This is a genomic window from Alterinioella nitratireducens (genome assembly GCF_013155465.1).
Lineage (GTDB): Bacteria > Pseudomonadota > Alphaproteobacteria > Rhodobacterales > Rhodobacteraceae > Alterinioella > Alterinioella nitratireducens.
The window spans coordinates 1-56190 of the sequence record NZ_JABJVX010000013.1; the positions used below are offsets into that span (position 1 = coordinate 1).

A 56190-nucleotide genomic window follows, 5' to 3' on the forward strand; every position below is an offset into this window, starting at 1 on the left:
CCTCGCTTCGCTATGCGAAGGCTCCGCTCAGCCCGCGCTACCGGCGGGAGTTACACCAACTGTTGGGACACTGCTACAGCGCGGCAGACGATCCCCGATAGCGCGGGAAACCGCCTGGGAAGGCCCGTAGAGCCTCAAGGCTGACCCCGAGCAAGGGAATGACCCGGCGGGCGTTCTGGGTCTTGAGCTGGCGCCCCACGGCCTCTATCGAGATATGCGGCAAATTGGCATCCAACCGGATGCACTCAGGTGTGAGCGCCGCCAACTCCGAGGGTCGCGCGCCAGTGTTCACCATCGCCAGGACAATCGCCCGAGCTTCATCGTTCAACCCGTCCAGCGCGCCGGGTGCAAGCAACCTGTCCCTGATCCAGTCGACCGAGAACGGGGGCCTGACCCGAGCCTCTCCCTTCTTGAAGCTGAGACCTGACACCGGCAGGCTGAGGTTGAGCCGCTTCATGCGGTTCACGGTTTTCAGCACATCGCCAAGATGGATCAGGTCTTTGTTCGCAGCGTTGGTCGATAGCCCGCCCTCGATACGCTCTAGCCACCACTGCCGGAAATCGAGCATATCGTCAGCGGTGATCTGATCTATCGGCTTGTCACCGACGACCTCCACGAAATTCTTGATGGCTTTGATCCGGGGGTTTTTCCAGCGGCGCAACTGGTCCTCAGACTTACCAAGCGTCTTGTCGGCGGCAAGCGTCCAGTAGTGCTCAAGCGCCCTTGTGACCGTGATCCCTGCGCCCTGCGCACCGCCAAGAACAGCCGCCGCGTCGATACGATCAGGCACACCATCGCGGATCGAAACCGCCTCGATCCTCCTCAGCAACTCTTCGCGCGGCAGATCAGCAACCTTCCCGGCATCCAGATATCGGAAGCCTCGAACCGCCGCCAATTCCTTCGCGGCTTCCAACCGCTTATCAGCATCGGCGGTGTCACCGGCTAACCTGGCTTCCCATGCCTCGACCATCTGCGCCCATGCACCGTCAGCCTTTGATCGCGCTATCGACTGTGAATCCGTATGGAGCGATAACCAGACGAACTTGCGCGACTCAATCGGTGCATACCGCCGCGGAACACGCTTGTAGAGCTGATACGACTTGCCGCGTAGTTTGATCATGTCCGGCCCCTGATACTACTGTCCCCTCTGGTATAGCGATCTGTAGAGCGGATTGTATAGCAAGACATGAATCCGGAAGGCATGGACAAGACCGAAATCACCAATAATCCAATGGATTTCAGAGACTTGAGCGAGCTGATGAAAATAGGAAATTGGCGGACCCTAGAGGATTCGAACCTCTGGCCTCTGCCTTCGGAGGGCAGCGCTCTATCCAGCTGAGCTAAGGGTCCATGCAGGCGCGGGTATACAAAGCCCTCTGCCGCCTCGCAATGCCAAAAACACGCATGCACCCGGCCCCAACTTCTTTGTTCTTCAAATATCCAAGTGCCGCAAGATGCCCCGGGGCGGGCGGTGCGCCTTTGATCGCGCCTGCCACCCCCGGGGGCGCCCGCCAGGGCGGCCCGCACGGGTCGGCGCCCGGAGGGCGGCGAAACCGGCGTCAGGCAAAGAGGTCGTGGCAGAGTTCCAGCGCATCGACCAGCGCATCGACCTCGTCGACCGTGTTATACATGCCGAAACTGGCGCGGCAGGTGGCGGTGACGCCGAGGTGGCTCATCAGGGGTTGGGCGCAATGGTGGCCCGCGCGCACCGCGACGCCCTTCTTGTCCAGCACGGTCGAGATGTCATGCGCATGCGCCGCCCCCTCCAGCGTGAAGGAGAAGATCGCGCCCTTGCCCGCCGATTGCCCCTGCACGTTCAGCCAGTTGAGCCCCGCCAGCCGGTCACGCGCATAATCGCGCAAGCCCTGTTCATGCGCGGCGATGTTCTCCATGCCCACGCCCATCATGTAATCGAGCGCCGCGCCAAGCCCGATCTGCTGCACGATGCCGGGGGTTCCGGCCTCGAATTTCATCGGCGGGTCATTGTAGCTGACAGCCTCGCGCGTGACCTCGCGGATCATGTCGCCGCCGCCCAGGAAGGGGCGCATCTCGGCCATGCGCGCGGCCTTGATATGGACCGCACCCGAGGCCGAGGGACCGTAGAGCTTGTGGCCCGTGATGGCATAGAAATCGGCCCCGATGGCATCGACATCGACCGGCATATGCACGGCGGCTTGCGACCCGTCGATCAGCACCGGCACGCCTTTCTCATGCGCGCCCCGCACCACCGATTTCACATCCACCACGGTGCCAAGCACGTTGGACATATGCGTCAGCGCGATGAGCCTGGTCCTGGGCGTAATCGCGGCCAGCACCGCGTCGGGGTCCAGGTCGCCACCCGCATCGGTCTCGACCCAGACCAGCTTGACCCCCTGTCGCTCGCGCAGGAAATGCCAGGGCACGATATTGGCGTGGTGTTCGGCGACGGAGAGGATGATCTCGTCCCCCGCCTCCATCCGGGGCGCGGCCCATCCGTAAGCCACCAGGTTGATGCCCTCGGTGGTGCCGGAGGTGAAGACGATCTCATCCTCATTGGCCACGTTCAGGAAGCGCGCGATGGTGCCGCGCACGGCCTCGTATTTCTCGGTCGCGAGGTTGCTGAGGTAATGCAACCCCCGGTGGACGTTGGAATATTCCTCGGCATATCCGCGCGTCACGGCGTCGATCACGGCCCTTGGTTTCTGCGCCGAGGCGCCATTGTCCAGATAGACCAGCGGCCGCCCGTTCACCTGCCGCGACAGGATCGGGAAATCGGCGCGGATTTTGTCGATGTCATACATGGGGGAAACCTTACCCGACCCGGATGCCCAGGACGCCAAGCAGGATGTTGAAGACGAAGGCCAGCGCCATCAGGCTGAGCGCGATGCCCAGGAAGACGCGGCCGATGGAGGTGAAGCCGTGCAGGGCCTGGATGAACTGCGCCAGCAGCCAGAAGAACAGCGCCAGCGCGAAGAGGGTGATCACATCCGCCGCGGGCGGCACGATCATGAGCACGACAAGCTGGACCAGGCTGACCAGCAGAAGGATGAATTGCAGCCAGACGACCAGCGCCAGCGCGCCCGCGAAATCGCCGGTGCCGCCAAAGCGCTGCCCGACCTGCGTGATCATCACCGTCAGGACGATGCCGATGATCCCCTCGACAATCGTGAAGCTGATCGCGGTGGCGCTGCTCATCGCGGCCTCGGGGTCGGGATAGACCTCGAAGACAATGATCTTGAGGATCGCCGACAGCACCAGTTGCAGCAAGAAGAACTGCCACAGCACCGGCATCGGCAAGCGCAGCCCGAGGATGAAGGCGGCCCCGCCCTTGGGATCGCTGATGGTCTGCCGCGCGAGGCGCAGCAGGACGACAGGGTTGAGCAAACCGTTCATGATGCGGCCCCTTGAGGCGCGGCTTCCGCTTCGATCAGGCAGGCCGACCAGATCACCACGAAGGCCAGCGCGACGGCGGCCTCGACCGCGAAGACGGGTGTGGCGTCATTGGCCAGCGTGACCAGCGCCCGGACGAGGAAGAGCGGCGAGACGGTCAGAACCGTCCAGAAAAGCGCCAGCCGCGCGGCAAAGCCGGTGCCCTGCCCGCCCACCACGCGGGCCAGAATGTGGCTGAGCATCGCCAGACCGTAGAGCAGCAGCGGGGCCACGAAGAGCCAGCCGAAAAACGCGATGCCAAGCCGCGCCTCAAGCGGTGCGTCGCCGACCAGATCGGCCTCGACCGAGATCAGCGTCGGAACATGGCTGATCGCGATGATCAGGCAACCCAGCATGACATAGACCAGCCCCCGCGCCTCGGGCCGGTCATCGCGCAGCGACGACGCCATCAAGCCTCGCATCACGCGACGCGGGTGCCTGTATGTGCGCAGGATCTGGGCGGTGACAGCCACGTCGATTACCCCCGGTGTCGGTCCAGCCAGGCTTGCAGCCGGGTCAGAATATCGGCGCGCAGGCTCTCGTCCTCGATCTCGTCGATGGCCTCGGCCAGGAAGGCCAGCACCAGAAGGTCGGTCGCCTCATCCTCGGGCACCCCGCGCGAGCGCAGGTAGAACAGCGCCTCCTCGTCGATCGCGCCAGTGGTGGAGCCGTGGCTGCATTGCACGTCATCGGCGTAGATCTCCAGTTCCGGCTTGGCCTGGAAGCTGGCATTGTCATCCAGCAGCAGCGCCTGGCTCAGCTGGTAGCCATCGGTGCGCTGCGCGTCCTTCTTGACCAGGATCTTGCCCTGGAACACGCCCTCGGCGCCGTTGCGCACGACCTTCTTGAAGACCTGCCGGCTTTCGCAATCGGTCGCGTCATGGGTGACGAAGACGGTGTCGTCATGATGAAACGGCGCGTCCTTGCCATCGCCAAGCGCGGCGCCCGCGATATGGGCAATGGCCTCGTTGCCGGTAAACTCCACCACCTGTTCGTTGCGCGTCAGCACACCGTTCACCGTCATGGTGAAGCTCTTGTAGCTGGAGCGTGCGCCAAGCCGGGCGAACATATGCGTGGCGGCGCGGCGTTCATGGTCGCGGCCTTGCAGGCGGATATGGTGGAACCGGGCATCATCGGCGACCTCGACCTCCATCACCTTGGAAAAGCGCGCCGCGGCGGGTCCGTTTTCGAGGATCGTGACCTCCGCCCCCGGCTCAACCTTCACCAGATGGTGGAGGATCGCATCGGAAACCTCTGATTTATGGAGATAAGTCAGGTTGATCGGCTTGGAGGGCCTGCCGGTCACGCGGATCACGACACCATCCTGCGCCAGCGCGGTATTGAGCGCGGCATGGGCGCGGGCCACCGGGGTCTGGCCACGGGTTTCCAGCACGCCATAGGCGTCCCTCGCCCAATGGATGTCGCGTGCCTGCGCGTCTGACAGACGTTCGATCTCGACGCCTTCCAGGGCCAGGTCGTCGCTGGCCTCGGCATCGAAAACGCCATCGACAAAGACGATGCGCAGCCGGTCAATCTCCGAGAACGGCGCGCTTTCATCGGTGGCGAAGCATTGCGCGCGCGGCGGCTCGGGCAGGTTCAGCGTGGTGGGATCGGTGAATTTCCAATACTCGTCACGCTTGCCGGGAAGGCCGCCCATGGCGCGCAGCCGCGACAGCGCATCCTCGCGCGCCTCACGCGCCCAAGCCGCACCTTCGGGCATCGCATGGGCCGCCAGCCGCGCCTCGAGCGGGTCTTGTTTCTGGGCCGGATGTGCCATTACGCCACCTCCGCGAGGATATCCGCATAACCGTTTTCCTCGACCTCGAGCGCCAGCTCCGGGCCGCCCGATTTCACGATCCTTCCATCCGACATGATATGCACCACATCAGGTTTGATATGGTTCAGAAGCCGTTGATAATGCGTGATAACCAGGAAGCCCCGGCCCTCGCTGCGCAGCGCGTTCACGCCATCGGCGACCAGCTTCATCGCGTCCACATCGAGGCCGGAATCGGTCTCGTCGAGGATGCACATGGCAGGCTCCAGCATCGCCATCTGCAAGATCTCGTTGCGCTTCTTCTCGCCGCCCGAAAAGCCCACATTCACGGGCCGTTTCAGCATCTCGGCGTCGATCTTCAATTCCTTCGCCTTGGCGCGAATCTCCTTGAGGAAGTCGGTCGCCGACATTTCCTCCTGCCCGCGCGCCTTGCGCTGCGCGTTCACGGCGGTGCGCAGGAAGGTCATGTTGCCGACGCCGGGGATCTCGACCGGGTACTGGAACGCGAGGAAAAGACCCGCCGCGGCGCGCTCCTCGGGCTCCATCTCCAGCAGGTCTTCGCCCTTCAGCGCGACCGAGCCGTCGGTCACGACATAGCCGTCGCGGCCCGACAGGACATAGGACAGCGTCGATTTGCCGGACCCGTTCGGCCCCATGATCGCATGCACCTTGCCGGCCTCGACCGTCAGGTCGACACCCTTCAGAATGGCTTTATCCTCTTCTTCAAGAGAGACGTGCAGGTTCTTGATCTCAAGCATTTTTTCTTTCCTCTTTCGAGCGTGTATTTCCGGGGGCTGCGCGGGATCCCGCGTCAGGCCTCCTCTTTCGATTTCGATCTCTGGTGATGGCGGAAATGCGCGATGTACTCTCCGGGCAGATCCGCCGGGGCCGCGCCGCGCGCGATCAGGTGGTCGATGCAGGAAAGCGCCAGGTCGGGGCTTTCAAAGACACTGTCGGCAGCCAGCGCCAGGAAGATCAATTGATCGTCCGACAGCGCAATGCCCAGGTCGCAATCGCGGATATAGACCGCGTCGCCATCCAGAAGCTGGCTGGTCAGGCGCGAGCGGACCACCGCATCCTCATGCTCATGCGGCATCATCACCGATTTGGTGAACAGGAACTTGTGCAGCTTGAAACCCTGCGCGCGCAGTTCAAGGTCGAGGTCGCCAAAGAGCGGCTCATCGGTATACATGCGATGGAACCGGACCTCGGTGACGACGGCGACCGCCTCGCTCAGCTTGGAGATCCCGCCGCGCAGCACCTCCAGCTCGGCCCCCTGCAGGTCCATCTTCAGAAGGTCCAGCGGCGGCAACTCGGCCAGCGTGTCCAGTGTCACCGGGTTGAGCGGCACCTGGGTGATCTTGTCGTTGATCCAGCCCTCCTTGCCGATGGAGCGCAAGGCGGCGGCATCCAGCGGAAAGAGCGAGGTGAACCCCGGCGCGGGATGGACATGCAGGATGCGCGCGCCCGGCAGGCCGACCGCCTCGCAGAAATAGGTCTCATGGGCCGATTTCGCGGCGTCGAGCTTGGCGAATTGCTCGGGGCTCGGCTCGAACCCGTAGATATGGGCCAAGCCGTCATCGAGAAGCCCCTGATAGGGCGGCTCGGAAAGCGGGCTGGCGCCCACATCGCAAATCGCCATGTCGCGCGAAGGGGCCAGCGCCCCGGTCAGCACCGCGCGGCGTTTGTTGTTGAACTCACCCATTCAGCCTTGCCCCTTGCCCAAATCGTTGCGGCCCGAGGGGTGCGAAAAATCTTCCCTGAAGATTTTTCCACCCCCAAGAGTTTTCACGAAAACCCTTCTACCCGACCGAGCCTTCCAACGAGATTGCCACCAGTTGCTGCGCCTCCATGGCAAATTCCATCGGCAGCGCCTGCAACACCTCCTTGCAGAAGCCGTTGACGACAAGTGCCACCGCCTCCTCCTCGTCCATGCCGCGCTGGCGGCAATAGAACAGCTGGTCATCATCGACCTTGGAAGTCGTGGCCTCATGCTCGACCCGGGCCGAGTTGTTCTTGACCTCGATGTAGGGAACCGTATGCGCGCCGCAGTCGCCGCCAATCAGCAGGCTGTCGCATTGCGTATAGTTGCGCGCATCCTTGGCCTTGGGATGCATCGAGACCAGCCCGCGATAGGTGTTCTGCGCATGACCGGCCGAGATCCCCTTGGAGACAATGCGGGATTTCGTGTTCTTGCCCAGATGCACCATCTTGGTGCCGGTATCGGCCTGCTGGTAGTTGTTGGTGATGGCGATGGAATAGAACTCGCCCTGGCTGCCATCCCCGCGCAGGATGCAGGAGGGGTATTTCCAGGTCAGCGCGCTGCCCGTCTCCACCTGCGTCCACATCACCTTGGAGCGGTCGCCCCGGCAATCGGCGCGCTTGGTGACGAAGTTGTAAATGCCCCCAACGCCGTTCTCATCGCCCGGATACCAGTTCTGCACCGTCGAATACTTGATCTCGGCATCCTCCAGCGCCACCAGCTCGACCACAGCGGCGTGCAGTTGGTTGGTATCGCGCGACGGCGCGGTGCAGCCTTCCAGATAGCTGACATAGGAGCCCTTGTCGGCGATGATCAGCGTGCGCTCGAACTGGCCGGTATTCTCCGCGTTGATGCGGAAATAGGTGCTGAGCTCCATCGGGCAGCGCACGCCGGGCGGCACGTAGACGAAGGAGCCGTCCGAGAACACCGCGCTGTTCAGCGTGGCATAGAAATTGTCGGTGATCGGCACGACCGAGCCGAGGTATTTCTTGACCAGGTCCGGATGATCGCGGATCGCGTCCGAGATCGAGCAGAAGATCACACCGGCCTCGGCCAGCTCCTTCTGGAAGGTGGTGCCAACGCTGACAGAATCGAACACCGCATCGACGGCCACCTTGCGGCCCTCGGCGGGCGCGGCCTCGGCCCCTTCGACACCGGCCAGGATCATCTGCTCCTTCAGCGGAATACCCAGTTTCTCATAGGTCGCCAGCAGCTTCGGGTCGACCTCGTCCAGGCTCTTGGGTTTCACGGCCATGCTCTTGGGCTTGGCGTAATAATACTGGTCCTGGAAATCCACCTTGGGATAATGCAGCATGGACCATTCCGGCTCGTCCATCAGCTTCCAGCGCTTGAACGCCTGCAGGCGCCAGTCGGTCATCCATTCGGGCTCGCCGTTCTTTTCCGAGATCAGGCGCACGATGCCCTCGTTCACGCCCTTGGGCGCGTAATCCATCTCGATCTCGGTTTCCCAGCCGTATTTGTACTTGCCGCCCATCGCCTGGACGGTTTCCACGGTCTCCCGGTCGACGCCTTCGCGCACTTCGGTTTCGGCTATGGCCATGTCTCGGCTCCCTCATGTCGGTCCGGCGGGTGTGCCGGCGTGGGTCTCAGGCGGCACGCGCCCGGTGTTTCTTTCGGGCAGCGGTCCAGGCGTCGGCAAAACGCAAGACCTCTTCCCGTGTCGTCGCGGGGCCGATCGAGATGCGGATGGCGCTGCCCGCCTGCCGCTCATCGAACCCCATCGCGCGCAGGACGGTGCTGGCTTTCACCTTGCCGCTGGAACAGGCCGAGCCCGCCGAAATGGCAAAGCCCGCCAGGTCCATCTGCATCACCTGCGTCTCGCCTTTCCATCCCGGCGTGATCAGGCAGGTGGTGTTGGGCAACCGTCGTGCGTCTTTCCCGACCAAAATAGTCTCTTTTCCGCCGAGGTCCAGAGCCATTTCTAGAATATTTCTAAGTTCGGCAACCTGATCCCAGAGGCCGGCATCCAGATCTTGTGTGGCCGCCTGTGCCGCAGCCCCAAATCCTGCAATCCCGATCAGGTTCTCGGTGCCGGATCGCCGCCCCATCTCCTGGCCGCCACCCTTGATCCGGGCCGCTACATCCAGGCCCCGCTTCAAGACAAGCGCCCCGATTCCCTTCGGTCCGCCGATCTTGTGGGCCGAGATCAGCGCCATCTCGACCCCCGACCAATCGAATGCCACGGGCATTTTGCCGAAGCCTTGCGTCATGTCCGACAGCGCGAGGCCCCCGGGCAGGCCCTGCACGATCCCGGTCTCGGAATTGGCCAGTTGCAGCACCGATCGGGCCGGGTCGCTCACTGCAACCGCGCCATCCCCATCGACCGCCAGATCCTCCGCGACCCAGGCCCGCACGGCGTCATGCTCGACGCTTGATCCCGACAGACCCCGCCCCGCCAGCGCCAGCGCCGCGCCTTCCGTGGCCCCCGAGACGAACACGATATCGCTGGCCTGCGCGCCCATGGCCTCGGCCACCTGCGCCCGCGCCCGCTCGATCAGCGCCTTGGCCGCGCGCCCCTCGGCATGGACCGAGGACGGGTTGCCCACGACATCCATCGCCGCCGCCATGGCCACACGCGCCTCCGCCCGCAAGGGCGCCGTCGCGTTCCAGTCCAGATACACCCGCCCGCCCGTCATTTCCGCCCCAGTTTCATTTTGCCAAAAATACCTCCGCCGGAGGCTCCGACCTCCGCCACGCGCACAGGCGTCGATCCCAAGGGGCTCACCTCTCCACCCGCACCAGAAACGTCTTGCCGCGTCAGCGGCGCCGCTGGATCACGCGCCCTCACTCCTCGTCCACCACCTGCAGGATCGAGGGGACGGCGGGGCATGGCATCAGGTCGTTCTGCACCACATCCGACAGCCGTGCCTGGTGCAGGAAGACATAGACCTGCGCCGACAGCCCCTCCCACAGCCGGTTGGTCATGCTCTGCGCCCGGCTGCCCGACGCCCCGCCCGAGGCCCCTGCCCCGGTATGCAGCGCGCTCACCGTTTCATCCACGGCGGCCAGCACATCCGCCGCGCGGATCTCGGTCGCGGGGCGCGCCAACCTGTAGCCGCCGCCGGGCCCGCGCACGGACTCGACCAGTTCCGCCCGGCGCAGCTTGACGAAAAGCTGCTCCAGGTAGGGCAGCGAAATATCCTGCCGTTTCGAGATGTCCGACAGCGAGGACAGCGCGCCGTCCGGCTGCAGGGCCAAATCGACCAGCGCCACCATCGCGTAGCGGCCCTTGGTGCTCAGTTTCATCGGAAATCTCCCACCCCGTCCCGTCCGGATCGCCCGAAAGATTGACCTTTGCGGACAGGCGGCTTAACTGCGATCAACGCCGGTTGTTTTCGACCGGACAGATATTGGAACCATTCTAGATAGCGCGCCCCGGCCCGTCAATCGGCCCCGGCGCGCCGATCGGATACATGATCAGAGGTTGGATCAAGGATGCCCGAGGTTATCTTCCCAGGACCGGAAGGCCGGCTGGAAGGCCGCTACCACCCGCAAAAAGCCAAGGACGCGCCGATTGCCATCATCCTGCACCCGCATCCGCAGTTTGGCGGGACGATGAACAACCGCGTGGTCTACAACCTGCATTACGCGTTCCACAACATGGGCTTTACCGTTCTGCGCTTCAATTTCCGCGGTGTCGGGCGCAGCCAGGGCGAATATGACCAGGGTATCGGCGAGCTGTCCGATGCGGCCTCCGCGCTGGATTACCTGCAATCGATGAACCAGAACTCCAAGCATTGCTGGGTCGCGGGGTTTTCCTTCGGGGCCTGGATCGGGATGCAGCTTCTGATGCGCCGCCCCGAGATCACCGGCTTCATCTCGGTCAGCCCCCCCGCCAACATGTATGATTTCAGCTTCCTCGCGCCCTGCCCCTCCTCGGGCCTGATCATCAACGGCTCGGCCGACCGGGTCGCCAAACCGCAGGACACGCGCATCCTCGTCGACAAGCTGCACGAACAGAAGGGCATCACCATCACCCATGAGGAGATGGAGGGCGCCGGCCATTTCTTCGAGGATCCGCATATGGATCCGATGATCGGCAGCGTTCAGGATTATGTCCGCCGCCGCCTGACCGAAACCACGCGCTGAGGCCGCAGGAATGGATTTCGTCACCCAACTGGCCGACGAGTTGGCCAAGGACGCGCTGAAGGCCGAACGTGAACTGGACGATGACCGGCTGATCGACCAGCTGTCCAACACGCTGAAAGCCTCCTCGATGACCTTGCAGGAGGCGTTCATGACCTCCGTGCGCATCCGCCGCTCCGAGATCGCGGGCCGCAAATGGCTGGAGGCCCGGATCGCCAAAGCCAAATCCGGTGACTGACCTCGACGCACAGGTCGCGTTCCTCTTGGAGGCCGACCGGCTGAAATCGGTCAATCGCGCCTCCTACATCACTGACCGGTCGCGCCACGAGAACAGCGCCGAACATAGCTGGCATATCGCGCTCTTCGCCATGGTGCTGGAGGGCGAGGCCCCCGAGGGCGTCGATATTTCGCGGGTCATCCGGATGCTGATCCTGCACGATCTGGTCGAGATCGACGCGGGCGATGCGCCCATTCATGGGCGCGTCGATGTCGCGGCGATGACCGCAAGGGAAGAGGCCGCCGCCACCCGCCTCTTCGGGATGCTTCCACCTGCACAAGGCGCGGCGTTCCGCGCGCTCTGGGAGGAGTTCGAGGCCGCCCGGACACCTGACGCCCGCTTCGCCAAGGCGCTGGACCGGTTTCAGCCCCCGGTGCTGAACCTCGCCACGGATGGCGGCAGCTGGCCCGATTTCGACGTAACCGAAGACATGATCACCGCCCGCGTGGCCCCCGCCATCCAGCGCGGCGCGCCCGCCCTTTGGCAGTGGCTGGCCCCCAGGATCCGCGCCTGGTTCAGGTCCTGACCGACGCCCGGTGTCGCGTGCGCCGGGAAGGCGCCCGCGACAGCGTGCCACTTGGTATACAACCGCATACCGTCTAGGCAGGTCGCCCCGGATGCGGTAGAAGGCGCGCAACCCGAATCCCTCCCAACCAGCGAGAGAGACCAGATGGCCCAGTCCAACACCCCCGACATCATCTACACCAAGGTCGACGAAGCGCCCGAGCGCGCCAGCGCCTCGCTTCTGCCGATCATCCAGCGCTTTGCCTCCGCCGCCGATATCTCCATCGGCACCAAGGATATCAGCCTCGCCGGTCGCATCCTCGCCGCCTTCCCGGACAAGCTCGGCGCGGATCAGCGCGTGCCCGACGATCTGGCGGAACTGGGCGAACTGGTCAAAACGCCGGAGGCCAACGTGATCAAGCTGCCCAATATCTCGGCCTCGGTGCCGCAGCTTGTCGCCGCCGTCACCGAGTTGCAGCGCCAGGGCTATGACATCCCCGACTATCCCGACGCGCCTTCGACCGATGCCGAACGCGCCGCACGCGCGGCCTATGACAAGCTCAAGGGCTCGGCGGTGAACCCGGTCCTGCGCGAAGGCAATTCCGATCGCCGCGCCGCCCCCGCCGTCAAGCGCTTTGCCCAGAACAACCCGCACCGGATGGGCGACTGGTCGTCCGACAGCAAGACCCGCGTCGCCTCGATGGACGGCGATGATTTCTTCTCGAACGAGACATCCGCCACGCTGGACAAGGCTGCCACCGCCAGGATCGTGCTGGAAAGCGCGTCTGGTGAGACCGTGCTGCATGAGGGCGTCAGCTATCCCGCCGGCACCGTGGTCGATGCCACCTACATGAGCGCCGACGCGCTGGATGCGTTCCTGAAGGACGAGATCGAGAAGACCAGATCCGACGGCACCCTCTTCTCGCTGCACATGAAGGCCACGATGATGAAGGTCTCGGACCCGATCATCTTCGGCCACGCCGTGCGCGCCTGGCTGGCCCCGGTCTTCGAGGCCCATGGCGCGCGCATGGCGGAGCTTGGCGTAAACCCCAATTCCGGTCTTGGCGACCTCCTCGAGCGGGTCAAGGGCGACGCGGAAATCATGGCGGCCATCGAAGAGGTCCGCGCCGAGCGTCCGCCGATGTTTATGGTCAATTCCGACAAGGGCATCACCAACCTGCATGTGCCCTCGGACGTGATCATCGACGCCTCCATGCCCGCCCTGATCCGCGCCGGCGGCAAGGGATGGGGCCCGGATGGGAACGAGCATGACACCACCTGCGTCATCCCCGACAATTCCTATGCCCCGGTCTATGACGAGGCCATCAATTTCTTCAAGACCAACGGCAAGCTGAACCCGGCCACCGCGGGCACGGTGCAGAACCTCGGGCTGATGGCGCAGAAGGCCGAGGAATACGGCTCGCACCCGACGACCTTCGAGATCCCCGAGGATGGCACCGTCAAGATGGTGCTGGAGGATGGGACCGTGCTGCATTCGCATGACGTCAAGACCGGCGATATCTGGCGCTCTGCCTCGGCCCGCAAGGCACCGATTGAAGACTGGGTGGCGCTGGCCATCGAGCGGCAGAAGGCGACGGGCTATCGGTCGATCTTCTGGCTCGATGACTCCCGCGCCCATGATGCGGAGTTGATCGCCTACGTGAAGCCGATCCTTGAAGCGAAAGGCGTCGCCGACCGCTTCGAGATCATGGCCCCGCGCGAGGCCACCCGCGCGTCGCTGGAGACCATCACCAAGGGCGAGAACACCATCGCCATCACCGGCAACGTGCTGCGCGACTACCTGACCGACCTCTTTCCGATCCTGGAGCTTGCGACCAGTGCCAAGATGCTGTCGATCGTCAAGCTGATGAATGGCGGTGGCTTGTTCGAGACCGGCGCGGGCGGCTCGGCGCCGAAGCATGTGCAGCAACTGGACGAGGAAAACCACCTGCGGTGGGACAGCCTGGGCGAGTTCTGCGCGCTTGGCGAAAGCTTCAAGTTCCTGGCCGATGCGAAGGGCAATGACCGCGCCCGCGTCCTGGGCGAGGCGGTCGAGGAGGCGACGCAGGGCATCCTCGATCATGGCCGGTCCCCCAGCCGCAAGGTGGGCGAGCCCGACAACCGCGACAGCCATTACTGGTTCGCGCGTTACTGGGCCGAGGCGCTGGCCGCGCAAACCGACGACGCGGCCCTGGCCGAGGAGTTCGCCCCGGTGGCCAAGGCACTGGCCGAGAACGAGGCCGCGATCACCGGAGAGCTGGCCGAGGTGCAGGGCAAGCCCGTCGACACCGGCGGCTATTACCACCCCGATGACGACAAACTGACCCGGGTGATGCGCCCGAGCGCGACACTGAATGGCATCATCGGCTGACACGTGCTAGCGCAATGAAAACCGCCCGTCCCCGGATCGGGGCGGGCGAGATCAGGGAGAGCCGGACCATGACCAAGATCAAAGTAGACAACCCCATCGTCGAGATGGATGGCGACGAGATGACCCGCATCATCTGGGCCTTCATCAAGGACAAGCTGATCACGCCCTACCTGGATATCGACCTGCTCTATTACGATCTCGGCATCGAAAGCCGCGACGCGACCGAGGACCAGATCACCATCGACGCCGCCGAAAAGACCAGGGAGGTCGGCTGCGCCGTCAAATGCGCCACGATCACCCCGGATGAGGCGCGGGTCGAGGAGTTCGGCCTCAAGAAGATGTGGCGCAGCCCCAACGGCACCATCCGCAACATCCTGGGCGGCGTCGTCTTCCGCCAACCGATCATCTGCAGGAACGTGCCGCGCCTCGTGCCGGGCTGGACCCGGCCCATTGTCATCGGCCGTCACGCCTTTGGCGATCAGTACAAGGCCACCGACATGAAGTTCCCCGGCCCCGGCAAGCTGACGATGAAATTCACGGGCGAAGACGGCACGGTGGATGAGCGCGAGGTGTTCGACGCGCCCTCGGCAGGCGTGTTCATGGGGATGTACAACCTCGATGACAGCATCCGCAATTTCGCCCGCGCGTCCTTCAATTACGGGCTGAACCTGGGCTGGCCGGTATACCTGTCCACCAAGAACACCATCCTGAAACAATATGATGGCCGGTTCATGGAGATCTTCCAGGAGATCTTCGACGCCGAGTTCAAACCCGCCTTCGACGAAAAGGGCATCGAATACCAACACCGCCTGATCGACGACATGGTCGCCTGCGCGATGAAGTGGAATGGCGGTTTTGTCTGGGCCTGCAAGAATTATGATGGCGATGTGCAGTCGGATACCGTCGCGCAGGGCTTCGGCTCGCTCGGCATGATGGCCAGCCAGTTGATGACCCCCGATGGCAAGATCGTCGAGGCCGAGGCCGCGCATGGCACCGTCACCCGGCACTATCGCCAGCATCAGGCAGGCGAACAGACCTCGACCAACTCCATCGCCTCGATCTACGCCTGGACCGGCGGCCTCAAGCACCGCGCCAAGCTGGATGAGAACAGCGCCCTGATGATCTTCGCCGAGACGCTGGAAAAGGTCGTGGTGGACACGGTCGAATCGGGTTTCATGACCAAGGATCTGGCGCTGCTGGTCGGCCCCGATCAGGGCTGGCTGACCACGATGGGGTTCCTGGAGAAGATCGACGAGAACCTGAACAAGGCGCTTGGGGCCTCGTCATAGGTCGAGCGGGCAAAGCTCCACCCCGCCTGCATCGAACCGCGCCATCATTCCGGGCGGCATTCTAGTGGATGTTCGTTCGATCCCTCCGAACAAGGTTGGTGCTTGGCAACGCCAACCGGCGCGGACTGGATCGAATGGACAACCTGTTGAATGCTCGCGCCTAGCCGCGATTGTGGATGCGCCCATGCAGGCGCGTGATGATCGTGCTTGCGGTCTTTTCGAACAGGAACGGAAACACCGCGTGGACCGCGGCCGCCAGCCCCGCCAGGAGCAACCAGGCGGAAAACCCGCCCGCAAACCGCGCATGTTCCAGATAGGTCTCGTCCACGCTTTCGGGATGGTCGGTGAATAGGCGGGTGATCATCGGGATGTCTCCTTGTCCAGGTCATGCGCGCGGGTGATTTCATGCGCCATGATGCCTTGCGAGGGACGGAAAGACATCTCTGCTTTCCCGAAGTTTCCCCTGTTCCTTGGGATGCTGTTTCGTTTATCTTGGGATCATGGAGACACTGGACACATCAGACCGAAAAATCCTGAACGCGCTGCAACGTGACTGCACGTTGTCGCTGGATCAGCTGGCCGAGCTTGCGGCGCTGTCGCGCAATGCCGTCTGGCGCCGGATCAAGGCGATGGAGGCGCGCGGCATCATCCGCGCCCGCGTCGCCTTGCTCGATCCCGGGACGCTTGGGCTTGGGCTATCCGTCTTCATGCTGATCCGCGCGGGCGCGCACAGCCCGGACTGGAGCGCGCGGTTTTCCAGCGCCACCCGCGCGATGCCCGAGATCCTGGCCGCCTATCGGATGACCGGCGACCTGGATTACCTGATCCACGCCCGTGTCGCGGATGTGGAGGATTACGACCGGCTCTATCAGCGCCTGACCGCGCGGGTCGAACTGGCCGATATCTCCGCCAGTTTCGTGATGGAGGAGATCAAGCTCAGCACCTCGCTACCGCTCTGAGCGGCGCGCCTCAGCCGAGTTCCTCGACCAGAACAAGATCCCGCTCGGACGCGCCGCGCGCATGGCTCAGCGCTTCCTGGTAGATGTCGGACTCGTAGCAGGCATTGGCCGCCTCAAGTGACGGGAACCGTGCCACGACGTTGCGCGGATGGGCGCGGCCTTCCTTCTGGATGGCCTGTCCGCCGCGCGCCAGAAACGTGCCGCCATGCTGCGCGATGGCCTCGGTCGCCAGTGCTGCGTATTTCATGTAGGCGTCCTCATCCGTCACCGTTACATGCGCGATCCAGAGTGCTGTTGCCATGTCTCAAACTCCCTTCAGAATTTCGGCCCCGGCGGATTTCGCGGCCTCGGCGCCGCCAATATCCCTGCCGCCGCCCTGCGCCATGTCGGGGCGTCCGCCACCGCCCTTGCCGCCAAGCTTCTCCACCGCCGCCTTGAGCAGATCGACCGCCGAGACGCGATCCGTCAGGTCGTCGCTGACCCCTGCCGCGACCGCGACCTTGCCGCCGGTATCGGCCATCAGCAGCACGGCGGAGCCCGCGCCCAAGCGCGCCTTATGCTCGTCGATCAGCCCCGGCAGGTCCTTGCCCGTCACGCCCTCCAGCACCTGCGCCAGATAGCTGATTCCGTTGATCTTTTCGGCCTCGGGGGCCACCCCGCCACCACCGGCCATCGCCAGTTGGCGGCGCAGTTGCGCGACCTCGTTCTCCAGCGCCCGACGCTCCTGCATCAGGCCCTGCACACGGGGGCCCAACTCGGCGGGCGGGGTTTTCAGCGCCAGCGCGATCTCGGCCAGGCGATGATCCTGCGCGCTGAGATAGTCGAACGCCGCCGCCCCGGTCAGCGCCTCGATCCGGCGCACACCGGCGCTGGAGGCGGAATCGCCCAATGTCACGAAGACGCCGATATCGCCGGTGCGCGCCACATGCGTGCCGCCGCAAAGCTCCAGCGAATAGGTCCGGCCATCCGTGCCCTTGCCCGAGCCGTCCAGCGCGCACATCGACACCACCCGCACCTCGTCGCCGTATTTTTCGCCAAAGAGCGCCTGCGCGCCCAGGCCGCGGGCCTCGTCGGGCGTCATGATCCGGGTCTCCACGGGGCCGTTTTGCCGGATGAAGGCGTTGACCTCGGCCTCGACCTGCTTCAGCTCCTCCAGGGTCAACGCCTTGGAATGGCTGAAATCGAAGCGCAGCCGGTCGGGCGCGTTCAGCGACCCGCGCTGCGCGACGTGATCGCCAAGCGCGCGGCGCAGCGCCTCGTGCAGCAGGTGCGTCGCGGAATGGTTGGCGCGGATCAGGGTCCGGCGGTCATGATCGACCTCCAGCTGCGCCGCCTGGCCCTTTGCAATCTGCCCTTCCGTCACCTCGGCCTGGTGCAGCACGACGCCTGCCACCTTGCGCGTGTCGGTGACGCGGGCCGCGCCCGTCTCGGTCCGGATCGTGCCGGTATCGCCGACCTGGCCCCCGGCCTCGGCATAGAAGGGCGTCTGGTTGGTCACGATGGCGATACTGTCGCCCTGCCCCGCCTTGTCCTGCGCGTCCCCGTCCCGCACCAGGGCCAGCACCTGGCCTTCTGCGGTTTCTGTGTCATAGCCCAGGAATTCGGTGGCCCCATGCGCCTCCTCAAGGTCGAACCAGATCGCGGCATCCGCCGTTTCGCCCGAGCCGACCCAAGCCGCCCGGGCCTTGGCTTTCTGCTCGGCCATGGCAGCATCGAACCCCTCGGTTTCGACCGCCCGCCCCTGTTCGCGCAGCGCATCCTGCGTCAGGTCCAGCGGAAAGCCATAAGTGTCGTAGAGCTTGAACGCCGCCTGCCCCGGCAGATCCGCGCCCTCTGGCAGCCCGGCCAATTCCTCGTCCAGGAGCTTCAGGCCCCGGTCCAGCGTCTGCCGGAACCGGGTTTCTTCCAGCCGCAGCGTCTCCTCGATCAGTGCCTGCGCGCGGTCAAGTTCGGGATAGGCCTGGCCCATCTGGCTGACGAGGCTCGGAACCAGCCGGTGCATCAGCGGATCGGCGGCGCCCAGAAGATGCGCATGTCGCATCGCGCGGCGCATGATCCGGCGCAGCACGTAGCCGCGCCCCTCATTGGACGGCATCACGCCATCGGCGATCAGGAACGAGGTCGAGCGCAGGTGATCCGCGATCACCCGGTGATGCACGTTCTTCGTGCCGTAAGGATCGACCGAGGTCAGGTTGGCCGACGCCTCGATCAGCGCCTTGAACAGGTCGGTGTCGTAATTGTCATGGGACCCTTGCAACAGCGCGCCGATGCGTTCCAGCCCCATGCCGGTGTCGATCGACTGCATGTCCAGCGCGCGCATCGAGCCGTCCTCGAACTGCTCGTTCTGCATGAAGACGATATTCCAGATCTCGATGAACCGGTCGCCATCCTCGTCCGGGCTGCCCGGGGGGCCGCCGGGAATGTGATCGCCATGGTCATAGAAGATCTCGGTGCAGGGGCCGCAGGGGCCGGTCGGGCCCATCTGCCAGAAATTATCGGAGGTGGCGATGCGGATGATCCGGTCCTCCGGCACGCCGACCTTTCTCCAGATCTCGAACGCCTCGTCATCGGTGTGGTAGACCGTGGTCAGCAAGCGGCTGGCGTCGATGCCGAATTCGCGCGTGATCAGGTTCCAGGCAAAGGGGATCGCCTCTTCCTTGAAGTAATCGCCGAAGCTGAAATTGCCGAGCATCTCGAAGAAAGTATGGTGGCGCGCCGTGTAGCCCACGTTATCGAGGTCATTGTGCTTGCCGCCCGCGCGCACGCATTTCTGGCTGGTGGTGGCGCGCTGGTAATCGCGGTGCTCGACGCCGGTAAAGAGGTTCTTGAACTGGACCATGCCGGAATTGACGAACATCAGCGTCGGGTCGTTGCGCGGCACCAGCGGCGACGAGGGCACGATCTCATGCCCCTGATCGCCAAAGTAATTCAGGAAGGTCGAGCGGATGTCATTCAGGCTGGCCATTGTGGCGGGGCCCCTTTGCTACAGGCGGAATTGCAGGTCGCACCGGGTGTAAACCGCGACCCCCGCGCTGTCCATGGGGCATGCAAAAAGGGCGGCCCGATGCACCGGGACCGCCCTTGCCGTCCTGATCGGTCAGGCCCGCATCAGCCCTCGAACATCTCCGCATCATCCGCGTTCATGTCGAAATCCAGCCCGTGTGCGGCGCGGATCTTGTCCTCGATATCGAGCGCGATCTCGGGGTGATCTTTGAGGTAGGTCTTGGCGTTCTCGCGGCCCTGCCCGATGCGTTCGTCGCCATAGGAGAACCAGCTGCCGGATTTCTCGACGATGCCGGCCTTGACGCCCATGTCGATCAACTCGCCCCGCTTCGAGATGCCCTCGCCATACATGATGTCGAATTCCACCTGCTTGAAGGGCGGCGCGACCTTGTTCTTGACCACCTTGACCTTGGTGGTGTTGCCGACCACCTCGTCGCGATCCTTGACCGATCCGGTACGGCGGATATCCAGCCGCACCGAGGCGTAGAATTTCAGCGCGTTGCCGCCCGTCGTCGTCTCGGGGGAGCCGAACATGACGCCGATCTTCATGCGGATCTGGTTGATGAAGATCACCGTGCAGCCCGACCGGTTGATCGAGCCGGTCAGCTTGCGCATGGCCTTGGACATCAGGCGGGCATGGACCCCGACGGAACTGTCGCCCATATCGCCCTCAAGCTCGGATTTGGGCGTCAGGGCAGCGACCGAATCGACCACCACCATGCTGACCGCGCCCGAGCGCACCAGCGTGTCGATGATCTCAAGCGCCTGTTCGCCGGTATCGGGCTGGCTGATCAGAAGCTCATCCAGATCGACGCCCAGTTTCCTGGCATATTGCGGGTCCAGCGCATGTTCGGCATCGACGAAGGCGCAGACGCCGCCCTTCTTCTGCTCCTCGGCGACGCAATGCAGCGTCAGCGTGGTCTTGCCGGAGCTTTCAGGGCCATAGATCTCGACGATCCGGCCCTTGGGCAGCCCGCCGATACCAAGCGCGATATCGAGGCCGAGCGAGCCGGTCGAGGTCGATTCGATATCGGCGACGGGGTTGTCGCCCCCGAGCTTCATGATCGAGCCCTTGCCGAACTGCCGTTCGATCTGCGCGAGCGCGCTGTCCAGCGCCTTCTGCTTGTCTGCGGATTTGCGGTCGGTCATATCGAGAAGTTTCGCCGTTGCCATGGATCTGATGTCCTTATTCCACACCGCGGGACCCGCGGCAATGATTGCTCATGTTCGCCTCTTGTTCTGCCTCCGTTTTGAGACCAAAAGTAGAACATTTCAAGTAAAATCTTGTGCAACCCAGTTTTTTGCCAGAAGGGTTAAGGAAAAGTTGAAGCGGCGCGAAATAGGGGGAGTTTGACGCATGTTGGTGTTCTGGAAGCAGAAAATCGTGCTGCTGGCGGTGCCCAAGACGGGCACGACCGCGCTGGAACAGGCGCTCCTGCCCCATGCCAGCGCCGCGATCCTCGATCCGCCGGGGCAGAAACACGTCCCCGCGCAACAATATCGCAACCGGCTGTCGAAGTTTTTCGAACAGCGCGGCAAGCGCCCGATGGAGCTGGTCGCGGTGATGCGCGAGCCGGTCGATTGGCTCGGCAGCTGGTATCGCTATCGCGCAAGGCCGCAATTGTCGGGCAAACCCAATTCGACCGAAGGCATCGGTTTCGACGAGTTCGTCGCCGCCTGGCTGGAGCCCAGGCGCCCCGATTTCGCCGAGGTCGGCAGCCAGGCCAATTTCCTGACCGACGACAAGGGCCGCCCGGCGGTCGACCGGATTTTTCGCTATGACCGCATGGCCGATCTGGTGGCCTTCTTCGAGACCCGGCTCGAGACGGCGCTGGATGTGCCGCGCGCCAATGTCTCGCCCAAGGGTCCGGTTGAGTTGAGCGACACGATGCGGGCGCGGCTGGAACGTGAGGCGGCGGCGGAGTTCGACCTCTGGCGCAGTCTCGACTGATCCGCGCTCAGTGCAACTGCCGCTGCACGGTCGAGGTCAGGTCCGACAGCGAGAAGGGTTTGGCCAGGAACACCGAATTGGGCACCTTGCCGCCGGTCTTCTCGAACGCGTCCTCGGCATAGCCCGAGACGAAGACGACCTTGACATCGGGACGGTCCTTCAGCGCCTCGCGCACCCAGGTCGGGCCGTCCATGCCGGGCATGATGACATCGGTGACGAAGACATCGACCGAGAGGGAGGTGTCGGCGAGCTTCTCCAGCGCTTCCTCGGCGCTTTCGGCCTCGACCACCGTGTAGCCCCGCATCCTGAGCGCGCGTGACGCGAAGGCCCGGACCGAGGCTTCATCCTCGACCAGCAGCACGACACCGTCCCCCGGCAGGTGCGGCACGGTTTCGGCGACCGGGTCGGGCGCCTCCTCCTGTGCCACGCGTTCGGGATGGGCGGGCAGGTCATGCACCGGGAAATAGATCACGAAATCCGTGCCCTCGCCGAGCCGGCTGTCGGCGAAGATGAAGCCGCCGCTTTGCTTGACGATCCCGTAAACCATGGAAAGGCCAAGCCCGGTCCCCTCGCCGGTGCGCTTGGTGGTGAAGAAGGGCTCGAAAATGCGGGTCAGCTGTTCTGTCGGGATACCGGTGCCCTCGTCGCGCACCTCGACCGTCACGTATTGGCCCGGCGGCACCGTCGCCTCATCCCGGAAGAGCGGCTCGGCGAGATGCACCACGCGCGTCTCGACATGGATATCGCCCCCCTCGGGCATCGCGTCGCGGGCGTTGACGACCAGATTCATCAAGACCTGCTCCAATTGCCGCCGGTCGGCCCGGATCGGCAGGAGGCCCGGATCATGATCCAGATGCAGCCGGATCCGCTCGCCGACAAGACGGTTCAGCAGATGGGTCAGGTCCGACATCGTGTCGCGCAGGTCGAGGATCTCGGGCTGCATCGTCTGCTTGCGCGAAAAGGCCAGAAGCTGGCCCACGAGGCTGGCCGCGCGGTTGGCGTTCTGGTTGATCTGCACGAGGTCCGCGTAATCCGGCGCGCCCTGGTCGTGGCGCAGGAGCAGCAGGTCGCAATGGCCGGTGATCGCGGTCAGCAGGTTGTTGAAATCATGCGCCACGCCGCCCGCCAGTTCGCCGATGGCCTGCATCTTCTGGCTCTGCACGAATTGTTGTTCCATGGTCTTGAGTTCGGTCGCGTCATGCAGCACGGCCAGCAGCGTCGGATCGCCCTCGCCGGTGATGCGGCCGAGGGTAACCTGCAGGAAACAATCGTCATCGCGCAGGCGGGCGCGGACCATTTCGGGGCGCGCCGGGATGCGTTCCTCCAGCGTGTCGCTGAGCCAGTCGTTGATCGGACGACCGAGCCCCTCGACCGCGCCCGAGAGCGACAGATCGGCGCCGGGATCGAGGTTGAGCAACGTCTGCGCCTGCGGATTGGCCGCCAGAAGCCGTCCGTCGCCCGCGATATGCACAAGCGCCACCGGCAGGGCCTCGAAGGCGCGGGCGGCGACGCTGTCCTCCAGCGGCAGAAGGGTGACCGGCAGGGCATAGATCTCGCGCCGGCCGTCGCCCGCCTGCAACTCGATGGTGACGGCGTCGAAGAACCCGTCAGCCCCTTTCAGCCGCGTCTTCTGTCCGGTCTGCACCGGCAGCGTCTCGAACACATCACCAAGCGCGCGCATCCGCTTGCCGAGCGTGCGGCGCATCGCCTCGTTCATCGACAGGATCGTGTCATTGCGGCTGACCACCATCATCGGCAGGCCGATCCAGTCGGCGCTGCGCCCCGTCGTCTCGACCGTTTCATCGACCCGCCACATGGTACCGGGGCCGACGCGAAACGCGGTCAGGCGCACCGAGCCGCGCTTGGTCACCACGGTTTCGCGGGCCTGTCGATCACGGGCGAGCGCCGCCTCCTGGCGGAAGATGACGGCGGAGGAATTGGCGATGATGCCGGCCAGGGCGCGCGACATGGATTGATCCAGCCGGTCCTTGAACCGATCCTCGGCGGCGCGGTTCTGAAAGATGATCGCGCCCGCCGCATCAGTGCAGAAAACCGGCACGGGATCGTCCGCCGCGACCTTGCCTGCCGTGACCAGGAGCGCGTGATCGCGCGCCCGCGCACGGCGCTTGGACAGAAAAAGGAGCAGCGCTGTCAGCGTGATCGAGGCGGCCGCGACATAGAGCGCGATGCGCCAGATCTCACCCGGTGCCAGGAAGCTGAGCCCGAGGCAGAGCGCGGCCAGAAGGAGAAGGCCCGCAGACGGACCGACCCTGAACCTGAAGGGCTGCTTTCCGGGCAAGACGGCCTGATCCGCCACTCTGTTCCTCCAACGCGATTCGGTGGGGACAATTTCGCAGGCATTTTCTTAATTGCCGATTAAGAACACTGCATTTTCTCCCCTCAAGGCGCAGATTTCAGGGCGGGTCAGCCGGGATGCGTCAGTTCCGCCACAAAGAACCCGTCCGAGGCCTCGGGCGGCGCGAACCGTGCCATCGCCGTCCGGGTCCAGCCCGGATGCCGCGCCAGGAACGCCGCGACCTGGTCCTCGTTTTCCTCGCAGAGCAGCGAACAGGTCATGTAGACCAGTTGCCCGCCCGGACGCAGCAGTACCGCCGCCTCATCCATGATCTGCGCCTGAATCTGGGTCAGATCGTCCAGCCGCTCCGGCGCGAGGTGCCATTTCGCCTCCGGGTCGCGCCGCCAGGTGCCGCTGCCGGAACAGGGAACATCGGTCAGAACGACATCGTATTTCAGCGTGTTATCAAAGGGGTGCAGCGTGACCTTCGCCCTTTCCGCGCGCGGCGCGATGTCCCGCATCCGGGCCGGGTTCACATCATGCACATGGATCGCGGCATCGCTTCGGGCCGCGATGGCCAGCGCCTTGCCGCCACCGCCCGCGCAATAATCCAGGATCCGACCGGATTGCGGCCAGTCGATCATCGCCACGGCCCGTTGCGGCGAGAGGTCCTGCACCTCGACCTGACCGGAGAGATAGGGTTGTGATTGCCTGACCCGGCGCGCGCCTCCGACGACTTTCAACGCGCCTTTCAGAGGCATATATTCTGTTTTTATACCATCATTTGCAAGACGTTCTTGAACCAACACATCATTCCGCGCATTGACCCGCAGGTAGAGGGGCGCGCGGTCCCGCATCGCCACCATCACGGTTTCGGCGCTGTCCCCCAATGCGTCCTTCAACCGCCCCTGCAACCAGTCCGGCACATCCGTCCACGCATCCGGATCCACCTCCGGTACACGCACCTCAACCTCCGTCAACGGATCGGGCGCATAGCCGCCGGTAAAGAGCGCCTGCGGCTCCTGCCCCTGCATCCGGCAAAGCCCGATCATCAACGCCCGAGCGTCACGCCCGCCCCCCAGAGCGGCGCAACTTTCCAGCCGCCGCAGCACGTCATAGACATGATCGCGGATCGCGGCGCGGTCCTTCGATCCGGCATAGCGCGCACCGCGCGCCCAGGTGGTCAGCGCCTTTTCGGCGGGCTCCCCCGCCTGCCAGCGGTCCAGCACCTCGATCGCGGCGGCGATGCGGGCCCCCGGCGTCATGGCCTAGCCCGCCCGGTAATTCGGGCTTTCCCGCGTGATCTGGACGTCATGTACATGGCTCTCCTTCAGGCCCGCACCGGTGATGCGCACGAAGCGGCAGCCGCTCCGCATCTCCTCGACCGTGGCCGAGCCGGTGTAGCCCATCGCGGCGCGCAAGCCGCCGACCAGCTGATGCACCACGGCGCCGGCGGAACCCTTGTAGGCGACCTGCCCCTCGATGCCTTCCGGCACCAGCTTGTCGCTGGCCGCGTCCTTCTGGAAATAGCGGTCGGCCGAGCCGCGTGCCATCGCGCCGAGGCTGCCCATGCCACGGTAGCTCTTGAAGCTACGGCCTTGATAGAGAATGACTTCTCCGGGGCTCTCATCGGTGCCCGCGATCATGCTGCCGACCATGGCGCAGGACGCGCCCGCCGCGATCGCCTTGGCGAAATCGCCCGAATACTTGATGCCGCCATCGGCGATGACCGGCACGTCGCCCGCCGCGCCCGCGCAATCCATGATCGCGGTCAGTTGCGGCACGCCGACGCCCGCGACCATCCGCGTGGTGCAGATCGAGCCCGGCCCGATCCCGACCTTGACGGCATCCGCGCCCGCGTCGATCAGGGCGCGGGTGGCCTCGGCGGTAGCCACGTTCCCGGCCACGACCTGCACCGAGTTCGACAGCGCCTTGACCCGTTCAACGGCGCGCGCCACGCCCTCGGAATGGCCATGCGCGGTGTCGATGACGACAAGATCGCAGCCCGCGTCGATGAGCGCCTCGGAGCGTTCGAACCCCGCATCCCCCACGGTGGTGGCGGCGGCGACGCGCAACCGGCCCAGATCGTCCTTGCAGGCGGTCGGGTTCAGCACGGCCTGTTCGGTATCCTTCAGCGTCAGGAGGCCGGTCAGCCGCCCCCCGGCGTCGGTCACCAGCAGCTTCTCGATCCGGCGCGCACGCATCAGGCTTTTGGCCTCCTCCAGATCGGCGGGCTCGCGCAGCACGGCGAGGTTCTCGGCGGTCATCATGGCATGGACCGGGGTGGCATCCGAACTGGCAAAACGCATGTCGCGGTTGGTGACGATCCCCATCACCCGGCCTTGGTCATCAACCACCGGGAAACCGGTGAAATTGTAGCGTTCGATCAGGGCCTTGGCATCGGCCAGCGTCTGGTCGGGGCGCAGCGTCACAGGGTTGTAGACGATGCCCGATTCAAAGCGCTTGACGCGGCGCACCTCGCGGGCCTGGACCTCGATATCGAGGTTGCGGTGGATCACGCCCATGCCGCCCGCCTGCGCCATCGCGATCGCCATGCGCGATTCCGTCACCGTATCCATGGCGGAACTGAGCAGCGGGATGTTGAGGGCGATGGATTTCGTCACCCTTGTGCGGGTATCGGCCTGGGACGGCAGCACGCTGGACGCGCCGGGAACCAGCAGAACATCATCGAAGGTCAGGGCCTCGCGAATCTCCATGGGGGCCTCCAAGGCAGGGAGTTTCAGTTGGCACGTCGCTATCTCATGGGGCGGGCAAAAGGGAAAGCCCCAAATCTGGTGCCCAATCCGAATTCGCCCGGTTTCACCCCCGAAACCCGGTGGCGACGACGAATTTCTCGGAACTGTCGGACCGGCTGGCCCCCGGTTTCATATAGGCGACCTTGGTGAATTTCTGTTTCAGCACCTTCTGCAGATCGCCCTCGGCCCCGCCCGCCAGCACCTTGGCCACGAAGGTGCCGCCCTCCTCCAGCACGTCGAAGGCAAAATACGCGGCGGCCTCGCACAGCGCCATGATGCGCAGATGATCGGTCTGCTTATGGCCCGAGGAGGCGGCGGCCATGTCGCTCATCACCAAGTCGGCCTTGCCATCGAGCCATCCCTTCACCTTGTCGTCGGCATCGTCCTCGAGAAAGTCGAGCACATGGATCTCGGCCCCCGGCACCGGCTCGACCTCCTGCAGGTCGATACCGATGATGCGGCCCATCCGCTTGCCGGATTTCTCGCCCAATGCGTTGATCCGGGGCACCGCGATCTGCAACCAGCCACCGGGCGCGCAGCCCAGGTCAACCACGCGCGCGCCGGGCACGAGGAAGCGGAACTTGTCGTCGATCTCCTCGATCTTGAAGGCGGCGCGGCCGCGATAGCCCTCGCGCTTGGCGCGCTGCACGTACGGGTCGTTCAACTGCCGCTCCAGCCACAGGGTGGAGCTGAGCTTGCGCCCGCGCGCGGTCTTGACCTTGACCCGAAGCTCGCGCTGTCCGCGCCCGGAAGTGTTCTTGGCCATCGTTTCAGCTTTCTCGTTTGCGACGTTGTCGCGTAATTCAGCCGCGGTTGCAAATGGCAAAGGACCCGCCAAAAGAGCCTCCGGCGGGGATATTTGCGGAACAAAGAAGGGGCGCGGGCCGCGTTAACCTGAATGGTCGGTTGCGTTGGGGCCGGGGCCGGGACGAACGGCTCTTCTTGGCCTCTGCCCCTCGTGTCAGAACGGCCCATCCTCCAGCACCCCGTCCGAGGACATCTGCGCGTAGAGCAGACCCTCGCGCAGGCCACGGTCGGCGACACTCAGCCGGTCGGTGGGCCAGGCCCTGAGCAACGCCTGCAGGATCGCTGCGCCCGACATGATCAGCGCCTGCCGGTCGCGCCCGATACGCGGGTCGCGGCGGCGTCCGGCGGGGCCGAGCGTCAGGTAGTCCTGGATCACCGTGTCGATCTGGTCCGAGGTCATGCGCAATCCGTCGACCTTGTTGCGGTCATAGCGGCGCAGCCCCAGATGCGAGGCCGCGACCGTCGTCACGGTGCCGCTGGTGCCGATGATCTGGAACCCTTCACGGGCCTGGTCGGCGGCGTCATCGTAAGGAGAAAACTGCGCCAGTTGCTCCTCGAAATACCAGCTCATCAACGCAAAGCGCGCGCCATCGTCGGTCACGTCGCGATACTGATCCTTCAGCGTCGCCACCCCGAGCGGGATCGAGATCCAGTCCACCACCTTGGCCTTGGGAAAAACGGTGTCGCTATGGTCGAACCCCTGGTGCAGCCGCATAATCGCGCGCGGGCGTTCGACATGGGGCACGCGGGACAGGTCGATCCAGACCAGTTCGGTGGAGCCGCCGCCGATATCGACCACCAGCAATTGCTCGGTCCGCGCCGAGACCAGCGGCGCGCAGGCCACCACGGCCAGGCGGGCCTCCTCCTCGGGCTCGATGATCTCCAGCGCCAGCCCGGTTTCGCGGTGTACGACGGCGATGAATTCGGCGGCGTTGCTGGCGCGGCGGCAGGCCTCGGTCGCGACCAGCCGCATCCGCTTCACATCGCGGCGCTGCAACTTGCGCTTGCAGATCTTCAGCGCCGAGACCGTGCGCGCCATCGACTGCCGCGACAGCCGCCCCGAGCTTTCCAGCCCCAGGCCAAGCTGCACCGATTTCGAGAAACTGTCGACGACATGCAGGTGGTTGCCCTTGGGCTGCGCGATCAGCATCCGGCAGGAATTGGTGCCGAGGTCCAGCGCGGCATAGAGATCGGCGGGATCGGGCTGCGCCGACAGGGCCGGCGCGAGGGGGCGCGCAGGCGGCACCGCGGCAATCCTGGGGGAATTGCCCGTGCTTGGCGTCTGTGTGCTGGCCCCCTTGGGTTTGCCCCGGGGACGGCGGCGGCGGCCCATGGCCCCTGATCCTTGTTCGCGTGGTTTGACGTCCAGCCTACCGTCTTGGCCGGTGTCGCACAATGGTGCGTGTCGGTGGCCCTCATCATCTTCATGAGAAAATCGGGGGGCTTTTCCCGTGGTCCCGGCCCCCGCCCGCCGCTAAGGTCGCAGCAAGACGCAGGCGTGTCGAAAACGGATCGAACGCGGCCTGCCCCGCCCTCTATGGTCGGGCCAGCAGCACAGGAAAGGACAGCGTCTCATGCCCGCCCTCACCATCGTCTACTGGCGCGACATCCCGGCCCAGGTCATCGTCGGCAAAGGCCGCAGCGGCGCCAAGGCCCCCCTGCCCGAACGGTTCGAACAGGCCATCGACCGCGCCGCCATGAAGGCGGGCGCCAAGGATGATGACGCCTATCTGGCCGGATTTCGCAAGGCGAGCCCCGTCGAGGTCGAAGGCGACGCGCAAGAGGTCGCAAATGCCGAAGCCGCGCGCATCGATGCCGAATACGACGCGGAGAAACTGAAGGCGCTGATCGCGGGTGAAGGATACGCCCAAGCCAACGCCGGATGACCCCGCCGCGCCAGATCTGGGAGACCCTCATGGCCTTGCTCAAATTCCGCTCTGCCCCTGCCGCAGCCCCCTCGGGCAACTCCGAGAACCTGGAGGCGTTCCTGCAAGGCTATTCCATCGAGGTGATGCCGCGCACCGCCGAGAAGGTCGAGGATTTCCGCGCCCTGCTGCCCGAAGGCACCCGCGTCTACATCGCCCATATCGAAGGCACCCCGATCGAGGAGATGGTCGCCACCGCCGCCCGCCTTGCGCGCGACGGCTATGCGGTGATGCCGCATTTCCCGGCGCGTATCATCAAGGACGCGGCGACGCTGGAAAACTGGATCGCCATGTACCAGGGCGAGGCCGGCGTGAAACAGGCGCTGTTGCTGGCGGGCGGTGTGGCGCAGCCGCATGGGGCGTTCCATTCCTCGATGCAGCTGATGGAAACCGGCGCGTTCGACCGCGCGGGATTTGACCGTCTGCATGTCGCGGGCCACCCCGAGGGCAACCGCGACATCGACCCCTCGGGCGGCGACCGGGCCGTGATGGAGGCGCTGCGCTGGAAGCAGGCCTTCGCCGAGCGCACCGATGCCAAGATGGCGCTGGCCACGCAATTCGCCTTCGAGGCGGGGCCGGTCATCGCCTGGGCGGATCGCCTCAAGGCGGAAGGCATCGACCTGCCCATTCATATCGGCATCGCGGGCCCCGCCAAGCTGCAGACCCTGATCAAGTTCGCCATCGCCTGCGGTGTCGGCCCCTCCTTGAAGGTGTTGCAGAAACGCGCCAAGGATGTGACCAAGCTGCTGCTGCCCTTCGAGCCCAACGAGATCCTGAATGCGCTGGCCGACCACAAGGCCGCCCATCCCGATTGTCTGATCGAGAAGGTGCATTTCTTCCCGCTCGGCGGGATCAAGACCAACGCCCAATGGGCCACCCTCAATGGCGGCGCGTCCGGCGTCCCCGCAAACCAGACCTGAAAAGAGAGCCCATGACACGCACCGTCCTCGAATCCAGAACCAAGACCGTCGTGATCGGCTTTGACGAGCCGTTCTGCGTCATCGGCGAGCGCATCAACCCCACCGGTCGCAAGAAACTGGCCGCCGAACTGGAGGCGGGCGATTTTTCGACCGTGGAAAAGGACGCGCTGGAGCAGGTCGCCTGCGGGGCGATGGTGCTCGATGTGAATGCGGGCGTGGTCTACAACTCCAACCCCAACCCGAACGAGACCGAACCGCCCCTGATGACCCGCTGCATCGAGATCGTGCAGGGGCTGGTGGATGTGCCGCTCTGCATCGACAGCTCGGTTCCGGCGGCGCTTGAGGCGGGGCTGGCCGCGGCCAATGGCCGTCCGCTGCTGAATTCCGTGACGGGCGAGGAGGACCGGCTGGACCTGGTGCTGCCGCTGGTCAAGAAATACAACGTGCCGGTGGTGGCGATCTCGAATGACGACACCGGCATCAGCGAAGACCCCGATGTCCGGTTCGCGGTGGCCAGGAAGATCGTCGAGCGTGCCGCCGATTTCGGCATCCCCGCGCATGACATCGTGGTCGATCCGCTGGTCATGCCCGTGGGGGCGATGGCGACGGCGGGCCGCCAGGTCTTCACCCTGGTGCGGCGCCTGCGCGACGAGCTTGGCGTGAACACCACCTGCGGCGCCTCGAATATCAGCTTCGGCCTGCCCAACCGGCACGGCATCAACGCGGCCTTCCTGCCGATGGCGATCGGCGCGGGCATGACCAGCGCCATCATGAACCCGGTCCGCCCCGTCGAGATGGAGGCCATCAACGCGGCCAATTTCCTGATGAACCACGACGCCAATGGCGGCAAGTGGATCAACTTCGCCAAGGTGCTTGAGGCGACCAAGGAAGGCACCCCCTTCACCGAGGCCGCCGCCGCCGCAATGGCCGCCGGTGGCGGTCGTGGCGGGCGCCGGGGCGGGCGTCGCCGGGCCTGATGACCGGCGGTTAACCAATGTCGGGCGAAGGTGGGGTCATGTCCTATCTTCGCCCGGCCGATACGCCCCGCCCGCCCACACGTGACGAACAATGGCTCGCGCAGATTTTTGAAGCGAAATCGGCGCGCACAGGTGGTGTCGTGCGACGAAAAATTTGCGATGTGGAGCGGAAGGTTGGCCGCCACGCGTCGGAGCTGGAAGTTCACCGGCGTGGTTTTCGCCTGGACGAAGCCGGAACGCAGTTCATCATCATCTGCACGCCGGGCGATATCCGGGTGATCTGCTGGAAAAATCTTGCCCAGGATTTTTCGGGCCCGAAGATTTTTCGGACAAAAATCTTCTTCGCCGCGCCGTTTCGCGCTATCCATCGTGATGTCCCACCGGCCCGCCCCCTACGTGACCCCGCCGCCCTGGCGGCGCGCCCTGCCCCGTCTGGCCCTGCGCGTGGCGGTGCTGGCGGCGATTGTCACGCTGGCCCATTTCGGCATCAACGCCGCGCTCGACTGGACACACACCCTGCCCGAGGCAGATCGGGGCGCGGCGGAAATGTGGGTGCTGATCTCGATCTTCGGTCTCTACGCGCTGCTCATCGCCATCCCCTTCGTGCCGGGGATCGAGATCGCCATGGCGCTTTTGATGCTGCGCGGGGCCGAACTGGCATTGCCGATCTACCTTTCGACCGTGGGCGGGCTGATGCTGGCCTATCTGGTCGGACGCCTGGTGCCGCCTGGCGCCCTGCGCCGGATCTTCCTGGACCTGCACCTGACCCGCGCCTGCGCGCTTATCGACGACCTCGCGCCGCTCTCGCCGCCTGACCGGGTGGCGGTCCTGCAAGACAGGCTGCCGCAACGGGTCGCGGCACTTCTCTTGCGTTATCGCTATGTCTGCCTCGCGCTCTTGATCAACCTGCCGGGATCGGGGCTGATCGGGGGCGGCGGCGGCATCTGCATGGTCGCCGGCATGAGCCGCATCTTCAGCCCCCGCTGGACCGCCCTGACCCTGGCCCTGGCGGTCCTGCCGGTGCCATTGGCAACCTGGATGGCGGGGGCGGCGGACCTGCTCTTCTGGCTGCCGGAATAACCCTACTCCATCGCCGGGGTGCGGCGCGGGAAGGCATCGGTGGTAAAGAGGTAATCCTCGCCGCCCGCAGTGACATGGCAGGCGATGCAACCGCCCGAGAGGTCACGCCCCACGGCCCCCGCCAGCGCCATGCCGGCCGGGTTGGTATCCATCGCGCCATCGGGCAGATACTTGGCGTAGAACCAGTCGTCATGCTCCGGGTCATAGCCCTCCTCGCGCTGGAACATCACCGTGACCGATCCCAGATGCCCCGACGGATCGGCCAGAACCTCATCCTCGGTCACCTCCTCGGGGCCGTAATTGCGCTTGATGACCAGAAGGCCGCTCTCGCCCATGATCTCGGTCTCGACATAGAAGGTTTCCAGCATTTCGCCATGCGGCGGCACACCGCGATAGGGCAGCCCCATCAGCGCGCCCTCTCCGGCCAGGTTCATCGCGACCATTTCCTCCCAGATCGCCTGCGCGAAGGCGACATCCTCGTCGGTGCCAGCCGTCTGCGCGATGACCGCGCCGGTGGCGAGCGTGCCCGCCAGTGCCAGTCCTGTAATCAGTTTGCGCATGTCTCCTACCCTCCTGTTGGTTGCTGCACCCGGGGGGTCGGGACTGGCCCGATCCGGGCTGCGATTGGACTACTCTAGCACGGACGCACCCCCGCGAAGCCCCATGCTCACGCAGGGGTGACATCGCGCGAGCGGGCTTGATGCCGCTGCCAGACAAATAGTGACGTTTCGCACCTGTTCCCCGCCGCCGCCCACGTTACAAGGGGGCAAACAGCGAAGGTGGCCGCAATGTCGAACGATCCCCTGGTGATTTTCACGCCCTCCGGCAAGCGCGGGCGATTTGCCGCCGGCACGCCGGTCCTGACCGCCGCGCGCAAGCTTGGCGTCGATCTGGATTCTGTCTGCGGCGGGCGCGGCATCTGTTCCAAGTGCCAGGTCACGCCGTCCTACGGCGATTTCCCCAAGCATGGCGTGACAGTCTCCGAAGGGGCCCTGTCCGAATGGAACGCGGTCGAGGCACGCTATGACCGGGTGCGCGGCCTGAAGACCGGCCGCCGCCTCGGCTGCCAGGCCACCGTGCAGGGCGATATCGTCATCGACGTGCCGGCCGAAAGCCAGGTCCACCGCCAGGTCGTGCGCAAAGCCGCCAGCGCAAGACCGATCATCATGGACCCCGCCACGCGGCTCTATTTCGTCGAGGTGGCGGAGCCGGACATGCACGAGCCCTCGGGCGACCTGGAACGGCTGAAGGCCGCGCTGGCGGAGCAGTGGGATCTCACCGGCCTTGTCGCCGATCTCAGCGTCGTGACCCGCCTGCAACCGGTGCTGCGCAAGGGCAAATGGCAGGTCACCGTTGCGGTGCATCACGCCGCGAACAGCAACACCGGGCAGATCCTGGAGATCTGGCCCGGCCTGCATGAAAGCGGCATCTACGGCCTCGCCATCGACCTCGGCTCGACCACCATCGCGGGCCATCTGTGCGACCTCGTGACGGGCGAGGTGCTGGCCTCCTCGGGTATCATGAACCCGCAGATCAGGTTCGGCGAAGACCTGATGAGCCGCGTCAGCTACGCGATGATGAACCCCGGCGGCGACAAGGAAATGACCACGGCGGTGCGCGAGGCGCTGAACACGCTGGCGGGCGAGATCGCAGCGGAGGCCGAAGTTGATCCGGCGCTGATCCTGGAAACCGTCTTTGTCTGCAACCCGGTCATGCACCACCTGCTTTTGGGAATCGACCCGGTCGAACTGGGCCAGGCGCCTTTTGCGCTGGCCACGTCGTCTTCGCTCACCCTGCCCGCCCGCGACCTGGACCTTGCCGCGCTGAACAGTGGCGCGCAGGTCTATATCCTGCCCTGCATCGCGGGTCATGTCGGCGCGGATGCCGCCGCCGTCGCCCTGTCGGAGGAGCCGAACCTGTCGGATGACCTCGTGCTGGTCGTCGATGTCGGCACCAATGCCGAGATCCTCCTGGGCAACCGCAACAAGGTGCTGGCCTGTTCCTCGCCCACCGGCCCCGCCTTCGAGGGCGCGCAGATCAGCAGCGGCCAGCGCGCCGCGCCGGGGGCCATCGAACGGGTCCAGATCGACCCCGACACGAAAGAGCCGCGCTTTCGCATCATCGGTTGCGATCTGTGGTCCGACGATCCGGGCTTTGCCGAGGCCACTGCCGCGACCGGCGTGACCGGCATCTGTGGCTCGGGCATCATCGAGGCGGTAGCCGAGATGCGCATGGCGGGGCTACTGGATGCGGCGGGGCTGATCGGCTCGGCGGAGCAGACCGGCAGCGCGCGGTGCGAGTTGGAGGGCCGGGTGCACGCCTACCTGATCCATGACGGCAGCGCCGAGGGCGGCCCGCGCATCACCGTGACGCAAGGCGACATCCGCGCCATCCAGCTGGCCAAGGCGGCGCTCTATGCGGGCGCCAAGCTGCTGATGGACGAAATGGGCGTCACCAGCGTCGACCGAGTCACGCTGGCCGGGGCCTTCGGCGCGCATATCAGCCCCAAACACGCGATGGTGTTGGGGATGATCCCGGATGCGCCGCTCGACAAGGTCACATCGGCGGGCAACGCGGCAGGCCACGGCGCGCGCATTGCGCTGTGTTCACGCGAGGCCCGCATCCGGATCGAAACCGTGGTCGGCCAGATCCACAAGGTCGAAACCGCGGTGGAGCCGAAATTCCAGGAGCATTTCGTCGCCGCCTCGGCCATTCCGAACGCGGTCGATGCCTTCCCGATCCTGAACTCGGTCGTGCCCCTGCCAAGCCCCTCCTTCAACACGGGCGACGGCGCGGATGGCGGGCGGCGCAGGCGGCGGCGGGGCTGACAGGATGCGCGCCCCGCGCTAGGTTGGCCTTTTCCAACCCCGGAGCCGTTCACGATGCCCCTTCTGCCGTCTCTGCCCGAAACCGCGCGCCTCTCTGATTTGCTCGGCCGTTTTCCCGCCCATGCCGGACCTCTGCTGACCCATGTCGATGGCGTGATGCGGGCCGGTGCGCCTTTGACAGCGGCGGAATGCGAGTTGATCGCGGCCTATGTCTCGGGCCTCAACGCCTGCGCCTTCTGCCTCGGATCGCACCGGATCTATGCCGAAGCGCTTGGAATTGCGCCGGGGCTGGTCGACGCGCTGCTCGCCGATCCCGAAACCGCGCCCGTGGATCCCGCCATGCGCCCGCTTCTGGCCTATGTCGCCAAGCTCAACACCCTGCCGCCCCGGCTGACGCCGGGTGATGTACAGGCGGTGCTGGAGGCGGGCTGGTCCGAGGCGGCGCTCTACCACGCGATCCAGGTTGCCGCGCTCTTCAACCTGTTCAACCGTCTCGTCGAAGGCACGGGCGTGAATTTCAGTTACGGCCCCGACGATCCGCTGCCGACCGCCGCCGATCTGGATCACTCCTATGCCGGGTTCGCGGCCCGGATGGGCCTGACCAAACCCGCCTGACACCTCCAGAGAACCGGACTTGCCTGAATTGCGCACCGCCCGCATTCTGGGGACATGAAAGCGCGCAAGATCATCATCTGCTTTGACGGCACCGGCAATGAAGTCGGCGATTTCCAGACCAATATCCTAAAGCTTTACAACGCGTTGCAGGAGAATGACGCGCAGATAAAGCATTATGTCGCGGGGGTCGGCACGCTCAGCCAGCCGCGGCTTTTCGACTGGCGCATCGTGCAGAAGGCGCGCGTCGTGGCCGGGCTGGCCTTTGGCCTGGGGCTGGAGGATGACGTCCTCAACGCCTATCGGTTCCTCTGCCGGACCTACAAGACCCGCGCGATGAAGAACGCCGATTGGAGCTATGCGCAACAGCTCAAGCGTCAGATCACCGGCAAGAAACAGACCCGGACACGGCCCCTGCCGCAGGAGGACCAGATCTACATCTTCGGCTTCTCGCGGGGGGCCTATGCGGCGCGGATCCTGGCGGGCTTCATCCATAATTTCGGGCTGGTGGAGCCCGACAAGCTGCACCTGATCACCGGGGCCTTCCGGGCCTATCGCGCGGTGTCGGATTTCGACCAGGGCGAACCGCATCCGGTCGTGTTCAAGCAACTCAAGCGCTACGAGGAGACGCTGCGCCCCGAAACGAGCATCCCGATCCGCGCGCTCTGCCTCTTTGATACCGTCAGTTCGCTGGTCGATTTCCGCAATCCGATCCGGAATTTCCGCAAGTATTACAGCCCGATGGCCCTGCGCCAGCACGCCAATGTGGTCACCAACCCCTCGGTGCGCATCGTGCTGCACGCGTTGGCGGTGGATGAGCGCCGGTCGATGTTCCGGCCCATGTTCTGGGATGAGGGCGAGGATTATTACGGCAACCGGTTCCGCCATGACAGCCAGAAGCGTCGGCAATATGTGCAACAGCGCTGGTTCGCGGGCTATCACTCGGATATCGGCGGCAGCCCGCGCGAGAGGCAATCGGGCATCGGCAAGCTGACGCTTCTGTGGATGCTGGATGAGCTGGAGCGGCTGGAGATCGCCGCCAACCGTGAGGATGCCGCCCTCGACCCGCCCGACCCCGCGCGCGATCTGTTGCCGCATCCGCATGCCGGGCTGGTCCTGAAACGCGGCCGCCGCGCGATCCGGCTGGAGGGGCGCGACCGGTCGAAGCTGAGCCTCGACGGCAAGCCCTATGCGCAACCCCGCGCCATGGCCGAGACGCATAATTCCATGTCGCTCAGCTGGTTCCCGCTGGAGGTGCTGCCCAAATCCATCAAGCGTAGGACATGGCCGGCGCGCCGCCCCTGGCTCGGGCTCTGGTATCTGCCCCTGCAGGAGCCGCGCCATATCCCCGACCATCACAAGATCGACCCGTCAGTCTACACGAGGATGAAAGGCTGGCGCTTCTACCGGCCCGAAAACGTGCACCCGAAACCGCGCGGATAGCGCTTGACCTTGGCCGGGCGCGCGATTACCTCAAGGCTTGGATTTGCGGGTATGGTGAAATGGTATCATGCGAGCTTCCCAAGCTTAAGGTGCGGGTTCGATTCCCGCTACCCGCTCCACCTCCCAACCGATGGGCCACCCCATGACAGCACGCGATACCTCCCCCCTGCGCGGCCCCGACCTGCGCGACATGGGGATCGACGCGCCGTGGGATTTCGGCATCGCCGATCAGGTCCGGTTCTCGGAGCTGGATATCCTCAACCACGTCAACAACGCCGCCTATGTCACCTGGTTCGAAAACGCCCGCATCGCGTTCTTCATGGGCACGGGGGTTTCGGATTACAGCGCCGATGACCGCCCGACGCTGGTGCTGCGGAACATGGAGGTCGATTTCCGCCAGCCGCTGTTCCTGGGCGATGCTTACGTCGTCACGGCGCGCAACGCGAAGGTCGGGCGCACCTCCTGGGTGATGGAGCAGGCGGTGTTCAAGGGGGCCGAGCTTGCGGTTTCGGCGTCTTGCGTGATCGTCAACGTGAGCCGCGACGGAAGCCGCCCGGAACCTCTGACGCCCGACCTGATCGCGGCCATCGAAAGCTGTTAGAGCCCGTAGCGTTCATTCGCATTCACGCAACGCCCTCTAACCTTTTGATACGCCATGTCCGAGAAGCTCAAAACCGGTTCCCACTTTTGAGCGACATGCTTCAGTTCCGACTGCGGTAGTAGGCCACCAGTCCGCGGGTCGAGGCATCCTTGCCGGTGCCGGGATCTTCGCCGCGCAAGACGGGCTCCAGCGACTTGGCCAGTTCCTTGCCAAGCTCCACCCCCCATTGATCGAAGCTGTTGATCCCGAGGATCACGCCCTCCACGAACACCCGGTGTTCATAGAGCGCGATGATCTGGCCCAACACATGCGGGGTCAGCTTGGGGTAGATCAGCGTCGTCGAGGGCCGGTTGCCGGGAAAGACGCGGTGGCGGGCCTGGCGGTCCAGCTCGTGGCCCTTGAGGCCCTTGGCCTCCAGCATCGCGCGCGCCTCGTCCAGCGCCCGGCCCCGCATCAGCGCCTCGGATTGGGCCAGGCAATTGGCGACCAGCAGGCGGTGATGGTGCGACAGGTCGGGCTCATGCCCCTCGGCGGCAATCATGAACTCGCATGGCACCACTCGGGTGCCCTGGTGGATCAACTGGTAGAAGGCGTGCTGGCCGTTGGTGCCGGGTTCGCCCCAGACGACGGGGCCGGAATTGACCTCAAGATCGTCGCCTTCCATCGTTACGCGCTTGCCGTTCGATTCCATCTCCAACTGTTGCAGATAGGCGGGCAGCCGCGACAGGCGCTGATCATAGGGCAGCACGGCGCGGGTGGCATACCCGCAGATCTGATTGTGCCAGATGCCGACGAGGGCCAGCAGCACGGGCAGGTTGTCGGCCAGGTCGGCCTCGCGGAAATGCGTGTCCATGGCGTGGCCACCGGCCAGGAAATCGTCGAAATCCTCCGGTCCCACCGCCAGCATGATGCCAAGCCCGATCGGCCCCCAGAGCGAATAGCGCCCGCCGACCCAATCGGCGAAGCCGAAAACGCGGTCCGGGTCGATGCCGAATTGCGCGGTCAGGTCCGCCGCGGTGGAGAGGGCCGCGAATTGCGCACCCGGTTCGTCCACCTTCTCGGCCATCCAGTCGCGCGCGGTCTGCGCGTTGGTCATGGTCTCGATGGTGGTGAAGGTCTTAGAGGCGACGATGACCAGCGTGCGGGTGGGATCGAGCCCCTTCAGCGTGTCATGAATATGCGCGCCATCGACATTCGAGACGTAATGTACGCGCGGCCCGTCATGGTAAGGGGCCAGCGCCAGCGTCGCCATGGCCGGGCCAAGGTCCGAACCGCCGATGCCGATATTGACCACATCGGTGTAACTGCCGCCCTGCCCTTCAACGTCGCCTTCGCGCACCGCGCGGGCGAACTTGGCCATGCGCTTGCGGGTCGCCAGCACCTCCTCCATCACGTCCTCCCCATCGACATGGATCGGACCCTCGGGGGCGCGCAGCGCGGTATGCAACACGGCGCGGCCCTCGGTCTCGTTGATCTCGGCCCCGGTGAACATGGCCTCTCGGCGCGCCTCGACTTCGGCATTGCGGGCCAGTTCCAGCAGCAGCGAGAGCGTATCGGGGCCGATATGTGTCTTGGAGTAATCGAAGAGCATATCGCCGAAACCGGCGCTGAAATCGGCGAAGCGCTGTTCGTTTTCGAACATCTCGGCAAGGCTGCGCCCGGACTTGGCGGCGTGTTGCGTTTTCAGGTCATCCCATAGCGACATGGACGTGGCTTTCTTGATGGCAGGAACTGTGGATCAGGGCGCCCAATGCACCGTGGCCCCGTTCAGGACGGCGCGCACGGGGGCCTCGCTGACGGGCAGGCTTTGGGCGCGTTCCAGCGCCGCGCGCTTGGCGTCGCCGGTGATCACGATATGGGTGGAAACGGCGGCCGACAGCACCGGCGCGGTCAGGGTCACGCGGGGTTCTTCCGCCCCCGGCGCGCGCATCGGCATCAGGACAGCACGCGAATCGGAGAGCGCATCCTCCAGCCGGTCGGCACCGGGAAAGAGCGAGGCGGTGTGCATATCCGCGCCCATGCCAAGCAGCAGGATCGTGATCGGCAGATGCGGGCGCAGGCTTTCGCTGAGGCTCTCGATCGCCTCCTCGGGCGTCTCGACCGGCGCGTAAAGCGGCACCAGATGCGCGGCGGCGGCCTTGTCGGTCAGCAGCCGTTCGCGGATCAGCCTTGTGTTGGAGCGTGGATTATCCTCGGGCAGCCAGCGTTCATCGCTGAGAAAGACGCTGACCCGGTCCCAGTCCAGCGACTGCGCGCTGAGCACGTCGAAGATCGGCCCCGGCGTGGTGCCGCCGGGCACGCAGAAGCTGACCCGTTCGTCGTCGGACAGAAGATGGCTGTTGATCTCGGAGGCCAGCGCGTCGGCGACATCCAGCATCATCATTTCGCTGTCGGGATATTCCTTGAGGTTCATTATTCCGCGATCTCCCTCCATCTGCGCCCGTCGCGATGCAGCAGCATCAGGGCGTCTTCGGGCCCCGCCGTGCCGGGCTCGTATTGTAGCGGAGTATCCTCGGCCTTGGTCCAGGACGCAATGATCGGATCGGTCCAGGCCCAGGCCGCCTCGACCTCGTCGCCGCGCATGAAGAGGGTCTGGTTGCCCCGGATCACATCCATGATGAGGCGTTCATAGGCATCGGGCACATCCGCCCCTTCCGGTCCAAGCGCATCGGCAAAGGTCATGTCGAGCGGCACCTCGACCAGGCGCATCCCCCCCGGCCCCGGTTCCTTGATCGTCATGCGCAGGTCGATGCCTTCATCGGGTTGCAGGCGGATGGTCAGGATGTTGCTGCGCGCGTGGTTGCCTTCCGAGAAGATGTTATGCGGCGGTTCCTTGAAATGGATCACGATCTCGGACATGCGCGCCTTCATCCGCTTGCCGGTGCGAAGGTAGAAGGGCGTGCCGGACCAGCGCCAGTTCGACACGCGCACCTTCATCGCGATGAAGCTTTCGGTCAGGCTGTCGGGGTTCTCGGCATCCTCGCGGTAGGAGGCGGTCTCTTTCGCCGCCTTGTATTGCCCGCGCACGATATCGGGTTTCTCGACCGGATCGAGGGCGCGGATGACCTTGAGCTTCTCGTCACGCACCGCATCGGGTTCGAACCGGGCGGGCGGCTCCATCGCGGTCAGGCACAAAAGCTGCATCAGGTGGTTCTGCACCATGTCCCGCATGGCACCCGAGCGGTCGTAATAGGCCCCGCGCCCGGCCGTTCCGACGGTCTCGGCCACGGTGATCTGCACGTGATCGACGAATTGCGCGTTCCAAAGCGGCTCGAAGAGGACATTGGCGAAGCGCACCGCCATCAGGTTCTGCACCGTCTCCTTGCCCAGGTAATGGTCAATCCGGTAGATCTGCGTCTCGTCGAAATGGGCGGCGAGCGTGGCGTTGAGCGCCTTCGCCGTTTCCAGATCGCGACCGAAAGGTTTCTCGACCACGATCCGCGCCCCTTCCCGCGCGATGTCATGGGATTTGAGGCGTTCGGCGAGCGCGCCGAAGAGGCTGGGGGCGACCGAGAAATAGAAGGCCTGGGTGACATCCTCGCGCATGAGGTCGGCAAGATCGTGCCAGCCGCCCTCGCCGGTCGCATCGACCGGCACATATTCGAGGCATTGCAGGAAGGCCTCGATCTTCTCGGGGTGTTTCTTGCTGTCATCGACAAACTCGATGATGGCATCGCGCACGGAGGCGCGCCAGGCGGCGCTGTCCTGATCCGAGCGCGCGGCCCCGATGATGCGTGCGCCCTCGGGCATCTGTTCGGCCAGGTAACGACGGTAGAGACCGGGCAGGATCTTGCGCCGGGCCAGATCGCCGGTGCCGCCGAAAATCACCAGGTCGAAATCATCGACCGGAATGACGCGAGAAACCATGGGTGCCATCCTTTCAAGGGTGCGTGGCGGGTCGATGTTAGCGCTACCATAAATGCGGTCGCATTAGCAAGATGCGAGCCGGATCGGGGGCGCTGCCCCCCGTTGCCCTGCGGGCACCGTCCCCCGAGGTATTTTCGGCAAAATGAAAGCAGGGCGGCGGCGCGTTAAGGTTAACGGGGCATGGCTCAGGATCGGTTTATCATGACGCAGAGCAGTTCGAACAGGACCGAGGCCCCCAGATAGGCGGTGCCGCCGGATTGGTCGAAGGGGGGCGAGACCTCGACCATGTCGGCCCCGACAATGTCGAGCCCTTGCAGCGCGCGCACCACCTCCAGCGCCTCGAAACTGTTGGGGCCGCCCACCTCGGGCGTGCCGGTGCCGGGGGCAAAGGCGGGGTCTATGAAGTCGATATCATAGCTGACATAGGTGGGCGCGCTGCCCACGATCTCGCGCGCCTCTTCCATGACGTCCGTGTAGCCGCGCGCGAAATATTCGCGGATCGGAATGAGGCGGATGCCGACGGATTTGGCGAAATCCACGTCCTCGGCATCATACATGGTGCCGCGAATGCCGATCTGGACCACGCGCCTGGGGTCCAGCAAACCTTCCTCCACCGCGCGCCGGAAGGGGGTGCCATGGGTGTACATCTTGCCGTTGAAATAGGAGTGGAAGAGGTCGGTATGGCTGTCGAAATGCACCATGCCAAGCGGGCCCTCCGCGGCCAGCGCGCGCAGCACCGGCAACGTGGTCAGGTGATCGCCGCCCGCCGTCAGGGGCCGGATGCCCTTGGTTTTCAGGATGGTGTAGAAGGCGGTGATCCGCTCCATGCTGTCCATGAGATCGGCGGGATTGGGGCCGACATCGCCCAGATCGGCGCAATTGGCGGCTTCGAAAGGCCGGATGCCCGTGGCGTCGTTCTGCGCCCGGATCATGGTCGACATGTCGCGGACCTGGCGCGGCCCATGACGCGGACCGGGGCGATTGGTGGTGCCCGCATCCCAAGGAACGCCCACCAGCCCGATCTCGACCTCGTCGATTCGTGCATGATCCAGCCCCACCTGCGGCAGGCGCATGAAGGAGGGCACACCGGCAAAGCGCGGCAGGTCGAAGCCCGAGACGGGATGGAAGAACGGATCGGACATCTGGGGCACCTCGGTTGGACGGTTCGACGCGAAGCTAGCGCGGATCGGTGCGCGCGTCACCCCGGGGGTCATGCCTCCAGCTCGGCATCCCAGTAGAGAAAATCGAGCCAGCTTTCATGCAGGTAGCCGGGCGGGAACTTGCGGCCTGAATTGCGCAGCTCCTCGGCCTGGGGCCGGCGCGGCGGTTTGCGCAGGGAAAGCCCTGAGCGGCGCAGCGATTTCGACCCCTTGCGCAGGTTGCATTTCGAACAGGCGGCGACGACGTTTTCCCACGATGTGATTCCACCCGAGGCGCGCGGGATCACGTGATCGAAGGTCAGGTCGCCCCTGGCCCCGCAATACTGGCAGGAGAAGTGATCGCGCAGGAAGAGGTTGAAGCGGGTAAAGGCGACGCGCTTTTGCGGTTTGACGTAATCCTTGAGCACGACAACGGACGGGATGCGGATCTGCACCGAGGGTGAACGCGCCACCTCGTCATATTCGGCGATGATCTGGACCCGGTCGAGCCAGGCCGCCTTGACCGCCTCCTGCCAGGGCCAGAGTGACAGCGGATAATAGGAGAGCGGCCGGTAATCGGCATTGAGCACCAGGGCCGGGTGATGCTTGAGCCCGCCGGGGCTGTGGGTGAACTCGGATCGGAAACTCGTCTCGGTCGGTATCTGCATCTTGGCGGTTTGCCTCTGCTCAATCGCCCCCGAAAGGGCCGGTCATCCGAGCGGGTGCCACGCGCCCATGCCTGAAATGGACTATATATGGGGAAACGAGTCTGGCAAGAGGCTAGGTTTGGACAAGACGCAATCGGTTTCGACGCCTGCGGCGCCGATCCGTGGGGGGCTGTCTGCCCCCCACACCCCCCGAGGATATTTTCCTGAACAAAGAAGGGCGCTCAGGCGTCCTGGTCGAGGCCGAGGCATTGGCGAGTGAAGGCCAGCGCCACGGACAGGCCATCGGGCGCGATGCCGTGGCCGGTGCCTTTCATGACATGGGCATAGACATCGACGCCCGCGCCTTGCAGCGCCTCGGCGGCCTCGGGCAGGCTTTGCGGCGGCACCACGTCATCGGCATCGCCATGGATCAAGAGGACGGGCGGGCGGGCGCGGATCTCGTCGGCGAGCAGTTCCGGTTCCATCAACCGGCCCGAAAAGCCGACGATGCCGGCGAAGGGCGTGTCGCGGCGCAGGGCCACGTGCAACGCCATCATGGTGCCCTGACTGAACCCGATGATAACGACGCGGTCGGGGGTCAGGTCTTCCGCCTCCAGCATCGCGTCGAGGAAGGCATCGAGTTCGGTCGCGGCGCGCGCCATGGCCGCGGCGGCCAGATCCTCGGGCGAGCCGTCGAGCCAGGGGATCGGGAACCACTGGAACCCCATCGGGTTCACGGTCGAGCGTTCCGGCGCATCCGGGGCGACGAAAACCGTGTTCGGCAGGTGCTGCGCCAGCGGATCGGCGAGGCCGAGCAGGTCGTTGCTATCGGCGCCATAGCCGTGCAGGAAGATCACCAGGCTGTCGCCCTGCCCCGATGCAGCCGCGCGGCGGCCAAATTCAAGTGTGTTGCTCATCTGATGCCGTCCCTCTGTTTCGCCACGCGGTAGTAGGCCCAAAGCGCGCGCGCGGCAACCGATCGCCAGGGCGACCAGCTTTCGGCCATGTCGCGCAGCGCGCGCTCCCTCGGGCGCGCGGGCAGATCGTAGAGCAGCCGCGCGGCCTCTTGCAGGGCGAGATCGCCCGGCGCGAATATATCGGCGCGGCCAAGCGAGAACATGGCGTAGATCTCTGCGGTCCAGGGGCCGATGCCGGGAACGGCGGTTAGCGTGGCGATGACCTCGGCGTCGGAGGCGCGGCGCAGGGCGGTATAGTCGATGCGCGCCCTGGCCAGCGCGCTTGCATAGCGGGCCTTCTGGCGGCTGAGGCCGGGGGCGCGCAGCCCGTCCTCGCTGGCGGCCAGGATGCGGTCGGGATCGGTTAGCCCCGCCGCCTGCATCCGGGCCCAGATGGCGCGGGCCGAGGCGGTCGAGACCTGCTGGCTGATGATCGCGGAGAGAAGCTCGGCGAAGCCGTCGGGGCGGCGGCGCAGGGGAAGCGGGCCGGTCTGCTGCAAGGCGTGCCCCATGCGCGGGCAGGCGCGCGCCAGCCAGGCCGCGCCCTCGGCCACGCAGGCGTCGGTCTCGATGATGCGTCCGACCATGGGAACTCCGGCTTCGTCACTGGAAGGGGAGGCTGTCACAGGTGGGCCGGATTGCCAATGCCGATGCCGAACTGTTCAGAATCAACGGGATGATCCGCGATACTGTGCAGGGGCGCACAGCCGGACCGGGGCCGGAAGGCTTCCCTTTCGCACCGATCGCGGCTAGCGATCTTGCCATGACCGAGATCGCCACCCCTGCCCCCGACGACACCCGCGCGCGCCGCAACGTGGCGGTGCTGGTCGCGGTGCAGGCGATCCTGGGCGCGCAGATGCCGATGGTGTTCACCGTGGGCGGGCTGGCGGGGCAGATGCTGGCCCCGAACCCGTGCCTGGCGACGCTGCCGATCTCGCTGATCGTCTTCGGCTCGATGACCACGGCGCCCTGGATCTCGGCGGTCATGCAGCGCTTTGGCCGCCGGACCGGGTTCTTCATCGGGGCAGGCGGCGGCGCCCTGGGCGGTGCGGTCTCGGCCTATGGGCTTTACGTCGACAGCTTCCTGATCTTCCTTCTGGGCAGCTATTTCACCGGCATCTACATGTCGGCGCAGGCCTTCTACCGCTTTGCCGCCGCCGATGCGGCCTCGGACGATTTTCGGCCCAAGGCGATTTCCTACGTCATGGCCGGTGGCCTTGCCTCGGCCCTCATCGGCCCGCAACTGGTCAAGGTGGTGGGCGATGTCAGCGTGATTCCGTTCCTCGGCGTCTATTTTGCAATCGTGATCCTGAACGCAGGTGGCGCGCTGCTCTTCCTGTTTCTCGATCTGCCGCGACCGAAGCCGCGTCTTGCCGACGATCCCACGGGGCGCAGCCGTCGCGCGCTTCTGCGCGACCCGAAGATCCTGACCGCGATCATCGTGGGCATGGTCTCCTACGCGCTGATGAACCTGGTGATGACCTCGACGCCGCTGGCCGTGGTTGGCTGCGGCTTCGATCGGAACAATGCCGCCGATGTGGTCTCGGCCCATGTGCTGGCGATGTACGTCCCCTCCTTCTTCACCGGCCACCTGATCGCGCGCTACGGCGCTGAACGGATCATGGCCATCGGCCTGACCATCCTGGCCGGCGCGGGGCTGGTGGCGCTGTGGGGCGTCGAGCTGGAGAATTTCTTTGGCGCCCTGATCCTTCTGGGCGTGGGCTGGAATTTCGGCTTCATCGGGGCGACCGCGCTGCTGACGGCCAGCCATGCCCCCGAGGAGCGTGGCCGGGTGCAGGGCATGAACGACGCCATCGTCTTTGGCTTCGTGACGCTGGCCTCGCTGGCCTCGGGCGGGTTGATGAACTGCTCGGGCGGGTCGGTGGCGGCGGGCTGGACGGCGGTGAACTTGGCCATGGTGCCGTTCCTGGCGCTGGCGGGTGGGGCGCTGATCTGGCTCTGGCTGCGCCCGAAAGAGGCGGTATGAGGCGCGGGCGGGGACGGATTTCTAAACGAAATCCGGCCTCCGGCGGAGGTATTTTCCGCAAAATGAAAGCAGGGCGGGGCGTCAGACCCGACCCGTGAGCTGCGCCTTGAGCAGGCGGGCGCGGCGGGCGAATTCGCTGTCTTCCAGGCGGCCCCCGGCGACACGCGCGGGGTCGGATTGCGCCGCAAGGAGGATGGGGCCGGTGCGCCAGAGCGCGAGCAGGGCGGCGCGGGCGGGCCTGGCGATCCGCGATTGGGCGGCGCGGCCCTCGTGCCATTTTTCCAGGCCGCGCCTGGCCAGCGCGCGCACGCCATCGGGTGTGCCATCCAGCAAGGGGATACGGTTGCGCGCCTCAAGCTCCGGCACCGCGCGCAGGAGGGCCGCGATCCCGGCGGCGAAGGCCATCGCGCGGATCGGGCCCTCAGCGGCGGCATCCGCCCCGAGCGCTTGCGCCGCGACCCAGGCCAGGTTGCCGGAGGTCGCATCGAGATAGGCGTCGAAATGGGCCTGATCCTCGAAGGCGTCCTTGTAGATATCCCACCGCCGCGCGGCAATCAGCGCGTCGAGTTGCGGCGCGGCGGAGGCCGACAGCGCCTCGGAGAGCGGGGCCGCGACCTCATGCGCGCGCGGGGCCGCCCCCTGCCCCATCTCCTCGACCACGTCGCGCCAGAATTGCAGGCGCATCTCGGCGATCATCGGCTCGGAGACCATCCAGGGCGCGCGGGCAACCTCGAGGTTGAAGGCGTAGAGCGGAAAGAGGATCCGGCGCGCGGGGGGCGGCGCGGCCATGGTGGCCAGGAACCTGTCGGGGTCGCCGCGTCGGACCAGGTCTGCGCAGGCTTGCAGGGTCATGCAGGGGTGACCACGGATAGAAGGTAGCCGAATTCGCCGCGATGCGCGCGCCAGATGCGGGCCTCGGCCTCGGTCTCGTCCAGAACCGACATCAGGGCGGCATCTGCACCGGGTCGCAGGCTGGCGATGCGGCGCTCGATGGGGCCGTAATAGCCCTCCCATGCCGCGTCCGAGAGCAGCCGGGTGGCCACGATCCTGTAGGCCGCCGCCGTAACCCGTTCCGCGATCCCGTCTGCATCGGTCATGTCAGGGTAGTCGGCCCAATTGTCGCGCACCGCTGCAGAGGGGCTGCCGGTCAGGTAGACCGCGTCGGAAAAGGCGATGTGGCCGCCGGGGGCCAGTGCGGTGTGCCAGGCGGTCAGGCAGTCCGTCACGCCTTCGATATAGGCGGCACCCGCGCACCAGATCAGGTCGAAGGGGCCGAGGGCGGCGGGATCGGGCAGGCCATCCTCGGTGGCAATGAGCCGCCCCTGCCGGATCGTGACCCGCGGATCGCCCGCAAACCGGGCGGCGGCATCCTCGACAAAGGGCTGGTGCAGGTCGAAGCCGATGAGGTTCGCCTCCGGGGCCGCGAAGAGGAGCGCGGGAATATCGGCCCCCGGCCCGCAGGCCGCCTCGCAGATCCGCGCGTCAGGGGCGAGCCCCGCCATCTCGGCGGCCCAGGCGACATCGCCGCGTTCGCCGGGGCCTTCGCGCGGCAGGTCGCGATGCAGGGTGAAGAAGGGCGACCGGATCATGGCTTGGCCCCCTCATGCACCAGCTTCCAGGTGATCGCATCCAGCAGCGCCTCGAAACTCGCATCCACGATATTGGGGCTGACGCCCACGGTGGACCAGCGCCGCCCGGTCGAGTCCTCGCTGTCGATGACGACCCGGGTGACGGCCTCGGTGCCGCCTTGGGTGATGCGGACCTTGAAATCGACCAGGTGGATGTCGTCGATGAACTGCTGGTAAGGCCCCAGATCCTTGGCCAGCGCCTTGGAGAGCGCATTGACCGGCCCGCGATCCGACCCCGTCTCATCCATCGACTCGCTGACCGAGAGCATTTTCCGGTCCCCGATCTTCACCACCACCACGGCCTCGGACAGGCTGACCATCTGGTTGCGCTTGTTCTTGCGGCGTTCGACCGTGACCTTGTAGCGCTTGACCTCGAAGAACTGCGGTAACGCCTCGAGCGCGCGGCGGGCGAGCAGCTCGAAACTGGCCTGCGCGGTGTCATAGGAATAGCCCTGGTCCTCGCGGTCCTTGATCTCGTCCAGGATCGCGGCAAGCGCCGGATCGCCGGGCGCGACCTCGATCCCCGCCTCGGCCAGGCGGCGGCGGAGGTTGGATTGGCCGGCCTGGTTCGACATCGGGATGATGCGGGCATTGCCGGTCAGGTCGGGATCGACATGTTCATAGGTCGAGGGGTCTTTCAGGATCGCGCTGGCATGCAGCCCCGCCTTATGGGCAAAGGCCGAGGCCCCCACATAGGCCGCCTGCCGCATCGGCACCCGGTTGAGGATGTCGTCCAGCGTGCGGCTGGCCCGCGTGAGGGTTTTCAGCGCGTCCAGCGTGATGCCGGTTTCATAGCGGCTGGCATAGGGTTCTTTCAGAAGAAGCGTCGGGATCAGCGCGGTCAGGTTGGCATTGCCGCAGCGTTCCCCAAGCCCGTTCAGCGTGCCCTGGATCTGGCGCGCGCCCGCCTCCACCGCCGCAAGACTGCCCGCGACGGCGGTTTCGGTGTCGTTATGGGTATGGATGCCCAGATGCGCACCGGGAATGTCATCCGCGATGACCGCACGGGTGATCTCGGCGATCTCGGCGGGCAGCGTGCCGCCATTGGTGTCGCACAGCACGATCCAGCGCGCCCCCGCATCATGCGCCGCGTGCAGGCAGGACAGCGCATAGGCGGGATCGGCCTTGTAGCCATCGAAGAAGTGTTCCGCATCGAACAGCGCCTCGCGGCCCTGGGCCACCAGATGCGCGACGGACCTGGCGATGTTGTCGAGGTTTTCCTTGAGCGTGATGCCAAGCGCGGTTTCGACATGGAAAACATGCGTCTTGCCGACGAGGCAGACGGATTTGGTCCCGGCATTGAGGACGGCGGCCAGAACCTCGTCGTTCTCCGCGCTGCGCCCGGCCCGCTTGGTCATGCCGAAGGCGGTCATGCGCGCGCGGGTCTGCGGTGCCGCGTCGAAAAACGCGCTGTCGGTGGGGTTCGCACCGGGCCAGCCGCCTTCGATATAGTCGAGGCCGAGCGTATCCAGCATCTCGGCGATCTGGGTCTTCTCTTGAGTCGAGAACTGCACGCCCTGGGTCTGCTGACCGTCGCGCAGGGTGGTGTCGTAGAGGGTGAGGCGGGTTTTGGTCATCGGGTGACCTCATGGACAAAGGGCAGCCCCCGGCAGCGGGTGGGGGTGAAGCCCCCGCCCATGGGGGCGGTCGGGGGCTGCCCGGCTTGTGGCCGGGCGGGGCATGTGATGGGGGTGCTCATTTCAGGGTCTCCAGGTTTCGGAGGATTTCTGAGGCAATTACCCCGAGGTAGCGATCAGCCGCTGCTCCAAAATCAAGCTCTCCATTATTGCCAATCAAGTCGCCAAATATCTCGTTTCTCATCGCCGGAGAGAGAGAGCTCATATAGTCGTGAACATCATCAATTGACGTGCTAGGTTGCACTTTTCCGTCAGGCAGGTCTTTGATCGTGACCCCCTTCGCTTTCAAACTATCTCTAATATAATCAGCAAGTTGATAGTCACGTTCTTCCTTAGCGATCCGTCGACGTTTCAGCAGTTCTGTTAGTTTGTCGTTCGCTGAATAGTGTAGCTTGCGCCGCGAATACCATCCCCCCATTCCTTCCTGCAGCAACCCAACAAGGCGTGCATTAAACAAGAGCGCTCTTGGCTGAGACTCCAATTTCCTGAGAGCAGATATTGCCAATGGTGTGTTCAGATCATCGCCCAAAGCCGCGAGAACAGACTCATTCGCGGTATTTGCCGGAACCACATTCTCCGTAAGCGTACGCCATTTGAAGAGTGTTTGCGCGGCTTTTTCCGCTTTCGCCTCCGTCCAATCCATTGGTTTGCGATAATGCGTCTGCAGGAACACGAAACGGATCACTTCTGCTGGCACCTTCGGTGCGCCATCTTGACCATCCAGCAAATCCCGCACCGTGAAAAAGTTGCCGAGCGATTTCGACATCTTCTTGCCTTCAACTTGCAGCATCTCGTTATGCATCCAGTAACGGGCAAACTCCCCCTCGGGATGCGCGCACTTACTCTGCGCGATCTCGTTCTCATGATGCGGGAATTGCAGGTCCAGCCCGCCGCCATGGATGTCGAAACTGTCCCCGAGCAACTCGTGGCTCATCGCCGAGCACTCGATATGCCAGCCGGGACGCCCCCGTCCCCAAGGCGAGTCCCACCCCGGCAGGTCATTGCTCGACGGTTTCCACAGCACGAAATCCATCGGGTTCTTCTTGTAGGGCGCCACCTCGACCCGTGCGCCCGCGATCATGTCATCGACCGAGCGGCCCGAGAGCTTGCCATAGCCTTCCCGCCAGCTGTCGACGGAAAAGAGCACATGGCCCTCGGCGGCGTAAGCGTGGCCCTTCGCCACAAGGTCTTCGATCATCGCCACCATGGGCGCGATGAACTCGGTCGCGCGCGGCATCTGGTCGGGTTCCAAGGCCCCGAGCGCGCCCATATCGGCCAGGTACCAGTCGATCGTTTCGTCGGAGCGTTCATGCACCAGATCCTCGATCGAGCCCTTGGCCCCCGCCTCTTTCCGCGCCAGGGCCGTCGCGTTGATCTTGTCATCCACATCGGTGAAATTGCGCACATAGGTGACGTGTTCGGCCCCATAGACATGGCGCAGCAGCCGGTAGAGCACATCGAACACCACCACGGGCCGCGCATTGCCCAGATGGGCACGGTCATAGACGGTCGGCCCGCAGACATACATGCGCACGTTCTTCTTATCGAGCGGCTCGAACCGCTCCTTCTGGCGGGTTTTCGTATTGTAAAGCGTGATCTCGGTCATAGGCGTGTCCTCGCGCGCGGGATGCCCGGCGGGGGTAGCAACTTAGAACCTCGGATGGAAGTAAGGAAACGGACCCGCGCGGACAGATGTCAGCCGGTAATGCAGCAGGGAATGGTCTTGGTGCGGGTCATCGGCGGATGGTAGCGTGATCTCCATGATCTGCCAAGCATTTCCAACATGACCCGCACCATCCGGGGCAATCTGACCGGGAAATTTCAGGCCAGGCCGGCCCCGCGAGATTGACAAATCCGGCGCGGGATGCGCCCTTGCCCCGGACTTTGGCGTAAGGGGGCGAAACATGCGGCAATCACATCGGATATCGACGCTGAACGGCGATGCCAAGGATGATGGCTGGGGCCTCTTCAACCTCGCGCGGGCGCGCATCGCGCAGGGCGCGGAGATCATCGAACTGACGCAGGGCGAGCATGATATCGGCACCGACGCGCGTATTCTGGAGGCGATGCACGCCTCGGCGATGCGCGGCGTGACCGGCTATTCGCCCGTCCCCGGTCTGCCCAAGCTGCGCGAAGCGGTCGCGAAACGCCTGAGCGAACGCACCGGCGTTGCCACCACCCCCGACCATGTCCAGATCACGCCAGGGGGGCAGGCGGGGCTCTTCGCGGCGCATAACGCGACCTGCGATCCGGGCGACCGGGCGCTCTATATCGACCCCTATTACGCCACCTATCCCGGCACGTTGCGCGCGGTCGGCGCGGTGCCGGTGGCGGTCGAGGCGCGGTCCCGGCATGGGTTCCAGCCGCGGGCGGAGGCGATTGCGGAAAAGGCCGAGGGCGCGAAATCGCTGCTGGTCAACACGCCCAACAACCCGACCGGGGCAGTCTATGGCATTGAAACGCTTGAGGGAATCGCACGGGTCACGCAGGATCACGACCTCTGGCTGATCTCGGACGAGGTCTATGACACGCAGGTCTGGGAAGGGGAACATATCTCCCCCCGCGCCCTGCCCGACATGGCCAAGCGCACGTTGGTCGTGGGCTCGATGTCAAAAAGCCACGCGATGACCGGCTCGCGCCTGGGATGGGTCGTGGGGCCGCCCGAGGTGATCCAGAACCTGACCTTTCTGGCCAATGCCACAACCTATGGCGTGCCCGGTTTCGTGCAGGAGGCGGGGTTGCACGCCCTCTCGTTAGGCGTTGATCTTGAAGAGGAAATCGCCGCCCCCTTCCGTCGCAGACGGGCCATCGTGCTGCGGCTGGTCGAGGGGCAGAACGTGGTGCGCGCAATCCCGGCGCAGGGCGCGATGTACACCATGCTGGACATCCGCGCGACGGGGCTTTCGGGCGAGGCGTTCGGGCGCGAATTGCTGGATCACGAGGCCATCGCGGTGATGCCGGGGGAAAGCTTCGGCCACGCCGCGGCGGGGCATATCCGGCTGGCGCTGACCACGGATGACGCCAGACTTGAGGATGCTGTGGCCCGCCTTCTGGCGCTGGCGGGACGTCTGGCGGAACGAAATTCCTGACAGGTTTGTCCGCTTTTTCGACATCCACGCCCGTTTTTCGGCGTCACGATCCGCAAAGCCGCGCTAGGGTCGGGTCATGATGTTCGACCTGCCCGATTCCGACACGCTCTATGATGCGCTGGTGGCGCGCGATCCCGGCTTTGACGGGCGCGCCTATGTCGGCGTGACCTCGACCGGGATCTTCTGCCGCCTCACCTGCCCCGCCCGCAAACCGCTGCGCAGGAACTGCGTCTTTCACGCGAGCGTGGCCGACTGCCTGGAGGCCGGGTTCCGGCCCTGCAAGCGGTGTCATCCGATGCAGGCCGCCGAACCCCTTGTCGCCGATCTGTTGGCCGCGCTCGAGGCCGATCCGGTCCGACGCTGGCGCGAAGGCGATCTGATCCGCGCGGGTCATGACCCCTCGACCGTGCGCCGCGCCTTCAAACGCGCCTTCGGGATGAGTTTCCTCGAAATGGCGCGGCTGCGGCGATTGCGCGAGGGGTTCACGACATTGTCCGAGACCGGCAGCGTCACCCAGGCGCAATTGCAGGCCGGGTTCGAGAGCCCCTCGGCCTTCCGCGCCAGCTTTGCGCGGCTCCTGGGGGTCGCGCCGGGAAAACTGCGCCAGGGCGCGCGGTTGCAGGCCGATTGGATCGACAGCGACCTCGGGCCGATGGTGGCGGTCAGCGACGCGCGCGCGCTCTACCTGCTGGAATTTGCCGACCGCAAGGCGCTGCCTGCCGAGTTGAAGCGGCTGGCGCATGATGCCAAGGGCGATATCGGTATTGGCCGCCCGGAACCGACGCACGCGGTGGCGAACGCGCTGGCACGGTATTTCGCGGGCGAGCGAGCGGAGTTCGACATCCCGCTGGCCCCCGGCGGCACGCCGTTCCAGGCCCTTGTCTGGGGGGCGTTGCGCCGGATCGAACCGGGGCGCACCCGCAGCTATTGCGACCTGGCGCGCGAAATCGGTCGCCCCTCGGCCACACGGGCCGTTGCGCGCGCCAACGGGGCCAACCGGATCGCGATCGTGATCCCGTGCCACCGCGTGATCGGCGCGGATGGCGGGCTGACCGGCTATGGTGGCGGGCTCTGGCGCAAGGAGCGCCTGATCGCGTTGGAGAGACATTATGCAAGGGACTGCGTGACATGACCGAGACCAAAGGCGCGATTTTCCGCGAGATGCACCGCCCCGGCGAGCCGTTCATCCTGGCCAATGCCTGGGATGCGGGCTCGGCCCGGATGCTGGAGGCCCTTGGCGCGAGGGCGATTGCGACATCCTCGGCGGCGCATGCGTTTACGCTGGGGCGGCCCGATGGCGGCACGCTGACCCGCGACGAGGCGCTGGCCCATGCCCAGGATCTTATGGCGGCGGTCAAGGTTCCGGTGCAGGGCGATTTCGAGAACGGGTTCGGCGACGACCCCGAGACCTGCGCCGAGACCGTGCGCCTCGCCGCCGAGATCGGGCTGGCGGGGATCTGCATCGAGGATATTCAACTGCCGGGGTCCGCGCCCTATGCCGCCGACCTGGCCGTCGAGCGCATCCGCGCCGCCGCCGATGCCGCGCCGGAGGATTTCGTGCTTTGCGCGCGGGCCGACGGGGTGTTGCTTGGGCAATACGACCTTGAGGAGGCCATCGCGCGGGTGCGGGCCTATGAGGCCGCCGGTGCGGGCTGCGTCTATGTGCCGATGCCGGGCAGCCTGGAGGGGCTGCGCGCGATCTGCGACGCGGTGTCGGTGCCGGTGAACGCGCTGGCGGCGGGGCCGTTCGCGCGGGTCAGCCGGGCCGAGTTCGCGGGGTTGGGTGTCGCGCGCATCTCGCTTGGCGGCGCGCTGGCGCGGGCGACGCACCGGGTGATCCATGACGCGGGCAAGGCGATGTTCGACCTGGGCGATTTCTCACCCCTGGCGCAGGGCCTCTCGGGCGAGCAGACCGATGCGCTGCTGCGCCGCGACTGAGCTTGCGATTTTAGTTAACATGTGCATTGACTGCCCGCGACAAAGCACTTTGCGTTTGAATTGAATCGAAAGGCGCTGCCTCTCCCCTACGGTCGAACGCGCCGTTCGACGCAGTCTGAATCGGACAATACGCAAAATGCTGAAGCGGGAGAGCTGAAGCGGGAGACATGCGACATGGATCATGACGAGTTGCCGAAATGGTCGGCGCGCGCGGCGAACTGGGCGCGGGACTACCACAAGGGGCTGCGCGACCGGCCCGTGCGCGGGCATGTGACACCGGGCAGCATCCGCGACGCCCTGCCCGCCACCGCGCCGGAACAGCCGGAACCGATGGAGGCGATCTGGGCCGATTTCGAACGCCTGGTGCCCGATAACATGACCCATTGGCAGCATCCGCGTTTCTTCGCCTATTTCCCGTCCAACGCCTCGCCCGCCTCGATGCTGGCGGAGCAACTGGCCAATGCGATCGCCGCGCAGGGCATGCTGTGGCAGACCGCGCCCGCCGCCAACGAGATCGAGGAGAGGATGGTGGGCTGGCTGGCCGCCGCCCTTGGCCTGGCCGACATGCGCGGCACGATCCATGACAGCGCCACCACCGCAACGCTTTGCGCGGTCCTCACGATGCGCGAGAGGGCGCTGGACTGGGCGGGGCTGACGCACGGGTTGTCGGGCGCGGGGCGCGTGCGGATTTACGCGTCGGATCAGACCCACAGCTCCATCGACAAGGCGGTGCGGCTGGCGGGCATCGGGCAGGAGAACCTGGTGAAGGTGGCGACGGATGCCACCCTGTCGATGGAGGCGGGTGCGTTGCAGCAAGCGATCCGCGCCGACCGCGCCGCGGGGCATCTTCCGGCGGGCGTGGTCTTTTGTGCGGGCGGCACGTCCGTGGGCGCGTTCGACGATATCGCCGCCGGGTTACAGGTGGCGCGGGCCGAGGGGCTCTACACCCATGTCGATGCGGCCTGGGCAGGCTCGGCGATGATCTGCCCCGAGTTCCGCCCGCTCTGGGCAGGCGCCGAGGGCTGCGATTCCATCGTCTTCAACCCGCATAAATGGCTCGGCGTGCAGTTCGATTGCTCGGTGCAGTTCCTGGCCGATCCCGCCCCCCAGGTGAAGACGCTCGGGCTGCGGCCCGACTACCTTGAGACGCTGGAGGGCGAGGTCACCGATTTCAACGAATGGACGGTGCCGCTTGGCCGCCGGTTCCGGGCGCTGAAACTGTGGTTCGTGCTGCGCGCCTACGGGTTGGAGGGGTTGCGGGCGCGGCTGCGCAACCATGTCACCTGGGTGGCGGAGCTGTGCGAACGGGTGGCGGCGATCGAGGGGCTGGAGGTGATGACCGAGCCCCGGCTGGCGCTGTTCACCTTTGCCCATGTCAATGGCGACGCGGCGACGGAGCGACTGATCCGGGCGGTGAACGCGGATGGGCGGGTCTACCTGACGCAGACGCGCCACGCGGGGCGGTTCGTCATCCGCATGACGGCGGGTAGTTTCGACTGCACGAGGGACGATGTGATGATGGTCGAGACCGTGTTGCGCGAGGCGCTTGGCTGAGGGGGTGTCGAATTGCTGCGCAATCCGACCGGCGGGGGACGCTGTCCCCCGCACCCCCTGGGATATTTCCGGAACAAAGAGGGCGGATCAGCGTGGCA

52 protein-coding genes and 2 tRNA genes (1 of these 54 only partly in view) are annotated in these 56190 nt (G+C 65.3%); 21 read left to right on the forward strand and 33 right to left on the reverse strand.

Annotation, left to right across the window (positions count from 1 at the left end; translation table 11 throughout):
• Positions 1-73 precede the first annotated feature (73 nt).
• The 11 genes from HNS34_RS16730 to iscR form a co-directional block, all read right to left on the reverse strand.
• On the reverse strand, positions 74-1120 hold the full coding sequence (locus tag HNS34_RS16730; protein WP_235952785.1) for a DUF6538 domain-containing protein: 1047 nt from the start codon (positions 1118-1120) through the stop codon (positions 74-76).
• 153 nt (positions 1121-1273) lie between these two features.
• A tRNA-Arg gene (locus HNS34_RS16735) sits at positions 1274-1350 on the reverse strand.
• A 209-nt stretch (positions 1351-1559) separates the two neighbouring features.
• Positions 1560-2780, reverse strand: a complete 1221-nt coding sequence (locus HNS34_RS16740; protein WP_172321245.1) for a cysteine desulfurase — start codon at positions 2778-2780, stop codon at positions 1560-1562.
• Positions 2781-2790: 10 nt separating this feature from the next.
• Positions 2791-3372, reverse strand: a complete 582-nt coding sequence (locus HNS34_RS16745) for a YIP1 family protein (protein ID WP_172321246.1) — start codon at positions 3370-3372, stop codon at positions 2791-2793.
• Positions 3369-3881 carry a YIP1 family protein gene (locus tag HNS34_RS16750; protein ID WP_172321247.1) on the reverse strand — a complete coding sequence of 171 codons (513 nt, stop codon included), beginning with the start codon at positions 3879-3881 and terminating at the stop codon, positions 3369-3371. The genes HNS34_RS16745 and HNS34_RS16750 overlap by 4 nt, the downstream gene beginning before the upstream one ends.
• Positions 3882-3886: 5 nt before the next feature.
• A complete protein-coding gene (gene sufD / locus HNS34_RS16755) occupies positions 3887-5185 on the reverse strand; it encodes a Fe-S cluster assembly protein SufD (protein ID WP_172321248.1) in 1299 nt (432 codons plus the stop codon).
• Positions 5185-5940: a Fe-S cluster assembly ATPase SufC gene (gene sufC, locus HNS34_RS16760; protein WP_172321249.1), complete on the reverse strand. Its 756-nt coding sequence runs from the start codon at positions 5938-5940 to the stop codon at positions 5185-5187. The genes sufD and sufC overlap by 1 nt, the downstream gene beginning before the upstream one ends.
• Positions 5941-5993: 53 nt before the next feature.
• A complete protein-coding gene (locus HNS34_RS16765) occupies positions 5994-6887 on the reverse strand; it encodes an FkbM family methyltransferase (protein WP_172321250.1) in 894 nt (297 codons plus the stop codon).
• 97 nt (positions 6888-6984) lie between these two features.
• Entirely contained in the window at positions 6985-8505 is a 1521-nt protein-coding gene (gene sufB / locus HNS34_RS16770; RefSeq protein WP_172321251.1) for a Fe-S cluster assembly protein SufB, read from the reverse strand.
• Between the two features lie 46 nt (positions 8506-8551).
• Positions 8552-9601: a cysteine desulfurase family protein gene (locus HNS34_RS16775; protein ID WP_172321252.1), complete on the reverse strand. Its 1050-nt coding sequence runs from the start codon at positions 9599-9601 to the stop codon at positions 8552-8554.
• Positions 9602-9749: 148 nt separating this feature from the next.
• A complete protein-coding gene (iscR, locus tag HNS34_RS16780; protein WP_172321253.1) occupies positions 9750-10211 on the reverse strand; it encodes a Fe-S cluster assembly transcriptional regulator IscR in 462 nt (153 codons plus the stop codon).
• A gap of 189 nt (positions 10212-10400) precedes the next feature.
• On the opposite strand from iscR, the gene HNS34_RS16785 reads away from it, so the two are divergent.
• The 5 genes from HNS34_RS16785 to HNS34_RS16805 all read left to right on the forward strand — a co-directional run bounded on the left by HNS34_RS16785 (position 10401) and on the right by HNS34_RS16805 (position 15492).
• Positions 10401-11054: an alpha/beta hydrolase gene (locus HNS34_RS16785; RefSeq protein WP_172321254.1), complete on the forward strand. Its 654-nt coding sequence runs from the start codon at positions 10401-10403 to the stop codon at positions 11052-11054.
• 10 nt (positions 11055-11064) lie between these two features.
• The gene (locus HNS34_RS16790) at positions 11065-11289 is read left to right on the forward strand and encodes a hypothetical protein (RefSeq protein ID WP_172321255.1); all 225 of its coding nucleotides are present in this window, start codon (positions 11065-11067) and stop codon (positions 11287-11289) included.
• Positions 11282-11854, forward strand: coding sequence for an HD domain-containing protein (locus HNS34_RS16795; RefSeq protein ID WP_172321256.1), 573 nt, complete (start codon positions 11282-11284; stop codon positions 11852-11854). The genes HNS34_RS16790 and HNS34_RS16795 overlap by 8 nt, the downstream gene beginning before the upstream one ends.
• A 144-nt stretch (positions 11855-11998) precedes the next feature.
• Positions 11999-14203 (forward strand): NADP-dependent isocitrate dehydrogenase, encoded by a 2205-nt coding sequence (locus HNS34_RS16800; protein WP_172321257.1) that lies wholly within the window; start codon positions 11999-12001, stop codon positions 14201-14203.
• 68 nt (positions 14204-14271) lie between these two features.
• Positions 14272-15492 (forward strand): NADP-dependent isocitrate dehydrogenase, encoded by a 1221-nt coding sequence (locus tag HNS34_RS16805; protein WP_172321258.1) that lies wholly within the window; start codon positions 14272-14274, stop codon positions 15490-15492.
• A gap of 160 nt (positions 15493-15652) precedes the next feature.
• Here the strand turns inward: HNS34_RS16805 and HNS34_RS16810 are convergent, their stop codons facing one another.
• Positions 15653-15856: a DUF6356 family protein gene (locus HNS34_RS16810; protein WP_172321259.1), complete on the reverse strand. Its 204-nt coding sequence runs from the start codon at positions 15854-15856 to the stop codon at positions 15653-15655.
• 136 nt (positions 15857-15992) lie between these two features.
• Here HNS34_RS16810 and HNS34_RS16815 point away from each other — a divergent pair, with 136 nt between their 5' ends.
• Complete coding sequence (locus HNS34_RS16815) at positions 15993-16451, forward strand: Lrp/AsnC family transcriptional regulator (RefSeq protein WP_214647518.1); 459 nt, start codon at positions 15993-15995, stop codon at positions 16449-16451.
• A gap of 10 nt (positions 16452-16461) precedes the next feature.
• On the opposite strand, the gene HNS34_RS16820 is transcribed toward HNS34_RS16815, so the two are convergent.
• The 3 genes from HNS34_RS16820 to recA form a co-directional block, all read right to left on the reverse strand.
• Positions 16462-16752: a DUF1330 domain-containing protein gene (locus HNS34_RS16820; protein ID WP_172321260.1), complete on the reverse strand. Its 291-nt coding sequence runs from the start codon at positions 16750-16752 to the stop codon at positions 16462-16464.
• A 3-nt stretch (positions 16753-16755) separates the two neighbouring features.
• Positions 16756-19416: an alanine--tRNA ligase gene (gene alaS, locus HNS34_RS16825; protein WP_172321261.1), complete on the reverse strand. Its 2661-nt coding sequence runs from the start codon at positions 19414-19416 to the stop codon at positions 16756-16758.
• 143 nt (positions 19417-19559) lie between these two features.
• Entirely contained in the window at positions 19560-20627 is a 1068-nt protein-coding gene (gene recA, locus HNS34_RS16830) for a recombinase RecA (RefSeq protein ID WP_172321262.1), read from the reverse strand.
• 184 nt (positions 20628-20811) lie between these two features.
• Between recA and HNS34_RS16835 the strand changes: the two genes are divergently transcribed.
• Positions 20812-21405, forward strand: a complete 594-nt coding sequence (locus HNS34_RS16835; RefSeq protein WP_172321263.1) for a gamma-glutamyl kinase — start codon at positions 20812-20814, stop codon at positions 21403-21405.
• Positions 21406-21412: 7 nt separating this feature from the next.
• Here HNS34_RS16835 and HNS34_RS16840 read toward each other — a convergent pair whose 3' ends face one another.
• The 5 genes from HNS34_RS16840 to HNS34_RS16860 all read right to left on the reverse strand — a co-directional run bounded on the left by HNS34_RS16840 (position 21413) and on the right by HNS34_RS16860 (position 28597).
• Positions 21413-23722, reverse strand: a complete 2310-nt coding sequence (locus tag HNS34_RS16840) for a hybrid sensor histidine kinase/response regulator (protein ID WP_172321264.1) — start codon at positions 23720-23722, stop codon at positions 21413-21415.
• 107 nt (positions 23723-23829) lie between these two features.
• Positions 23830-24966, reverse strand: coding sequence for an RsmB/NOP family class I SAM-dependent RNA methyltransferase (locus HNS34_RS16845; protein ID WP_172321265.1), 1137 nt, complete (start codon positions 24964-24966; stop codon positions 23830-23832).
• Positions 24967-24969: 3 nt separating this feature from the next.
• On the reverse strand, positions 24970-26418 hold the full coding sequence (gene guaB, locus HNS34_RS16850) for an IMP dehydrogenase (RefSeq protein WP_172321266.1): 1449 nt from the start codon (positions 26416-26418) through the stop codon (positions 24970-24972).
• A 103-nt stretch (positions 26419-26521) separates the two neighbouring features.
• Positions 26522-27223 (reverse strand): RlmE family RNA methyltransferase, encoded by a 702-nt coding sequence (locus HNS34_RS16855; protein WP_172321267.1) that lies wholly within the window; start codon positions 27221-27223, stop codon positions 26522-26524.
• Positions 27224-27418: 195 nt separating this feature from the next.
• A complete protein-coding gene (locus HNS34_RS16860) occupies positions 27419-28597 on the reverse strand; it encodes a Ppx/GppA phosphatase family protein (RefSeq protein ID WP_172321268.1) in 1179 nt (392 codons plus the stop codon).
• Between the two features lie 241 nt (positions 28598-28838).
• On the opposite strand from HNS34_RS16860, the gene HNS34_RS16865 reads away from it, so the two are divergent.
• The 4 genes from HNS34_RS16865 to HNS34_RS16880 all read left to right on the forward strand — a co-directional run bounded on the left by HNS34_RS16865 (position 28839) and on the right by HNS34_RS16880 (position 32166).
• Positions 28839-29150: a virulence factor gene (locus tag HNS34_RS16865; RefSeq protein WP_172321269.1), complete on the forward strand. Its 312-nt coding sequence runs from the start codon at positions 28839-28841 to the stop codon at positions 29148-29150.
• A 29-nt stretch (positions 29151-29179) separates the two neighbouring features.
• A complete protein-coding gene (locus tag HNS34_RS16870; protein WP_172321270.1) occupies positions 29180-30109 on the forward strand; it encodes a methylenetetrahydrofolate reductase in 930 nt (309 codons plus the stop codon).
• Positions 30110-30120: 11 nt separating this feature from the next.
• Positions 30121-31086, forward strand: coding sequence for a methyltetrahydrofolate cobalamin methyltransferase (locus HNS34_RS16875; protein WP_172321271.1), 966 nt, complete (start codon positions 30121-30123; stop codon positions 31084-31086).
• A 372-nt stretch (positions 31087-31458) separates the two neighbouring features.
• Entirely contained in the window at positions 31459-32166 is a 708-nt protein-coding gene (locus tag HNS34_RS16880; RefSeq protein WP_172321272.1) for a hypothetical protein, read from the forward strand.
• Positions 32167-32168: 2 nt separating this feature from the next.
• On the opposite strand, the gene HNS34_RS16885 is transcribed toward HNS34_RS16880, so the two are convergent.
• Complete coding sequence (locus tag HNS34_RS16885; protein ID WP_172321273.1) at positions 32169-32726, reverse strand: cytochrome P460 family protein; 558 nt, start codon at positions 32724-32726, stop codon at positions 32169-32171.
• A 228-nt stretch (positions 32727-32954) separates the two neighbouring features.
• Between HNS34_RS16885 and HNS34_RS16890 the strand changes: the two genes are divergently transcribed.
• The 5 genes from HNS34_RS16890 (at position 32955) to HNS34_RS16910 (ending at position 37650) form a co-directional block, all read left to right on the forward strand.
• Positions 32955-34994 carry an ASKHA domain-containing protein gene (locus HNS34_RS16890; RefSeq protein ID WP_172321274.1) on the forward strand — a complete coding sequence of 680 codons (2040 nt, stop codon included), beginning with the start codon at positions 32955-32957 and terminating at the stop codon, positions 34992-34994.
• 54 nt (positions 34995-35048) lie between these two features.
• A complete protein-coding gene (locus HNS34_RS16895) occupies positions 35049-35609 on the forward strand; it encodes a carboxymuconolactone decarboxylase family protein (protein ID WP_172321275.1) in 561 nt (186 codons plus the stop codon).
• 54 nt (positions 35610-35663) lie between these two features.
• Positions 35664-37049: a T6SS phospholipase effector Tle1-like catalytic domain-containing protein gene (locus HNS34_RS16900; RefSeq protein ID WP_172321276.1), complete on the forward strand. Its 1386-nt coding sequence runs from the start codon at positions 35664-35666 to the stop codon at positions 37047-37049.
• 45 nt (positions 37050-37094) lie between these two features.
• Positions 37095-37168 (forward strand) — tRNA-Gly (locus tag HNS34_RS16905).
• Positions 37169-37191: 23 nt separating this feature from the next.
• Entirely contained in the window at positions 37192-37650 is a 459-nt protein-coding gene (locus HNS34_RS16910) for an acyl-CoA thioesterase (protein WP_172321277.1), read from the forward strand.
• Between the two features lie 100 nt (positions 37651-37750).
• Here the strand turns inward: HNS34_RS16910 and pgi are convergent, their stop codons facing one another.
• The 7 genes from pgi to HNS34_RS16945 all read right to left on the reverse strand — a co-directional run bounded on the left by pgi (position 37751) and on the right by HNS34_RS16945 (position 44846).
• Positions 37751-39355, reverse strand: coding sequence for a glucose-6-phosphate isomerase (gene pgi / locus HNS34_RS16915; RefSeq protein ID WP_172321278.1), 1605 nt, complete (start codon positions 39353-39355; stop codon positions 37751-37753).
• 33 nt (positions 39356-39388) lie between these two features.
• Entirely contained in the window at positions 39389-40063 is a 675-nt protein-coding gene (gene pgl, locus HNS34_RS16920; protein WP_172321279.1) for a 6-phosphogluconolactonase, read from the reverse strand.
• Entirely contained in the window at positions 40063-41517 is a 1455-nt protein-coding gene (gene zwf / locus HNS34_RS16925) for a glucose-6-phosphate dehydrogenase (RefSeq protein WP_172321280.1), read from the reverse strand. The genes pgl and zwf overlap by 1 nt, the downstream gene beginning before the upstream one ends.
• A gap of 185 nt (positions 41518-41702) precedes the next feature.
• Positions 41703-42659: an agmatinase gene (speB, locus tag HNS34_RS16930; RefSeq protein WP_172321281.1), complete on the reverse strand. Its 957-nt coding sequence runs from the start codon at positions 42657-42659 to the stop codon at positions 41703-41705.
• A gap of 68 nt (positions 42660-42727) precedes the next feature.
• Positions 42728-43324 carry an HNH endonuclease gene (locus HNS34_RS16935; protein ID WP_172321282.1) on the reverse strand — a complete coding sequence of 199 codons (597 nt, stop codon included), beginning with the start codon at positions 43322-43324 and terminating at the stop codon, positions 42728-42730.
• 221 nt (positions 43325-43545) lie between these two features.
• Positions 43546-44220: an alpha/beta hydrolase gene (locus HNS34_RS16940; protein WP_172321283.1), complete on the reverse strand. Its 675-nt coding sequence runs from the start codon at positions 44218-44220 to the stop codon at positions 43546-43548.
• Positions 44217-44846, reverse strand: coding sequence for a DNA-3-methyladenine glycosylase family protein (locus HNS34_RS16945; protein ID WP_172321284.1), 630 nt, complete (start codon positions 44844-44846; stop codon positions 44217-44219). Before HNS34_RS16945 ends, HNS34_RS16940 begins: the two co-directional genes overlap by 4 nt.
• Before the next feature lie 176 nt (positions 44847-45022).
• Between HNS34_RS16945 and HNS34_RS16950 the strand changes: the two genes are divergently transcribed.
• Positions 45023-46246: an MFS transporter gene (locus HNS34_RS16950; RefSeq protein ID WP_172321329.1), complete on the forward strand. Its 1224-nt coding sequence runs from the start codon at positions 45023-45025 to the stop codon at positions 46244-46246.
• Between the two features lie 81 nt (positions 46247-46327).
• Here HNS34_RS16950 and HNS34_RS16955 read toward each other — a convergent pair whose 3' ends face one another.
• From HNS34_RS16955 to cysS, 4 genes are all read right to left on the reverse strand, one after another.
• Positions 46328-47098 (reverse strand): squalene/phytoene synthase family protein, encoded by a 771-nt coding sequence (locus HNS34_RS16955; RefSeq protein WP_172321285.1) that lies wholly within the window; start codon positions 47096-47098, stop codon positions 46328-46330.
• Positions 47095-47835, reverse strand: a complete 741-nt coding sequence (locus HNS34_RS16960) for a class I SAM-dependent methyltransferase (protein ID WP_172321286.1) — start codon at positions 47833-47835, stop codon at positions 47095-47097. The genes HNS34_RS16955 and HNS34_RS16960 overlap by 4 nt, the downstream gene beginning before the upstream one ends.
• Complete coding sequence (gene cimA, locus HNS34_RS16965; protein ID WP_172321287.1) at positions 47832-49451, reverse strand: citramalate synthase; 1620 nt, start codon at positions 49449-49451, stop codon at positions 47832-47834. The genes HNS34_RS16960 and cimA overlap by 4 nt, the downstream gene beginning before the upstream one ends.
• Before the next feature lie 118 nt (positions 49452-49569).
• Complete coding sequence (gene cysS / locus HNS34_RS16970; protein WP_172321288.1) at positions 49570-51117, reverse strand: cysteine--tRNA ligase; 1548 nt, start codon at positions 51115-51117, stop codon at positions 49570-49572.
• A gap of 298 nt (positions 51118-51415) precedes the next feature.
• Between cysS and HNS34_RS16975 the strand changes: the two genes are divergently transcribed.
• From HNS34_RS16975 to HNS34_RS16990, 4 genes are all read left to right on the forward strand, one after another.
• A complete protein-coding gene (locus HNS34_RS16975; RefSeq protein ID WP_172321289.1) occupies positions 51416-52600 on the forward strand; it encodes a pyridoxal phosphate-dependent aminotransferase in 1185 nt (394 codons plus the stop codon).
• A 76-nt stretch (positions 52601-52676) separates the two neighbouring features.
• Positions 52677-53732, forward strand: coding sequence for a bifunctional transcriptional activator/DNA repair enzyme AdaA (locus tag HNS34_RS16980; protein WP_172321290.1), 1056 nt, complete (start codon positions 52677-52679; stop codon positions 53730-53732).
• On the forward strand, positions 53729-54538 hold the full coding sequence (locus tag HNS34_RS16985) for an isocitrate lyase/PEP mutase family protein (protein WP_172321291.1): 810 nt from the start codon (positions 53729-53731) through the stop codon (positions 54536-54538). Before HNS34_RS16980 ends, HNS34_RS16985 begins: the two co-directional genes overlap by 4 nt.
• A 174-nt stretch (positions 54539-54712) precedes the next feature.
• Positions 54713-56092 (forward strand): pyridoxal phosphate-dependent decarboxylase family protein, encoded by a 1380-nt coding sequence (locus HNS34_RS16990; protein WP_172321292.1) that lies wholly within the window; start codon positions 54713-54715, stop codon positions 56090-56092.
• Between the two features lie 87 nt (positions 56093-56179).
• On the opposite strand, the gene eda is transcribed toward HNS34_RS16990, so the two are convergent.
• Positions 56180-56190 carry the 3' portion of a bifunctional 4-hydroxy-2-oxoglutarate aldolase/2-dehydro-3-deoxy-phosphogluconate aldolase gene (gene eda, locus HNS34_RS16995; protein WP_172321293.1) on the reverse strand. Its footprint extends 631 nt past the window's final position, so the window shows 11 of its 642 coding nt (coding positions 632-642); its start codon lies off the right edge, out of view; the stop codon is at positions 56180-56182.

Bases quoted from the DNA above. Each gene is read 5' to 3' on its own strand.
- HNS34_RS16730 (WP_235952785.1), bottom strand. From the start codon at position 1,120: ATGATCAAACTACGCGGCAAGTCGTATCAGCTCTACAAGCGTGTTCCG.
- HNS34_RS16740 (WP_172321245.1), bottom strand. From the start codon at position 2,780: ATGTATGACATCGACAAAATCCGCGCCGATTTCCCGATCCTGTCGCGG.
- HNS34_RS16745 (WP_172321246.1), bottom strand. From the start codon at position 3,372: ATGAACGGTTTGCTCAACCCTGTCGTCCTGCTGCGCCTCGCGCGGCAG.
- sufD (WP_172321248.1), bottom strand. From the start codon at position 5,185: ATGGCACATCCGGCCCAGAAACAAGACCCGCTCGAGGCGCGGCTGGCG.
- sufC (WP_172321249.1), bottom strand. From the start codon at position 5,940: ATGCTTGAGATCAAGAACCTGCACGTCTCTCTTGAAGAAGAGGATAAA.
- HNS34_RS16765 (WP_172321250.1), bottom strand. From the start codon at position 6,887: ATGGGTGAGTTCAACAACAAACGCCGCGCGGTGCTGACCGGGGCGCTG.
- sufB (WP_172321251.1), bottom strand. From the start codon at position 8,505: ATGGCCATAGCCGAAACCGAAGTGCGCGAAGGCGTCGACCGGGAGACC.
- HNS34_RS16775 (WP_172321252.1), bottom strand. From the start codon at position 9,601: ATGACGGGCGGGCGGGTGTATCTGGACTGGAACGCGACGGCGCCCTTG.
- iscR (WP_172321253.1), bottom strand. From the start codon at position 10,211: ATGAAACTGAGCACCAAGGGCCGCTACGCGATGGTGGCGCTGGTCGAT.
- HNS34_RS16785 (WP_172321254.1), top strand. From the start codon at position 10,401: ATGCCCGAGGTTATCTTCCCAGGACCGGAAGGCCGGCTGGAAGGCCGC.
- HNS34_RS16790 (WP_172321255.1), top strand. From the start codon at position 11,065: ATGGATTTCGTCACCCAACTGGCCGACGAGTTGGCCAAGGACGCGCTG.
- HNS34_RS16800 (WP_172321257.1), top strand. From the start codon at position 11,999: ATGGCCCAGTCCAACACCCCCGACATCATCTACACCAAGGTCGACGAA.
- HNS34_RS16805 (WP_172321258.1), top strand. From the start codon at position 14,272: ATGACCAAGATCAAAGTAGACAACCCCATCGTCGAGATGGATGGCGAC.
- HNS34_RS16810 (WP_172321259.1), bottom strand. From the start codon at position 15,856: ATGATCACCCGCCTATTCACCGACCATCCCGAAAGCGTGGACGAGACC.
- HNS34_RS16815 (WP_214647518.1), top strand. From the start codon at position 15,993: ATGGAGACACTGGACACATCAGACCGAAAAATCCTGAACGCGCTGCAA.
- HNS34_RS16820 (WP_172321260.1), bottom strand. From the start codon at position 16,752: ATGGCAACAGCACTCTGGATCGCGCATGTAACGGTGACGGATGAGGAC.
- alaS (WP_172321261.1), bottom strand. From the start codon at position 19,416: ATGGCCAGCCTGAATGACATCCGCTCGACCTTCCTGAATTACTTTGGC.
- recA (WP_172321262.1), bottom strand. From the start codon at position 20,627: ATGGCAACGGCGAAACTTCTCGATATGACCGACCGCAAATCCGCAGAC.
- HNS34_RS16835 (WP_172321263.1), top strand. From the start codon at position 20,812: ATGTTGGTGTTCTGGAAGCAGAAAATCGTGCTGCTGGCGGTGCCCAAG.
- HNS34_RS16845 (WP_172321265.1), bottom strand. From the start codon at position 24,966: ATGACGCCGGGGGCCCGCATCGCCGCCGCGATCGAGGTGCTGGACCGC.
- guaB (WP_172321266.1), bottom strand. From the start codon at position 26,418: ATGGAGATTCGCGAGGCCCTGACCTTCGATGATGTTCTGCTGGTTCCC.
- HNS34_RS16855 (WP_172321267.1), bottom strand. From the start codon at position 27,223: ATGGCCAAGAACACTTCCGGGCGCGGACAGCGCGAGCTTCGGGTCAAG.
- HNS34_RS16860 (WP_172321268.1), bottom strand. From the start codon at position 28,597: ATGGGCCGCCGCCGCCGTCCCCGGGGCAAACCCAAGGGGGCCAGCACA.
- HNS34_RS16865 (WP_172321269.1), top strand. From the start codon at position 28,839: ATGCCCGCCCTCACCATCGTCTACTGGCGCGACATCCCGGCCCAGGTC.
- HNS34_RS16870 (WP_172321270.1), top strand. From the start codon at position 29,180: ATGGCCTTGCTCAAATTCCGCTCTGCCCCTGCCGCAGCCCCCTCGGGC.
- HNS34_RS16875 (WP_172321271.1), top strand. From the start codon at position 30,121: ATGACACGCACCGTCCTCGAATCCAGAACCAAGACCGTCGTGATCGGC.
- HNS34_RS16880 (WP_172321272.1), top strand. From the start codon at position 31,459: ATGTCCCACCGGCCCGCCCCCTACGTGACCCCGCCGCCCTGGCGGCGC.
- HNS34_RS16885 (WP_172321273.1), bottom strand. From the start codon at position 32,726: ATGCGCAAACTGATTACAGGACTGGCACTGGCGGGCACGCTCGCCACC.
- HNS34_RS16890 (WP_172321274.1), top strand. From the start codon at position 32,955: ATGTCGAACGATCCCCTGGTGATTTTCACGCCCTCCGGCAAGCGCGGG.
- HNS34_RS16895 (WP_172321275.1), top strand. From the start codon at position 35,049: ATGCCCCTTCTGCCGTCTCTGCCCGAAACCGCGCGCCTCTCTGATTTG.
- HNS34_RS16900 (WP_172321276.1), top strand. From the start codon at position 35,664: ATGAAAGCGCGCAAGATCATCATCTGCTTTGACGGCACCGGCAATGAA.
- HNS34_RS16910 (WP_172321277.1), top strand. From the start codon at position 37,192: ATGACAGCACGCGATACCTCCCCCCTGCGCGGCCCCGACCTGCGCGAC.
- pgi (WP_172321278.1), bottom strand. From the start codon at position 39,355: ATGTCGCTATGGGATGACCTGAAAACGCAACACGCCGCCAAGTCCGGG.
- pgl (WP_172321279.1), bottom strand. From the start codon at position 40,063: ATGAACCTCAAGGAATATCCCGACAGCGAAATGATGATGCTGGATGTC.
- zwf (WP_172321280.1), bottom strand. From the start codon at position 41,517: ATGGTTTCTCGCGTCATTCCGGTCGATGATTTCGACCTGGTGATTTTC.
- speB (WP_172321281.1), bottom strand. From the start codon at position 42,659: ATGTCCGATCCGTTCTTCCATCCCGTCTCGGGCTTCGACCTGCCGCGC.
- HNS34_RS16935 (WP_172321282.1), bottom strand. From the start codon at position 43,324: ATGCAGATACCGACCGAGACGAGTTTCCGATCCGAGTTCACCCACAGC.
- HNS34_RS16940 (WP_172321283.1), bottom strand. From the start codon at position 44,220: ATGAGCAACACACTTGAATTTGGCCGCCGCGCGGCTGCATCGGGGCAG.
- HNS34_RS16945 (WP_172321284.1), bottom strand. From the start codon at position 44,846: ATGGTCGGACGCATCATCGAGACCGACGCCTGCGTGGCCGAGGGCGCG.
- HNS34_RS16950 (WP_172321329.1), top strand. From the start codon at position 45,023: ATGACCGAGATCGCCACCCCTGCCCCCGACGACACCCGCGCGCGCCGC.
- HNS34_RS16955 (WP_172321285.1), bottom strand. From the start codon at position 47,098: ATGACCCTGCAAGCCTGCGCAGACCTGGTCCGACGCGGCGACCCCGAC.
- HNS34_RS16960 (WP_172321286.1), bottom strand. From the start codon at position 47,835: ATGATCCGGTCGCCCTTCTTCACCCTGCATCGCGACCTGCCGCGCGAA.
- cimA (WP_172321287.1), bottom strand. From the start codon at position 49,451: ATGACCAAAACCCGCCTCACCCTCTACGACACCACCCTGCGCGACGGT.
- cysS (WP_172321288.1), bottom strand. From the start codon at position 51,117: ATGACCGAGATCACGCTTTACAATACGAAAACCCGCCAGAAGGAGCGG.
- HNS34_RS16975 (WP_172321289.1), top strand. From the start codon at position 51,416: ATGCGGCAATCACATCGGATATCGACGCTGAACGGCGATGCCAAGGAT.
- HNS34_RS16980 (WP_172321290.1), top strand. From the start codon at position 52,677: ATGATGTTCGACCTGCCCGATTCCGACACGCTCTATGATGCGCTGGTG.
- HNS34_RS16985 (WP_172321291.1), top strand. From the start codon at position 53,729: ATGACCGAGACCAAAGGCGCGATTTTCCGCGAGATGCACCGCCCCGGC.
- HNS34_RS16990 (WP_172321292.1), top strand. From the start codon at position 54,713: ATGGATCATGACGAGTTGCCGAAATGGTCGGCGCGCGCGGCGAACTGG.